At 65.7% G+C, this 56354-nt stretch carries 52 protein-coding genes and 2 pseudogenes (1 of these 54 running past the window's edge); 24 read left to right on the top strand and 30 right to left on the bottom strand.

Translation table 11 applies throughout. The features are described from left to right. Positions 1–222 carry the beginning of an FAD-dependent oxidoreductase gene (locus QZ609_RS01295; protein WP_295489967.1) on the bottom strand. It extends 894 nt beyond the left edge of the window, so the window shows 222 of its 1116 coding nt (coding positions 1–222); it begins with the start codon at positions 220–222; the stop codon falls past the left edge of the window. Continuing rightward, positions 216–986 (bottom strand): cupin domain-containing protein, encoded by a 771-nt coding sequence (locus QZ609_RS01290; RefSeq protein WP_295489965.1) that lies wholly within the window; start codon positions 984–986, stop codon positions 216–218. The genes QZ609_RS01295 and QZ609_RS01290 overlap by 7 nt, the downstream gene beginning before the upstream one ends. A gap of 143 nt (positions 987–1129) precedes the next feature. On the opposite strand from QZ609_RS01290, the gene gcvA reads away from it, so the two are divergent. From gcvA to QZ609_RS01270, 4 genes are all read left to right on the top strand, one after another. Next, positions 1130–2044: a transcriptional regulator GcvA gene (gcvA, locus tag QZ609_RS01285; RefSeq protein WP_295489963.1), complete on the top strand. Its 915-nt coding sequence runs from the start codon at positions 1130–1132 to the stop codon at positions 2042–2044. Between the two features lie 322 nt (positions 2045–2366). Continuing rightward, on the top strand, positions 2367–3173 hold the full coding sequence (locus QZ609_RS01280) for a hypothetical protein (RefSeq protein WP_295489961.1): 807 nt from the start codon (positions 2367–2369) through the stop codon (positions 3171–3173). Between the two features lie 311 nt (positions 3174–3484). Further along, the gene (locus QZ609_RS01275; protein WP_295489959.1) at positions 3485–5017 is read left to right on the top strand and encodes a trypsin-like peptidase domain-containing protein; all 1533 of its coding nucleotides are present in this window, start codon (positions 3485–3487) and stop codon (positions 5015–5017) included. Positions 5018–5211: 194 nt separating this feature from the next. After that, on the top strand, positions 5212–5658 hold the full coding sequence (locus QZ609_RS01270) for a hypothetical protein (protein WP_295489957.1): 447 nt from the start codon (positions 5212–5214) through the stop codon (positions 5656–5658). A 36-nt stretch (positions 5659–5694) separates the two neighbouring features. Here QZ609_RS01270 and QZ609_RS01265 read toward each other — a convergent pair whose 3' ends face one another. Continuing rightward, on the bottom strand, positions 5695–6528 hold the full coding sequence (locus QZ609_RS01265; RefSeq protein ID WP_295489955.1) for an aldo/keto reductase: 834 nt from the start codon (positions 6526–6528) through the stop codon (positions 5695–5697). Positions 6529–6799: 271 nt separating this feature from the next. Between QZ609_RS01265 and QZ609_RS01260 the strand changes: the two genes are divergently transcribed. Next, entirely contained in the window at positions 6800–7378 is a 579-nt protein-coding gene (locus QZ609_RS01260; RefSeq protein ID WP_295489953.1) for an NnrU family protein, read from the top strand. Between the two features lie 5 nt (positions 7379–7383). Here the strand turns inward: QZ609_RS01260 and prpR are convergent, their stop codons facing one another. Then, positions 7384–9348 carry a propionate catabolism operon regulatory protein PrpR gene (gene prpR, locus QZ609_RS01255; RefSeq protein WP_295489951.1) on the bottom strand — a complete coding sequence of 655 codons (1965 nt, stop codon included), beginning with the start codon at positions 9346–9348 and terminating at the stop codon, positions 7384–7386. Positions 9349–9540: 192 nt separating this feature from the next. Here prpR and prpB point away from each other — a divergent pair, with 192 nt between their 5' ends. The 4 genes from prpB to prpF all read left to right on the top strand — a co-directional run bounded on the left by prpB (position 9541) and on the right by prpF (position 15710). Continuing rightward, positions 9541–10449 carry a methylisocitrate lyase gene (gene prpB, locus QZ609_RS01250; RefSeq protein ID WP_295489949.1) on the top strand — a complete coding sequence of 303 codons (909 nt, stop codon included), beginning with the start codon at positions 9541–9543 and terminating at the stop codon, positions 10447–10449. 34 nt (positions 10450–10483) lie between these two features. After that, positions 10484–11653 (top strand): 2-methylcitrate synthase, encoded by a 1170-nt coding sequence (gene prpC / locus QZ609_RS01245; RefSeq protein WP_295489947.1) that lies wholly within the window; start codon positions 10484–10486, stop codon positions 11651–11653. Positions 11654–11931: 278 nt separating this feature from the next. Continuing rightward, on the top strand, positions 11932–14529 hold the full coding sequence (gene acnD, locus QZ609_RS01240; protein WP_295489944.1) for a Fe/S-dependent 2-methylisocitrate dehydratase AcnD: 2598 nt from the start codon (positions 11932–11934) through the stop codon (positions 14527–14529). Then, the gene (prpF, locus tag QZ609_RS01235) at positions 14526–15710 is read left to right on the top strand and encodes a 2-methylaconitate cis-trans isomerase PrpF (protein ID WP_295489941.1); all 1185 of its coding nucleotides are present in this window, start codon (positions 14526–14528) and stop codon (positions 15708–15710) included. The genes acnD and prpF overlap by 4 nt, the downstream gene beginning before the upstream one ends. Before the next feature lie 51 nt (positions 15711–15761). On the opposite strand, the gene QZ609_RS01230 is transcribed toward prpF, so the two are convergent. From QZ609_RS01230 to QZ609_RS01205, 6 genes are all read right to left on the bottom strand, one after another. Then, positions 15762–16121: a hypothetical protein gene (locus QZ609_RS01230; RefSeq protein WP_295490014.1), complete on the bottom strand. Its 360-nt coding sequence runs from the start codon at positions 16119–16121 to the stop codon at positions 15762–15764. Positions 16122–16214: 93 nt separating this feature from the next. Then, entirely contained in the window at positions 16215–16997 is a 783-nt protein-coding gene (locus QZ609_RS01225) for a hypothetical protein (protein ID WP_295489938.1), read from the bottom strand. Positions 16998–17032: 35 nt separating this feature from the next. Then, entirely contained in the window at positions 17033–17374 is a 342-nt protein-coding gene (locus QZ609_RS01220; protein ID WP_295489937.1) for a PepSY domain-containing protein, read from the bottom strand. A 188-nt stretch (positions 17375–17562) separates the two neighbouring features. Further along, a complete protein-coding gene (locus tag QZ609_RS01215) occupies positions 17563–18885 on the bottom strand; it encodes a collagen-like triple helix repeat-containing protein (RefSeq protein ID WP_295489933.1) in 1323 nt (440 codons plus the stop codon). Positions 18886–19381: 496 nt separating this feature from the next. Next, on the bottom strand, positions 19382–19840 hold the full coding sequence (locus tag QZ609_RS01210; RefSeq protein ID WP_295489931.1) for a thioesterase family protein: 459 nt from the start codon (positions 19838–19840) through the stop codon (positions 19382–19384). An 81-nt stretch (positions 19841–19921) separates the two neighbouring features. Further along, complete coding sequence (locus QZ609_RS01205) at positions 19922–20233, bottom strand: antibiotic biosynthesis monooxygenase (protein WP_295489928.1); 312 nt, start codon at positions 20231–20233, stop codon at positions 19922–19924. Between the two features lie 109 nt (positions 20234–20342). On the opposite strand from QZ609_RS01205, the gene QZ609_RS01200 reads away from it, so the two are divergent. After that, a complete protein-coding gene (locus QZ609_RS01200) occupies positions 20343–21302 on the top strand; it encodes a helix-turn-helix domain-containing protein (protein ID WP_295489925.1) in 960 nt (319 codons plus the stop codon). Positions 21303–21315: 13 nt separating this feature from the next. On the opposite strand, the gene QZ609_RS01195 is transcribed toward QZ609_RS01200, so the two are convergent. The 8 genes from QZ609_RS01195 to QZ609_RS01160 all read right to left on the bottom strand — a co-directional run bounded on the left by QZ609_RS01195 (position 21316) and on the right by QZ609_RS01160 (position 30690). Further along, on the bottom strand, positions 21316–22017 hold the full coding sequence (locus QZ609_RS01195; protein ID WP_295489923.1) for a GNAT family N-acetyltransferase: 702 nt from the start codon (positions 22015–22017) through the stop codon (positions 21316–21318). Positions 22018–22051: 34 nt separating this feature from the next. Next, complete coding sequence (locus QZ609_RS01190) at positions 22052–23677, bottom strand: hypothetical protein (protein ID WP_295489920.1); 1626 nt, start codon at positions 23675–23677, stop codon at positions 22052–22054. Then, the gene (locus tag QZ609_RS01185) at positions 23674–24666 is read right to left on the bottom strand and encodes an AAA family ATPase (protein ID WP_295489917.1); all 993 of its coding nucleotides are present in this window, start codon (positions 24664–24666) and stop codon (positions 23674–23676) included. The genes QZ609_RS01190 and QZ609_RS01185 overlap by 4 nt, the downstream gene beginning before the upstream one ends. A 266-nt stretch (positions 24667–24932) precedes the next feature. Continuing rightward, entirely contained in the window at positions 24933–25661 is a 729-nt protein-coding gene (locus QZ609_RS01180) for a hypothetical protein (RefSeq protein WP_295489914.1), read from the bottom strand. Positions 25662–25884: 223 nt separating this feature from the next. Next, entirely contained in the window at positions 25885–27897 is a 2013-nt protein-coding gene (locus QZ609_RS01175; protein WP_295489912.1) for a DUF3488 and DUF4129 domain-containing transglutaminase family protein, read from the bottom strand. After that, positions 27894–28970: a DUF58 domain-containing protein gene (locus QZ609_RS01170; RefSeq protein WP_295489910.1), complete on the bottom strand. Its 1077-nt coding sequence runs from the start codon at positions 28968–28970 to the stop codon at positions 27894–27896. The genes QZ609_RS01175 and QZ609_RS01170 overlap by 4 nt, the downstream gene beginning before the upstream one ends. Before the next feature lie 7 nt (positions 28971–28977). Beyond that, positions 28978–29949, bottom strand: coding sequence for a MoxR family ATPase (locus QZ609_RS01165; RefSeq protein WP_295489907.1), 972 nt, complete (start codon positions 29947–29949; stop codon positions 28978–28980). A gap of 81 nt (positions 29950–30030) precedes the next feature. Next, positions 30031–30690: a TetR/AcrR family transcriptional regulator gene (locus QZ609_RS01160; protein WP_295489903.1), complete on the bottom strand. Its 660-nt coding sequence runs from the start codon at positions 30688–30690 to the stop codon at positions 30031–30033. A gap of 161 nt (positions 30691–30851) precedes the next feature. Here QZ609_RS01160 and QZ609_RS01155 point away from each other — a divergent pair, with 161 nt between their 5' ends. Next, positions 30852–32150: an MFS transporter gene (locus tag QZ609_RS01155; protein ID WP_295489900.1), complete on the top strand. Its 1299-nt coding sequence runs from the start codon at positions 30852–30854 to the stop codon at positions 32148–32150. 19 nt (positions 32151–32169) lie between these two features. Here QZ609_RS01155 and modA read toward each other — a convergent pair whose 3' ends face one another. The 6 genes from modA to QZ609_RS01125 form a co-directional block, all read right to left on the bottom strand. Continuing rightward, complete coding sequence (gene modA, locus QZ609_RS01150) at positions 32170–32943, bottom strand: molybdate ABC transporter substrate-binding protein (protein WP_295489898.1); 774 nt, start codon at positions 32941–32943, stop codon at positions 32170–32172. A gap of 87 nt (positions 32944–33030) precedes the next feature. Next, a complete protein-coding gene (locus QZ609_RS01145; protein WP_295489895.1) occupies positions 33031–33909 on the bottom strand; it encodes a LysR family transcriptional regulator in 879 nt (292 codons plus the stop codon). Positions 33910–33955: 46 nt separating this feature from the next. Next, positions 33956–35278 carry an MFS transporter gene (locus QZ609_RS01140; RefSeq protein WP_295489893.1) on the bottom strand — a complete coding sequence of 441 codons (1323 nt, stop codon included), beginning with the start codon at positions 35276–35278 and terminating at the stop codon, positions 33956–33958. Between the two features lie 23 nt (positions 35279–35301). Continuing rightward, positions 35302–35454, bottom strand: coding sequence for a hypothetical protein (locus QZ609_RS01135; protein WP_295489891.1), 153 nt, complete (start codon positions 35452–35454; stop codon positions 35302–35304). A gap of 269 nt (positions 35455–35723) precedes the next feature. Next, complete coding sequence (locus QZ609_RS01130; protein ID WP_295489888.1) at positions 35724–36158, bottom strand: VOC family protein; 435 nt, start codon at positions 36156–36158, stop codon at positions 35724–35726. Positions 36159–36397: 239 nt separating this feature from the next. Further along, on the bottom strand, positions 36398–37000 hold the full coding sequence (locus QZ609_RS01125) for a GNAT family N-acetyltransferase (RefSeq protein ID WP_295489886.1): 603 nt from the start codon (positions 36998–37000) through the stop codon (positions 36398–36400). Between the two features lie 128 nt (positions 37001–37128). On the opposite strand from QZ609_RS01125, the gene QZ609_RS01120 reads away from it, so the two are divergent. The 4 genes from QZ609_RS01120 to QZ609_RS01105 all read left to right on the top strand — a co-directional run bounded on the left by QZ609_RS01120 (position 37129) and on the right by QZ609_RS01105 (position 41557). Beyond that, a complete protein-coding gene (locus QZ609_RS01120; RefSeq protein WP_295489884.1) occupies positions 37129–37683 on the top strand; it encodes a helix-turn-helix domain-containing protein in 555 nt (184 codons plus the stop codon). Positions 37684–37847: 164 nt separating this feature from the next. Continuing rightward, the gene (locus tag QZ609_RS01115; RefSeq protein ID WP_295489882.1) at positions 37848–38684 is read left to right on the top strand and encodes a GntR family transcriptional regulator; all 837 of its coding nucleotides are present in this window, start codon (positions 37848–37850) and stop codon (positions 38682–38684) included. A gap of 135 nt (positions 38685–38819) precedes the next feature. After that, positions 38820–40037, top strand: coding sequence for an MFS transporter (locus tag QZ609_RS01110; RefSeq protein WP_295489879.1), 1218 nt, complete (start codon positions 38820–38822; stop codon positions 40035–40037). Positions 40038–40252: 215 nt separating this feature from the next. Continuing rightward, positions 40253–41557, top strand: a complete 1305-nt coding sequence (locus QZ609_RS01105) for an MFS family transporter (RefSeq protein WP_295489876.1) — start codon at positions 40253–40255, stop codon at positions 41555–41557. A 412-nt stretch (positions 41558–41969) separates the two neighbouring features. Here QZ609_RS01105 and QZ609_RS01100 read toward each other — a convergent pair whose 3' ends face one another. Beyond that, positions 41970–42098, bottom strand: a complete 129-nt coding sequence (locus QZ609_RS01100; RefSeq protein WP_295489874.1) for a hypothetical protein — start codon at positions 42096–42098, stop codon at positions 41970–41972. A gap of 13 nt (positions 42099–42111) precedes the next feature. Then, entirely contained in the window at positions 42112–43059 is a 948-nt protein-coding gene (locus QZ609_RS01095) for a LysR family transcriptional regulator (protein WP_295489872.1), read from the bottom strand. A gap of 148 nt (positions 43060–43207) precedes the next feature. Here QZ609_RS01095 and QZ609_RS01090 point away from each other — a divergent pair, with 148 nt between their 5' ends. From QZ609_RS01090 to QZ609_RS01050, 9 genes are all read left to right on the top strand, one after another. Further along, positions 43208–44179: an ABC transporter permease gene (locus QZ609_RS01090; RefSeq protein ID WP_295489870.1), complete on the top strand. Its 972-nt coding sequence runs from the start codon at positions 43208–43210 to the stop codon at positions 44177–44179. Between the two features lie 89 nt (positions 44180–44268). After that, positions 44269–45093, top strand: a complete 825-nt coding sequence (locus tag QZ609_RS01085) for an ABC transporter permease (protein ID WP_365900701.1) — start codon at positions 44269–44271, stop codon at positions 45091–45093. 8 nt (positions 45094–45101) lie between these two features. After that, positions 45102–46088 (top strand): ABC transporter ATP-binding protein, encoded by a 987-nt coding sequence (locus QZ609_RS01080; protein ID WP_295489866.1) that lies wholly within the window; start codon positions 45102–45104, stop codon positions 46086–46088. Beyond that, positions 46085–47113 (top strand): oligopeptide/dipeptide ABC transporter ATP-binding protein, encoded by a 1029-nt coding sequence (locus tag QZ609_RS01075; protein ID WP_295489864.1) that lies wholly within the window; start codon positions 46085–46087, stop codon positions 47111–47113. Before QZ609_RS01080 ends, QZ609_RS01075 begins: the two co-directional genes overlap by 4 nt. After that, positions 47110–48690 (top strand): ABC transporter substrate-binding protein, encoded by a 1581-nt coding sequence (locus QZ609_RS01070; protein ID WP_295489861.1) that lies wholly within the window; start codon positions 47110–47112, stop codon positions 48688–48690. Before QZ609_RS01075 ends, QZ609_RS01070 begins: the two co-directional genes overlap by 4 nt. A gap of 74 nt (positions 48691–48764) precedes the next feature. Then, a complete protein-coding gene (locus QZ609_RS01065) occupies positions 48765–50630 on the top strand; it encodes a CocE/NonD family hydrolase (RefSeq protein ID WP_365900679.1) in 1866 nt (621 codons plus the stop codon). A 148-nt stretch (positions 50631–50778) separates the two neighbouring features. Then, on the top strand, positions 50779–51990 hold the full coding sequence (locus QZ609_RS01060; protein WP_295489855.1) for a porin: 1212 nt from the start codon (positions 50779–50781) through the stop codon (positions 51988–51990). 158 nt (positions 51991–52148) lie between these two features. Further along, positions 52149–53696 carry a methyl-accepting chemotaxis protein gene (locus tag QZ609_RS01055; RefSeq protein WP_295489851.1) on the top strand — a complete coding sequence of 516 codons (1548 nt, stop codon included), beginning with the start codon at positions 52149–52151 and terminating at the stop codon, positions 53694–53696. A gap of 306 nt (positions 53697–54002) precedes the next feature. Further along, positions 54003–54452, top strand: coding sequence for a GNAT family N-acetyltransferase (locus tag QZ609_RS01050; RefSeq protein ID WP_295489848.1), 450 nt, complete (start codon positions 54003–54005; stop codon positions 54450–54452). Positions 54453–54459: 7 nt separating this feature from the next. On the opposite strand, the pseudogene QZ609_RS01045 reads toward QZ609_RS01050, so the two are convergent. The 4 genes and pseudogenes from QZ609_RS01045 to QZ609_RS01030 form a co-directional block, all read right to left on the bottom strand. Next, positions 54460–54660, bottom strand: a pseudogene (locus tag QZ609_RS01045) (transposase); the annotation flags it as partial. 534 nt (positions 54661–55194) lie between these two features. Further along, positions 55195–55587 carry a RidA family protein gene (locus QZ609_RS01040; RefSeq protein WP_295489846.1) on the bottom strand — a complete coding sequence of 131 codons (393 nt, stop codon included), beginning with the start codon at positions 55585–55587 and terminating at the stop codon, positions 55195–55197. Between the two features lie 13 nt (positions 55588–55600). Beyond that, complete coding sequence (locus QZ609_RS01035; RefSeq protein ID WP_295489843.1) at positions 55601–56017, bottom strand: thioesterase family protein; 417 nt, start codon at positions 56015–56017, stop codon at positions 55601–55603. Beyond that, a pseudogene (locus QZ609_RS01030) lies at positions 56014–56354 on the bottom strand (2-aminobenzoate-CoA ligase); the annotation flags it as partial. The gene QZ609_RS01035 and the pseudogene QZ609_RS01030, both read right to left, overlap by 4 nt.

Here is a 56354-nt window from a genome sequence, read left to right as displayed (position 1 = left end):
GATCAGCGCTGCCAGGTCCGGGTTCATTGCCGGCCAGAACCAGGTTGCGCCAAGGTCGTAACGCTCGGTTGCTGAGTCCTCCGGCACAGACAGGATCCGACCGCCAAACGTATTGCGTGCCTCCAGCAGGATGTAGTCCTTGATGCCGCGCTGCTCAAGCAGCGTGGCCGCGTACAGACCACTGAGCCCACCGCCGATGATCGCAATGCGCCTGGTCAACATGCGGCGGCCTCGTTCAGAGGAGCGCCCGCGAGATGGCCCGACTTGAGATACACCGTTGCCCCAGCGCTACCCGAAACCAAGGCTGGGCATTCGCCAGGCGGCAGTCGTAGCCAGGTGCCGCGCGCATATTGCTGGGCGCCTTCGTACAGGGTGCCGTCGAGCACCAACAGCTCCACGCCGCCAACGGGGTTGTCGAGAAGTTGCATGCGCGCTGCCACGCGTTCAATGGACACATGCTCGGCGTGATCCGCGAAGAGCGGGCAGGTCTCGCGTCCGCCCTGAACGACCCAGCACGATGGGTCGCGGGTATCGATGCGCACAGCGTCTGGCCCACCGCCATACATCTGCCAGAGCTTGACGAACAGAAGCGTGCCCTCGTCGCTGGACGGCTGGTGGGACGAGCCGGGCGGGTTACGCAGATACCAGCCAGCCGGGTAGTGGTGCGTACCTTCGGTGAACGTGCCAGCGAGGACGAGTATTTCCTCGCCTCCCGGATGATGGTGACGCGGGAAGTGCGAAGCCGGGGCGTACCGCACGATGCTGGTGGCGTGGCCCTGTTCTTTGCCGACTCGGTCGAGCATCACGCGGTCCACGCCATGCTGAGGTGACGCGACCCAGTGGTACTCGCCTGGCGTGACCACCACGCGCTGAGAGAAATCGTGGTTGACGAGCCCGATGGCAGTGGCTGGTCGCCCGATGTCGCCGGCGCAGTGGCGAACCTTGGCGCCGGTAACGATGGCAGCTTTGGAAGAAGAACTATTCATGGATGCTCCTGAAGGGCCGATTCACGAGGCGCAGAACTGGAGCGCTTCGCGTCCAAGCCCCTGTTTTGCACCATTGTTCGACTGATCCGGTGCCGTCGCAAATCAGATATTCTGCTTGGTATCGAAAGAAAATATTTCTCGCTATGAAGCTGCCGATTTACCTGAATGCGTTGCGTGCATTTGAGGCAAGCGCCCGGCATCAGAGTTTTTCCGCCGCGGCGGCAGAGCTCAACGTCACCCCCGCCGCGGTCGGCCAACTGGTACGCAGCCTGGAGGCGTCGCTCGGCACGCCGCTGTTTCATCGGAGCAGCGGCGGGCGAGCGCGGCTCGTCGCCACTGAGGCTGCGGAGCGCGCGCTGCCGGACATACGCGCGGGGTTCGATCGATTGAGCCTCGGCCTGGAGCGGCTCAAGGAGGCATCGGCAAGCGGCGTACTCACGGTGACGGTCAGCCCTGCTTTTGCGGCCAAGTGGCTGTTGCCGCGTATCGATCGGTTCCAGGCGGCGTGGCCTGACACGGACGTACGGCTCGACACCAATCTCAAGCCGGTCGACTTCATCGCCCAAGGGGTCGACATTGGTGTGCGTTATGGCGCGGGAAATTGGCCAGGCTTGGCGACAGAAAAACTCATGGGCGAAGAGATCTACCCGGTCTGCTCCCCAGGCCTACTGCGCCAGAAGCGGCGGCTGCGCACCCCGGCGGATCTCGCCAAGGAAACGCTGATCCACGACCTGTCGGTAGACAGCCACGCGGGCTTCGCTTCGTGGGATGCATGGCTGCAGAAGGCGGGGGTGACGACGGTCACAACCAAACGCGGCATGCGGATCAACAACTCCGCGGCGGTACTGCAAGCGGCCATCGATGGCCACGGCGTGGCCTTGGCGCGCAGTGTCATGGCCCGCGATGATCTGGCGGCAGGGCGACTCGTCCGGCTTTTTCCGGAGGTCGAATTCACGTCCGCACTTGCCTACTACGTGGTGTATCGAACGGAATGTGCCAGCCTGCCCAGGCTGGCGGCTTTCCGCGACTGGCTGGTCAGCGAAGCGATGGCAGGATGACCAAGCGGAGCAGCGGATCCCGAAACGGCTCCGGTAGATCGCCATAGACGTTGGAGGCATAACAGACGACGGCGCCGTGGGGGGCCAGACCCGGGCGGCGCGCACTGACCGCCGGCCAGCCCGCGGTCAGTCGCCGCCGCCACCTCGTCGTACTTATCCCCCCGCCGCACATCGCGTCCCGGCCGCCCTCACGCAATGAGACAGGCGCCTCGCCGGTCCGCGTGGTCGCTCAAGTTTGTGCATCTGCAACGCAACCCCTTGACCCTGAAGTCACTATAGGGTCGAACCTTGCGCCTCGATACGCTGTTGACGGGGAGCCGCGGTGCGGACGAAGAAAAAATACGAACAGATTCACCGGATCGGGCGCGCAATCGTTGCTGTCCTGTCGATCGGTTATGCCAGTGCGAGTCTGGCCCTGCCTGATGAACTCCAGGTCCAAATGGATGACATCAACGAGCCGGGGCAAGTGGGCATCGATCTGTCTGCCGGCTACGCCATGGGCAACCCGAAGACCGCCACCGACGAGGACCGGCGCCCCACCGCGCATCTCTTGCAGGCGAGCCCGCAACTGTCATACGGGCTCACCAAAACGATGCAGTTGGGGGCCCAGTTGTTTTACGCGCGGGATTCCAGCGGCCAAAGCAAGATTGACGGCGCACGCCTCGAGTGGCTGTACTTGCCGATCCGCCCTGCGGAGGAAGGCGGCGAAGGCCTGTTTGCGGGGACGCTCATCGAAGCGGGGCACCTGCCGAAACGTCTGTCCGAAAATCGACTCGATGCTGAGCTTCGGTTGATTGCGGGTTATCGCTGGGGCAAATGGACGGTCGCAGCCAATCCTGAGATCGGCCGGAAGCTCGCGGGCGACGGATCAGGCGTGCCAGACCTGTCGGCCAGGATGAAGCTGGCCTATCAGGCGACGCCGACCTATGCCGTGGGTGCGGAGTACTACGGCGACTTCGGCAACATGCACGCCGTTGGGCCGCTGAGCCACCGGAGCCAACAACTGTTTGGCGTCATCGACGCGAAACACGGGGGGTGCAACTTCAGCATCGGCATCGGCCGAGGCCTCACCTCGCGCTCGGAGCCATGGGTATTGAAAGCGGCCGTCGGGTTTTCGTTTGACGGCTGACCGCGTTACCAGCGGCACCGGTAAAAGGGTACCCGCCTCTGCCGGGGCTTGTGCGGCTTGGAGCGTCACCTCCGCCTGCGTGACGGTCAGCCGAGCCTCATCCGAATGTTGTGATGGATGCCGCCATCTGGCCTATGGAAATTGTTCCGTTGCGCTGACGCGGCGGTCTTCGTGGAGGGCGCCCCCCGCCCCCCTCCTCGCGCTTCACGCGCCGCCCGCGTGGGGGCCTAGAATAAATTCGAGCTAGCGTGAAGTGCTCGTGCCGGACGGTTGTCCGGCCAACGGCACGACGACGGTATTGGAGGTGCGCCATGCTCCGCCAGACCCGCAAGAACTTGAGCCGCGCCTGGCGCGAAGCTGTCGTGATCGCTTCCGTTCTCGGCGGCTGTCCGACCCAGCAGCCAACGGCGATCGCCGCGAGTGCAGCGAGTGCCGCACCAGCCGCCGCCAAAGCGGGTCGGGTTGCACCGGCCAGCACACCGGCCGCCGCGCCCGCCGTTTTGCCGCCCAGCGCTGCGGCGCCGCTCGACTTCCCGACCCTCGTGGAACGCTACGGGCCTGCCGTTGTGAATATCAGCGCGACAGTGGGCACGACAGCGCCGGAGCCGCAAGCGTCGGGGCCGGCGCCGGAAACCATTGATCCGGAGGATCTCCTCGTCCCGTTCTTCAAGCGCTCGGCGCCGCAATTCCAGGAGCCTCAGGGCAGCCTGCCGCGCGTGATCAAGGGTAGCGGCTCGGGCTTCATCGTCAGCGCGGATGGCCTGATCCTGACCAATGCGCATCTGGTGGACCGCGCCGAGGAAGTCTCCGTCAAGCTGACGGACCGGCGCGAGTTCAAGGCAAGGGTGCTGGCCGTCGACGCGCAAAGCGACGTCGCCGTGATCCGGATCGACGCAAAGGCGCTGCCGACCGTGAAACTTGGCGACTCGTCACGCGTGCGCGTGGGCGAGCCCGTGTTGACGATCGGCTCGCCCCACGGCTTCGAGAACACCGTCACCGCCGGCATTGTGAGCGCCGCCCCGCGTGCGCAGCCGGAGGGCACCAGTGTTGCGTTCATCCAGACGGATGTCGCCGCCAATCCTGACAATTCCGGCGGCCCGCTGTTCAACCGCGCCGGCGAGGTGATCGGCATCAATGTGCAGATCTATGGGCAGACCGAGCGGTACCAGAGCCTGACCTTTGCCATCCCGATCAACGCGGCGACCAAGGTCGAGGCGGTGTTGCTGGCCCAGGACAAGGCGTCTCGGGGCAGCCTTGGCGCAAGCGTGCAAGACGTCGATCCGGGCCTGGCCCGCGCCTTTGGCCTGCCCCGGGCGGCGGGCGCGCTGGTCAATCTGGTCGAGCCCGGCACGCCGGCCGCCGCCAGCGGCCTCAAGCCAGGCGACGTCATCACCCAGATTGGCGACAAGGCAATTGGACACGCCGCAGAACTGATCGAGCATGTTGCCAGCCTCCCCCCAGGGGCCAAGGCCACGCTCACGCTGGTTCGCAATCGCAAGCTGATGACGGTCTCGGTGACGGTGGCGGCCGCCACGCCCGAGGCGAAAACCGGCACGCGGCAAGACGAGGGCAGCCCGGCCAGTCGCCTCGGCTTGGCCGTGCGCCCGCTCAATGACGCCGAGCGGCTCGCCAGCGGGCTGGCAGACGGTCTGATGGTGGAGGGCGTCTATGGGCCCGCGACCAGTTCCGGCATCCAACCCGGCGATGTCATCCTGTCGCTCAATGGCACGCCGGTCACTTCACAGGAGCAACTGGGCACGCTGGCCGCAAAGGCCGGGAAGCAAGTCGCGTTGCTGATCCTGCATGACAACAACCGCGTCTTTGTTTCGGTTGAGCTCAGGTGAATGCGTGCCGGCCAGCCAAGGCCGGTGAGCGCAAGGCAGTGGAAGCGTCCCGGCGCATGGGCGCGCAAAATTGCACGGGCGCTGCGTACAAGCCCGCGACCGGCATACGAAGTCGTTTCCAATTGTTACTGGTGTGAGGCATGGTCGACTCTGCCGGGAGAAAAAGGCGGAGGTCTGCAGTAGAGTCTCTTGCCATGAAAAGAGCCCTCTACGCTTCGCCCCTCGTCCTGCTGGCCTTGCTTGGCGCGTGCGGTTCGCCCGCGCCCTCGCAGCAGCAGTCTGCTGATTCGTCCAGCGTGGCCAACACAGCCAGCACGACCGGCACGGCCAGCGCCGACGCTGGCTGGATGGCGCTGCGCGCCAAATACATGGACTGCGTGCAGCGTCATGCCGACGACGGCGTGCCCGGCAACGCGCAGAGCAAGGCGGTGGCGTCGTCGGCGCTGGATGCCTGCAAGGGCGAACTGCAAGTCATGCACGATGCCTTCCGCGACTATCTCAATGCGCAGATGGTGTCGTCGCACGGCAAGTCGGGCGCGCGCCAGGCGGCTGACCGCGTCACCACCGACACGCGCGAAAAGGCGCGCGCCTACCTGGTGCGCTATGTGGACTACGAGCGCTACCAGGCCAAGTCGCACTAAGCGCGACACGCACCAGCACTGCCACGTCTCTGTGGCTTAGAGCACTTCCAGCGACCGCGGGCCGGACGGCGGCGGGAAGATGCGGTCCAACGCGGCCAGTTGCTCAGGTGTCAGGCTGTGCGCCAGCGCGCCGAAGTTCTCGCGCAACCGGTCGCGATGGCTGGTCTTGGGAATGGCGATGATGTCGTCGCGCGCCAGCAACCACGCCAGCGCCACCTGCGCGGGCGTCATACCGCTCTCCTGGGCAAAACGCACCAGCTTCGGATGCCGGGTCAGCCGCGCCTGTTCAATGGGCGAGTACGCCATCACCGGCACGCGGCGCTCACGCAGCCAGGGCAGCAGGTCCCACTCAATGCCGCGCCGGCCGAGGTTGTACAGCAGCTGGTTGACCGCGACCTGATCGCCACCGGGCGCACCCCAGAGTTCTTCCATATCGGACAGGTCGAGATTGCTCACGCCGTAGTGGCGGATCTTGCCTGCGCGCTGCAGGGCTTGCAGGCCCTGTAGGGTCTCTTCCAGCGGGATGCTGCCGCGCCAGTGCAGCAGGTACAGATCGATGCGGTCGGTGCCGAGCCGCTGCAGGCTACGCTCGCACGCGGCAGCAATGCCGCGCCGGCTGGCATTGTGCGGATAGACCTTGCTGACGAGAAACACCTCGTCGCGCCGCCCGGCCATAGCCTCGCCGACGAGCGTTTCGGACAGGCCCTCGCCGTACATCTCTGCCGTGTCGATCAGGCGCAGGCCGAGATCGAGCCCCAGGCGCAGCGTGGCGATTTCCTCGGCGCGGGCGGCGCGGTGCTCGCCCATATTCCACGTTCCCATGCCGAGCGCAGGCACGCGTTCGCCATCGGGCAAGGTGACATGTTTCATGTGTGTGTTCTGGTTGGCGCAGGCGGGTGGCTCAAGGCACCGTTGCGGGTCTCGCAGCCCCCACTCACCCTAGGTAACAACACGTGAATCTACAAGACGCCGTGCGCGTCGGTAAGGGCAGATCCGTCCGGTCAGAACATACGCCGCGCATACCGTGCGGCCCGAACCCGGATCACGCGGGGTTGCCCGTGCGGGCGCCGATATTGGCAACAGCCGACGTCATGCGAGACAATCGCCGCCATCGCCCGACATCTGTCACGAGGAGCCCGCCATGTCTGTCCTGATATTGGGGTTGTTGATCTTCCTGGGTGTGCATTCGATCCGGATCTTTGCAGACGACTGGCGCACCGCACGGATCGCACAGATGGGCGAGAAGGGCTGGAAGGGCGCGTATTCCGTCGCGTCCATCATCGGGCTGGCGTTGGTGATCTGGGGATACGGCATGGCGCGGCACGCGCCGGTCGTGCTGTGGTTGCCGCCGGCATGGGCGCCGCATCTCGCGGGCCTGCTCACACTGGTGGCATTCATCCTGTTTCCGGCCGCGTACGTGCCGGGCACCCACTTCAAGGCGTGGCTCAAGCATCCGCAAGCGCTCAGTGTGGTGCTGTGGGCCTTGGCGCATCTGCTGGCCAACGGCGCGCTGCACGCGGTCGTGCTGTTCGGCGCCTTCCTCGTCTGGGCGCTCCTGACTTACGCGGCTGCGCGACGGCGGGATCGTGTTGCAGGCACGGTCTATCCCGATGGGGCGTTCTCACGTGATGTGATTGCCGTCGTGGTTGGCGCGGTCGCCTGGGTTGCGTTCGCGTTTTATCTGCATGGGTGGTGGATTGGGGTGAGGCCGTTGGGGTGAGGCGATTACCGCTCACTCAACCGCCGCCACAACGTCGTCTTGCTGATCCCCAACGCAGCGCACACCGCGTCCCGATCGCCATCATGCGCCGCCAGCGCGGCGCGAATTTCATCGGCTTCCACACCCCGGCTACGCTCGCGCAACGTCAGCGCGGCCGTCTTGCCCCGCCCTCGCACCTCGAACACCTCCGGCGCAATCACGCGCAGCACGTCATGCGTGATGGCTCCTTCGTCCGCGTCATCCGCGTCCGCCAGCTCCACCGCAATCCGCTCGATCACGCTCTGCAGCTCGCGCACGTTGCCGGGCCAGGTGTAGCGCCGCAGCGGGTCGGCAATGCCGGCCAGCACGCGCGCGGCCACCTCAGTGTTGGGGATGCGCAGCAACAGGCGCGGCTCGCGGCGAGCGGCCTGCACCAAGAGCTCGGCAGCCACGGGCATCACGTCGTCCGGCCGCTCGCGCAGCGGGGGCAGCGCGATGCTGAGGATGTTGAGGCGGTAGTACAGGTCGGCCCGGAAGGCACCGGCTTCCACCGCATCGGTCAACGCGCGGTGCGTGGCCGCCACCACGCGGATGTCCACGCGCGTGGGCTCGGTGGAGCCCAACCGCACCACCTCGCGCTCCTGCAGCACGCGCAGCAGGCGGCTTTGCAGTGGCTGCGGCATCTCGCCAATCTCATCCAGGAACAGCGTGCCCCGGTGCGCGGCTTCGATCAGCCCGGCCTTGCCGCCCTTGCGTGCACCAGTGAAGGCACCTTCTTCGTAGCCGAACAGCTCGCTCTCCAGCAGCGCTTCGGGAAACGCACCGCAGTTGATGGCGACAAACGGAAAGTCGCGCCGCGCGCTCAGTTGATGCATGCCCTGCGCGACCATCTCCTTGCCGGTGCCGGATTCGCCCAGCACCAGCACGGTGGCATCCGACTTGGCATAGCGTCGCACCAGCGTGCGCACGCGCTCAATGGGCGGGGACTCGCCCACCAGATCATCGAGCCGGTAGCGCGCGCTGAACTGCTGCGGGCGCTGGCGTGAGCGCAGCGTGCGGTCCAGCCGCTCCACCGCGCGGGATTCCTGGAAGGTGAAGACGGTGCCTTCGGCCGCATCGCCGCCCGTGCTGGCCAAGGGGCCGCGGTGGATGACGTAGTTCACGCCGCGCACGGTGCCAAGCGTGTCGCCGTCGGCATCGGGCAGCAGGCCCATCAGGTTGGGCGCGATGTCGAGCAGCGGCCGGCCGGCGGCCGCCTTGGCGTCGATGCCGAGCGCAGTGGCCAGGCGCTCGTTGATGGCCTCGACGCGGCCTTGTGCATCCAGCGCGACCACGCCGTCGCGCAGGTGCTGCAGCAGGTTGTCCAGGCGCTGGCGGCGTAGTGCCTCGCGGCGAGTGGCTTGCACCACTTCCAGCGCGGTGTCGAAGGCGGCGCGCACGGAGTCGCGTGAGTACAGGAACACCGCGTTCATGCCGGCCTGCGCGGCCAGGTCCGTCACCAGGCCGGGGCCCACCACGGCGCCCACCCCCCGGTCGCGCAGGTCGAGCACGCAGCTCTCGGCATCCTGGCGCGATGCGTAGGAGGCGAACACCACGTCCATGCCGTACGCGGCGACGAAGCGGCGCACCTCGTCGGGCGTATCGCCGTGGGTGACGAGCGCCACCGATTGCTCCACGCCCGATGCCGTGCGCCGCGCACGGGCCAGCGCGTGCATCACGTCAAAGCCGGTCGGGTTGATGACGACCACGGGCAGCGACAGGCGCGGCTTCAGGTACGCGCCGTTGGAGCCGCCCGCGACCACCACGTCGGGGCGCTCGGGGCCGGCGGTGTCGATCTCGCGCACGATGTCTTCAAAGCCGAGCGTGATGACGCGCAGCTCGGCGCGGTCGTTGTACTCAGCGGCAAGGTCGAGGAACAGGTCGCTCAGGCGGCTGATGCCGCAGGCCCAGACGCGCGGGCGCTGGGCGAGGTCGGGGGTGGCGGTGTTCATGGGGAGGCTCACTGCGGGTACGGCGGTACAGTCATTATGCGCGCAGCGTTTCCCGTTTGAAATTGGAAATTTCATTTCTGAAATTCCATGTGCAGCACGGGCGACCCGGGCTCATTACGAATCAAGGACTTAGCAAGCTTTCCCGGGCTGGCCTGCTTCCTGCAATAAGGGTTCCGATTTCCTGGAGACCCCATGAGCACAACCCAACGTCATCCCACCAGCGCCGGCGCCAAGTTCCGCCAGGCGGTGGCCGAGTCCCAACCGCTGCAGGTGGTGGGCGCCATCACCGCCTACGCCGCCAAGATGGCCGAGCAGACCGGCTTCAAGGCCGTCTACCTGTCGGGCGGCGGCGTGGCCGCCAACTCGCTGGGCATTCCGGACCTGGGCATCAGCACCATGGAAGACGTGCTGATCGACGCACGCCGCATCACCGATGCCGTGCAGATTCCGCTGATGGTCGACATCGACACCGGCTGGGGCGGCGCCTTCAACATCGCGCGCACGGTGCGCTCGTTCATCAAGGCGGGCGTGGCGGCGGTGCATATGGAGGACCAGGTCGGCCAGAAGCGCTGCGGCCATCGCCCCGGCAAGGAAGTCGTGCCCATCGATGAGATGGTCGACCGCGTGAAGGCCGCCGTGGACGCCCGCACCGATGACGACTTCGTCATCATGGCCCGCACCGATGCCGCCGCGTCGGAAGGCATCGACGCCGCCATCGAGCGCGCGGTGGCCTATGTGGAAGCGGGCGCGGACATGATCTTCCCCGAAGCCATGAAGACGCTGGACGACTACCGCCGCTTCAAGGCCGCCGTGAAGGTGCCCATCCTCGCCAACCTGACCGAGTTCGGCAGCACGCCGCTGTTCACCACCGACGAGCTGCGCAGCGCCAACGTGGACATCGCGCTGTACTGCTGTGGCGCGTATCGTGCGATGAACGCGGCCGCGCTCAACTTCTACCAGACGGTGCTGCGCGACGGCACGCAGAAGGCAGCCGTGGAAACCATGCAGACCCGCGCGGACCTGTACCAATATCTCGGCTACCACGCGTACGAAGACAAGCTGGACGCGCTCTTCGCCACGCAGCATGCGGTGCAGAAATAACCCCCGTTAGATCAAGATCATCAGGAGACCCCACATGAGCGAAGCAGACAACAGCACCCCGAACGCCGGTGCCTTCAAGCCGAAGAAGTCCGTGGCCCTGTCGGGCGTGACGGCGGGCAACACCGCGCTGTGTACGGTCGGCCGCACCGGCAACGACCTGCACTACCGCGGCTACGACATCCTCGACCTGGCCGCCGCCTGCGAGTTTGAAGAAGTGGCCCACCTGCTGGTGCACGGCAAGCTGCCGAACAAGGCCGAACTGGCTGCGTACAAGGCCAAGCTGAAGGCGCTGCGCGGCCTGCCCGCCAACGTGAAGGCCGCACTGGAGTGGGTGCCGGCTTCCGCCCACCCGATGGACGTGATGCGCACCGGCGTGTCGGTGCTCGGCACCGTGCTGCCGGAGAAGGACGACCACAACGTACCCGGCGCGCGCGACATCGCCGACCGCCTGATGGCTTCGCTCGGCTCGATGCTGCTGTACTGGTACCACTACAGCCACAACGGCAAGCGCATCGAGGTGGAGACCGATGACGACTCCATCGGCGGCCACTTCCTGCACCTGCTGCACGGCGTGGAGCCGTCCAAGTCGTGGGTCGACGCGATGCACGTGTCGCTCAACCTGTATGCGGAGCACGAGTTCAACGCCTCCACCTTCACCGGCCGCGTGATTGCCGGCACGGGCTCGGACATCTACTCGGCCATCACCGGCGCCATCGGCGCGCTGCGCGGCCCGAAGCACGGCGGCGCCAATGAAGTCGCGTTCGAGATCCAGAAGCGCTACGACACGCCGGACGAGGCCGAGGCCGACATCCGCCGCCGCGTCGAAGCCAAGGAAGTCGTGATCGGCTTCGGCCACCCGGTCTACACGGTCTCGGACCCGCGCAACAAGGTCATCAAGGAAGTGGCGAAGAAGCTGTCGAAGGAAGCGTCCAACACCAAGATGTTCGACATTGCCGAGCGCCTGGAAACCGTCATGTGGGACATCAAGAAGATGTTCCCGAACCTGGACTGGTTCAGCGCCGTGTCGTACCACATGATGGGCGTGCCCACCGCCATGTTCACGCCGCTGTTCGTGATCGCGCGCACGTCCGGCTGGGCCGCGCACATCATCGAGCAACGCATCGACAACAAGATCATCCGCCCGAGCGCCAACTACACCGGCCCGGAAGACCTGAAGTTCGTGCCGCTCGCCAAGCGCCCGTAAAGAAAAAAGGAACGTCAACCCAAACCCAAAGACGGTTTGGCCGTTGACGTTCCTGCCCTTGATGGCGCCTTGAATTTTTGTGAGCGGGCGGAAAAAAGACGGGGAACTGTCTGAGCGAAGCGAGTTTTCCCCGTCTCCGCCCGGTTACAAAAATTCAAGGAGGCGCTTTTGCAACCTCGCGCCATCTCGGGCGCGCCTTTCTTTGCTTACTTTCTTTGGCAAGACAAAGAAAGTGAGTCAGCCCCGGCAGGGGATGAAACAAGGGATGTACCGACACCATGAACACCACCCATCGCAAGCCCCTCCCCGGCACATCGCTGGACTACTTCGACGCCCGCGAAGCCGTAGAAGCCATCGCACAAGGCACCTACGACAAACTCCCCTACACCTCCCGCGTACTGGCCGAGAACCTGGTACGCCGCTGCGACCCCGCCACCCTCACCGCTTCGCTCAAGCAACTGATCGAACGCAAGCGCGAGCTGGACTTCCCGTGGTTTCCGGCACGTGTGGTCTGCCACGACATCCTGGGCCAGACCGCGCTGGTCGACCTCGCCGGCCTGCGCGACGCGATTGCCGACCAGGGCGGCGACCCAGCCAAGGTCAACCCGGTGGTGCCGGTGCAATTGATCGTCGACCACTCACTGGCGGTGGAATGCGGCGGCTTCGACCCCAATGCCTTCGCCAAGAACCGCGCCATTGAAGACCGCCGCAACGAAGACCGCTTCCACTTCATCGACTGGACCAAGCTCGCGTTCAAGAACGTCGACGTGATCCCGGCAGGCAACGGCATCATGCACCAGATCAACCTGGAGAAGATGTCGCCGGTGATTCAGGCGCACGACGGCGTGGCGTATCCCGACACCTGCGTCGGCACCGACAGCCACACGCCACACGTCGATGCGCTGGGCGTGATCGCCATCGGCGTGGGCGGGCTGGAGGCGGAGAACGTGATGCTCGGCCGCGCATCGTGGATGCGCCTGCCGGACATCGTGGGCGTGGAGCTGACGGGCCAGCGCCAGCCCGGCATCACCGCCACCGACATCGTGCTGGCGCTGACCGAATTCCTGCGCAAACAGAAGGTGGTGGGCGCATACCTGGAGTTCTATGGCGAGGGCGCCGCGCGCCTGACACTGGGCGATCGCGCCACCATCTCCAACATGGCGCCCGAGTACGGTGCGACGGCTGCCATGTTCTCGATCGACAACCAGACGCTCGACTACCTGCGCCTGACCGGCCGCGGCGACGAGCAGGTCGAGCTGGTCGAGACGTATGCCAAGGCCGCAGGCCTTTGGTCCGACACACTCAAGCATGCGGAATACGAACGCGTGCTGCGCTTCGACCTGTCGAGCGTGGTCCGCAACATGGCCGGCCCGTCCAACCCGCACGCACGCGTGGCAACGGCGGACCTCGCCGCCAAGGGCATCGCCGGCCAATGGGAAGAGACGCCGGGCCAGATGCCGGACGGCGCCGTCGTCATCGCCGCCATCACGAGCTGCACCAACACCAGCAACCCGCGCAACGTGATCGCCGCCGCGCTGCTGGCACGCAATGCCAACCGCCTCGGCTTGGTTCGCAAGCCGTGGGTGAAGAGCTCGCTCGCTCCGGGCTCCAAGGCCGTCGAACTGTATCTGGAAGAGGCTGGGCTGAAGGCCGAGCTGGAGACCCTCGGTTTCGGCATCGTCGCGTTTGCCTGCACCACCTGCAACGGCATGAGCGGCGCGCTGGACCCGAAGATCCAGCAGGAGATCATCGACCGCGATCTGTACGCCACCGCCGTGCTGTCGGGCAACCGCAACTTCGATGGCCGCATCCACCCGTATGCCAAGCAGGCCTTCCTCGCCTCGCCGCCGCTGGTGGTGGCCTATGCGATTGCCGGTACGGTGCGCTTCGACATCGAGCGCGACAGCTTCGGCACGGACGCCAACGGCAAGCCCATCACGCTGAAGGACCTGTGGCCGAGCGATGACGAGATCGACGCCATCGTGCGCGCCTCGGTCAAGCCGGAGCAGTTCCGCAAGGTGTACATCCCGATGTTCGACCAGCGCAGCGAATCGTCTGCCAGCGTGAGCCCCCTGTACGACTGGCGTGCGCAGAGCACCTACATCCGCCGCCCGCCGTACTGGGAAGGCGCGCTGGCGGGTGAACGCACGCTCCAGGGTCTGCGCCCGCTGGCTGTGCTGGGTGACAACATCACGACCGACCACCTCTCGCCATCCAACGCCATCCTGGCCAGCAGCGCCGCCGGCGAATACCTCGCCAAGATGGGCTTGCCGGAAGAGGACTTCAACTCGTACGCCACGCACCGCGGCGACCACCTGACCGCGCAGCGCGCGACGTTTGCCAACCCGACGCTCATCAACGAGATGGCCGTGGTGGATGGCGCGGTGAAGAAGGGTTCGCTGGCGCGCATCGAGCCCGAGGGCCGCGTCACGCGCATGTGGGAAGCGATCGAGACCTACATGGAACGCAAGCAACCGCTAATCGTCGTTGCCGGCGCCGATTACGGCCAGGGCAGCTCGCGCGACTGGGCCGCCAAGGGCGTGCGCCTGGCCGGCGTGGAAGCCATCGTGGCCGAAGGCTTCGAGCGCATCCACCGCACCAACCTGATCGGCATGGGCGTGCTGCCGCTGGAGTTCAAGCCGGGCACTACGCGCCTGACGCTGGGCATCGACGGCACCGAAACCTATGACGTGATCGGCGCGCGCAAGCCGCGCGCGGACCTGACGCTGGTGATCCATCGCAAGAACGGCGAGCGTGTAGAAGTGCCGGTCACGTGCCGCCTGGACAGCGACGAGGAAGTGTCGATCTACGAAGCGGGCGGCGTGCTGCAGCGCTTTGCGCAGGACTTCCTGGAATCGAATAAGGAGGCCGCATGACGCATCCGGCGCAGATCAAGATCCCCGCCACCTACATTCGTGGCGGCACCAGCAAGGGCGTGTTCTTCCGCCTGCAGGACCTGCCGGCCGCCGCGCAGCAGCCCGGCGCTGCACGCGACGCACTGCTCATGCGCGTGATCGGCAGCCCCGACCCGTATGGCAAGCAGATCGACGGCATGGGGGGCGCCACGTCCAGCACCAGTAAGACTGTCATCCTCGCCAAGAGCACGCGGCCGGACCATGACGTCGACTACCTGTTCGGCCAGGTCTCGATCGACAAGCCGTTTGTGGACTGGTCGGGCAACTGCGGCAACCTCTCTGCCGCCGTGGGCCCGTTCGCCATCAGCAACGGCTTGGTCGATGCGAGCCGTGTGCCGCACGACGGCGTGGCCATCGTGCGCATCTGGCAGGCCAACATCGGCAAGACCATCGTCGCTCACGTGCCCATCAGCAACGGCGCGGTGCAGGAGACGGGCGACTTCGAGCTGGACGGCGTAACCTTCCCGGCTGCCGAAGTACAGCTCGAATTCCTCGACCCGGCTGCGGATGAAGACGGTGACGGCGGCGGCGCGATGTTCCCCACCGGCAACCTCGTCGACGACCTGGAGGTGCCCGGCGTGGGCACGCTCAAGGCGACGATGATCAACGCGGGCATCCCGACCATCTTCGTGAACGCCGAGGCGATCGGCTACACCGGCACCGAGCTGCAGGACGCGATCAACAGCGACGTGAAGGCGCTGGCGATGTTCGAGACCATCCGCGCGCACGGCGCGGTGCGCATGGGCCTCATCAAGAACCTCGACGAGGCGGCCACGCGGCAGCACACGCCCAAGGTGGCGTTTGTGGCGCAGCCTAAGGACTACGTTTCGTCGAGCGGCAAGAAAGTTGGCGCGGGCGATGTGGACCTGCTCGTGCGCGCCATGTCGATGGGCAAGCTGCACCACGCGATGATGGGCACGGCTGCGGTGGCGATCGGCACGGCAGCGGCCATTCCAGGCACGCTGGTCAACCTCGCGGCCGGTGGTGGCGAGCGCAACGCGGTGCGCTTCGGCCACCCGTCCGGCACGCTGCGCGTGGGCGCCGAGGCCAAGCAGGTGGACGGTGAGTGGACCGTCACCAAGGCCATCATGAGCCGCAGCGCGCGCGTGCTGATGGAGGGCTGGGTGCGCGTACCGGGCTGACGGGGCTGACCGGGCGCGTAGCCCCATCAGCCCGCCACGTCAGGCGAGCGCTCAGCGCTTGCCGCTGACCTGGTCCATGGTCTGGATCAGGTCGGCCAGCGTCTGCTTGCAGGTGGCAGCGTCGGGCTTGCCGGCGCGCAAGGCTTCCAGCGCGCGGTCGATGGCCTTGTCGACACGATGCCAGTCCGATGCGGCGCGCGGCTTGAGACCGGCCTCCGCGCTGTCCCACGAGACTTCCAGATCCTTGATGCGGGTCTTGGCGCCGGCCAGGTCGCCCTTGTCGACGATGGTCGCCGTGTCGACGGCGATGGCGCGGAACGCACCCAAGTCGCCCAGCGCGGACGGCGTGGCCGCATGGGCCGTCTCGATGGGGCTAAGGTTGAGCGCCGAGACATGGCCGGCGGCCGCCATGAACAGGACGAGCCCTGCGGCTGCGAGCGACGGGGTGAGCTTGTTGAACTTCATGACATCTCCTTTGGGTGATGGGAAGCGAAGGCTTCGGGATTAAGCGGCCGAGACGGCGGGAGCGGCACGGTCCGCGCTGCGCTGGGCGAATGCCACCAGCACGACGATGACCGCCAGGAAGACGACGCTGGTCAGCATGGCGCCGAGCCCAAGGCCGCCGTAGGTCTGCGACTGCGATAGGAAGTCACCCAGCGCGGCGCCCAGCGGGCGGGTGAGGATGTAGGCGATCCAGAACGCGAACACCTTGTTCGCGCCCAGCCAGTACGCCAGCGCTGCCAGCGCGATGAGTGCTCCGAACACGACGATGCCGAGTTGGAACCCCAGGCCAAGCGCCTCTGTGGCGAGGTCGCCAGCGGCGGTGCCCAATGCAAACGTGCACAGGATGGCCGCCCAGTAGAACAGCTCGCGCCGGCGGGTATCGATCGCCTGGATGGAAAGCGTCCGCTCGATCCGATACCAGACCGCGAACACCGCAATCAGCAGCACGCTGAAGACGGTCGTACTCACGTAGAGGCTCACACCCAGGCGGTCGGTCAGCATGTCGGTGATCTGCGTGCCCACCACGCTCACGAGCACGACTGTCAGCCAGTAGAGCCACGGCACATAGCGCCGCGCCCGCACCTGAGCTGCAAGCGCGATCGCCAACAACGTCGCCATCGCTCCGCCGGTGATGGCCGTGCCCAGGCCGACGTTGACGGCAAGAAAGTCCGCGCCGGTCTCGCCCACCGTGGTCGACAGGATCTTGATGATCCAGAACCCCAGGGCAACCTGCGGCACCTTGTTGAGCAAGCCGGGCAGCTCGCGTGTCGGTCGTGCATCCATATGGCTCTCCAAAAGAAAATTTCAGGCAGCGGCGGTCAATAGCGCTCGCGTACGTTGTCGTGGTCCAGTTTGTCGATGGCGGCAGACAGCACCCGCCCGCTGTTGGCGTCGACCCTAACGTCGAAGGCGCGGCCGCCCTTGGCGACCTCGACGTCGTAGACCCAGCCGGCACTTGCGCGCTCCAGCCGTGCGCGCAGCGCGCGACCCTGCAGGTGCTGCTCCGCGATGGTGACCGCCTGCGCGAGGGACGTCCCGGTCGGTTCCGCCGACAGCGCATCCGCCTCCAGGCCCAGGCCTCGTGCGCCAAAGGCGGCGGTGCAGACTGCCGTGACCGTCAGGGCAAGCAGCGCGAGCGTGAATTTGAAGTGGCGGAGCATCGTGTCGTCCAACGGCAGAAGTGCTGACCGACACAGACTAGGCAGGCAGACTTAGATGCCCCTGAGGGGCGCAGGCAAGCGCCGCAGAAGTGGTATCTGCGTTGCCGAAAAAAGAAAAAGCCGTTCAGCGCGAAGCATGAACGGCCGGATGGCGAGCCGGCGTGGCCGGCCCGTTCTCGTTTGCAGGCTCAGTGATGCACCGCGCCGCCCAGCGCGCCACCCACGGTGGTCAACGCGCCGCCGACTGCGCCCGTCACCGGTGCCAGCGGGGTGGCCCCACCCGTGGAGGTCAGCGTCGAACCCACGCTGGTGAGCAGCGAACCGACCGGTGCCGTCACGCTGGCGACCGGGTTGGCGCCAGCGCCACCGGTTGCGCCACTCAGTGCGCTGGTCACCGGCGCCAGCGGGCTGCCGCCAGTGGTGCCGCCGAGCGCGCCCGTCACACTACCCAGCGGATTGCTGCCGCCTGTTGCGCCACCCAGCAGACCAGTGATCGGTGCCAGCGGGCTGCCCGACGTGCCGCCGGCCGGCGTGGACAGCGCACCGCCCAGTGCCGCCACCGTATTGCCCGTGGCAGTCACCACATTGCCGAGGCCCGACACGACCGGCGTGTTGGTGCTGCTGAGCGACGTACCGGCATTCGCCACGCCACCGCCCACGGTCTGCAGCAGGTTGGTCGCGGGTGCGCCAATGCCGGTGGCGTTGCCCAGCGTTTGCGTGGCGCTCGTGACCTGCGAGGTCAGCGGCACCACCGCCGTGCTGAGTTGCTGCGTGAGCTGCTCCACCGGGCCGGTCGACAGCGCATTGCCCAGCGTACCGCCCGCGTTGGCCACCGCCTGCCCCACCTGCGAGACCGCCCCGCCCACCGGCGTGGTGACCGGCGACAGCGGCTGCAGCGGGCCGGTGCCCAGGCTGTTCACCAGGCCGCCCGTGGCGGTGACGGTGTTACCGACGTCCGTGACGATATTGCCGGTGCTCGACACCGTGGTGCCGACCGGGTTGGGGGTCGCGCCCATGCTGCCCAGGCCCGATTGCACACCGGTGCCGGCGGCCGAGACGGTGGCGCCCAGGTTGTCCACCACGTTGCCCAGCGCGGACTGCGTGCCGCTCGGCGCACCCGGCACGTTGGCGCTGGAGATGGCCGCGCCCAGACCGCTGACCGTACCGCCCGCCGCGTCGATCACGCCGCCGCTCTTGTTCAGGACCGTGCCGGTGGGCGTCGTGGATGCCGTTGAGGCGGTCCCGCCCGAACCAGCACCGCTGCCGCTACCACTGCCGGAACCTGAACCACCCGAGCCGGAACTGCCGCCATTGCTGGCCGACGATCCACTGCCGCCAGAACCGTTGCTGCCGGACCCGCTGCCGCCGGAGCTGCTGTTGCTGGCTGTCGAACCGGAGCCGCCGCCGGTGGTGCCGCTGGCATCACCCGAGCCGGTGCTGGCGCAGCCGCCCAAAATCAACAGGCCGGCAAGCGTGGCCGAAATCAGTGTGGCGCGATGGATGGTTTTCATGTTTAGGCTCCCGTTCTGAGGAAAGTGCCTGATGGGACCTCGCCCGGCTTTCCCTCAATCGATTTTCGAATGCGCTGCCGATTTCTTTTGTGATCGGCATTGGGCGCAGTCTATTTAGCGGTTGCCGTTTAATTGCAAACCTTTACAAACGCCGGGAGTCCTTATTTGGCGCCAGCTTGTCGCCGCGAAAATGGAAACATCCTGGCGCCGTCGCCACGCAAACGTTGGCAGATACGGGAAATCGACAAATGGCACCGAGACCGCCCTCAAATGCCGGCGCAAAATTAACCAATATGCGTTAGTTGCGTGCGATGAAATGCCACCGATGGTTTACCCATATGCGGGGTTTCCCCGGTCTCATTCAGAAGAAAACCTCTATTTATTCTGGCGAATATTCAGCGCATTCGCGGTCGATAAAACACCGCCATAAAGCTCAGATTGGCCATGGCATTACGTTCCGCATTGCGTTTCAAACATATTCGGGCGCGCGCTCTGCTCACTGGCCGGCGCTTGCCTGGCTCACGCTGCTCGGCAGGGCCGCAAAATCCTCGCTCCGGCTGATGCCCTGCAGCGCCTGCAGCAGCGGCTCGGGCGGGCAGGTCAGCTTGCGCCGGCTCAGGTCGAGCCAGCCCGCGGTGGACGTGACGCGCGCCACCAGCCTGCCGTCGCGCAGGAAGTCGTTGCGCAGCACCATGCGGCTGCCGTCGTCCGACAGCCCGGCCAGCGTCAGGCGCACGATCATGCGATCCAGCAGGTGCAGCTCGCGGAAGTATTCAATCTCATCCTTCATCACCACCGGGCCGATCCGCAGCCGCATGAACTCGGCCATTGGAAAGCCCTGCGACGCGAAGTACAGCATCCGCACATCGGCCGACTTGTCGAGGTACGCCGTGTTCTTCATGTGCGAGTTGAAGTCCATGTCGCCCCAACCGGCGAACAGTTCCTGCTCAAACATCGTGCGGCTCCTGTGTTGTGGAATCCCGCACCGGGTCCGCTGCCAGACGGCTGCGGAGCGGGGGGTGAAGTCACGTCGCGGTCAGACAGTGGCCAGCGTGTTCTTCAGGCCCAGCACCTCGATCGGCGCGATCTCGGGTGCCTTGGCCAGCAGCTCAGGCGCGTTGGCCATCAGCGCCTGGGCGATGGGGCCGTTCAGGTGGGCCTGGCGGTCGGCCTCGGTGGCAAAGGCATCGAAGATGCCGAAGGTGGTGGGCGACAGCCGCAGGGCAAACCAGATGGGCGTGGTGACTTCCTGGTTGGCCATCTCCAGCCCGGCAGCGAGAAAGTCTGCCAAGGCCTGCTCCTTGCCCGGCTTGGCTTCCAGCTTGGCGAACAGTGCGTGTTTGATCATGTCGGTTCTCCTGGTGCCGTGCGGGAAGTCCGCGCGGTTGGTGACACTTTACAAACCGGCCGCCCAGAGAAATACTGTCCCGATTGACAACTTTGATACCGATCCTGCCATGCAGATCGCCGTGCTCGCCCTGGAGGGCGTATTCGATACCGGCTTGGCCACGGTGCTCGATGCCTTCGCGACCGCCAACGAGCTGGCGCGGGTGGCGGGCATCGACATCCCGCCCTTTGATGTGCGCCTGGCGGGTGTGCGGCCGCAGGTGCGCAGCGGCCTGGGGCTGCAGGTGCCGGTGTGCGAGGTGGCGCAGGTTCCCGCCCCCGCGTGGGTGATCGTGCCGGCCATCAGCACCAAGATGCCCGAGGTGCTGGTGCCGGCGCTGGCGCGCGACGACGTGGCGGACGCGCTGCCGGTGCTGCGCGCGTGGGCAGACGGCGGCGCGCGCATGGGCGCGGCCTGCATCGGCACCTTCGTGCTGGCGGAAACCGGCCTGCTGGACGGCCACGAGGCCACCACCACGTGGTGGCTGACGCCGCTGTTCCGCCAGCGCTATCCGGCGGTCAAGCTCGATGCGCACCGCATCGTTGTGCCCAGCGGCAGCGTACTGACGGCGGGCGCCGCGCTCAGCCACATCGACCTGGCCCTGTGGCTGATCCGGCAGAGCAGCCCGGAGTTGTCGGCGCTGGTGGCGCGCTACCTGATCTTCGACACGCGGCCGTCGCAATCGGCCTACGTGATTGCCGACCACCTCACGCACGCCGACCCGCTGGTGGAGCGCTTCGACCGCTGGGTGCGTGAGCGCCTGGACACGGCCATCACACTGGATGCCGCCGCCGAGGCGCTGGCCACCAGCAAGCGCACGCTGTCACGCCGTCTGAACGACGTGCTGGGCAAGACGCCCATCGCCTACATCCAGGACCTGCGCATCGAGCGCGCGGTGCACCTGCTCAAAACCAGCAAGCACAGCGTCGACCGCATCGCCGAGCAGGTCGGCTATGCCGACGGCGTGACGCTGCGCGCGCTGCTGCGCAAGCGGCTGGGCAAGGGTGTGCGCGAACTGCGCGCGGGGTGAGGCAAGCAGGCGCCTAGGCCGGCTCTTGCCGCTGCAGGCGCGTCAGGTGAAACGACTGCCGCCGCTCGAACCCCATCCGCTCATACAAGCCGAACGCCCCGCTGTTGTGGTCGAGCACGTGCAGGAATGGCGTCTGCCCGCGCTGCCCGATCTCGTTCTGCAGGATGCGGATGAGCCGGTTGGCGATGCCACGGCCACGGTACGCATCGTCGACGCAGACCGTGCTGATCTCGACATAGCCGCCTATGCGCAAGCGCTCGCCGGCCATGGCGATCAGCTTGCCGCCATCACGCAGGCCGATGTAGTTGCCCATCGTGTGCGTGCGGACCTTGAACGGGCCGGGCTCGGTCCGCCGCGTGAGGTCGAGCATGTCGGCCGCGTCGGCATCGCCCAGGCGCACGATGTCTGCCGACTCGACCGGCCAGTGCGCGCCATGGGGGGCCATCAATTGATGCAGGACGCCAGGCCGCGCAACGTGCAGCCCCGGCAGCTCCCCGACGGGCGCCAAGGTCCAGACGGTGACTTGGCCGCCCGGTTCGATCAGCCGCTGCAGTTCCTGCCAGGCGGCTGGGCTGTCTTCGGCCACTGCAGCGAACTGGGCGACGTCCGGCCGGTAGCGGCAGGCAAGCGCGCCGCCTTGGCGCAGATGCTGGTGTTCAGTGGCCAGAGCGGACCAGATAGGGGTGTCGAGGGGGTGTTGGGCGGAGGAAGACATGGTCTATCGGCTTGGCAGCGGATGCATTGGATGATCAGCCCATGATGAAGATGGTGCGGATGCGAGCGCCTAGTACGTCAAACCGCACATACCTGGTTTCATCGAGCACGTAGCGATGGGACTGGAAACCGGGGGGTGCGACCGGGCCCATGCTGGGCAACGGCTCACCCAGACGGGCACGCAGCGTGCCCGCGTCGTCACCAACGCGGATGCCCTTGATCTCGCCAGCATAGGGCGCATCAACGCGCACGGTATACACCCGGCCGTTCTGATCGAAGAATACCCAGATGCCTTTGTCCACCAGGTGCAGCGAGGTCTTGCCGGCGTTCATGTCGGGCACGTTTGCAGGCAAGGTCGACGGGCGCGACACCGGCATCGGATCGACGCCGGTTTTCAGGACAGACTTGACGGTGTTAACGCTGTCGCCCATATGGATATCCAAAGCAGACACGCTGCCACCGGCGTAGACCGGCGCTGGCGCTGGCATTGTCACGGGCGCTGGTGTCGCGCCCGGCGACTGGCTAGCGCCCGCCGGCGGAACCCGGGCAATACCGGCGTCAGAAGCCGGAGCGGTGTCCGCAAACGCGGTCTTGATCAGCGGCCAATACACCTCACCCCAATTCCGCAGCTTTTCAATGTAGGCCGCCTTCTCCGGGAAGCGCTTGACGTTCGAGCTGTGCCAATCCGAATCTCGGAACGACACTGCCGTACCCGTGGCAATGCCCTCGGCTTCCGGACTGAACAGATAGGACACCTCAAGAAACCCCCACTTTTCAGCCCGGCCAAACTGAACGCCCACCAGATCCTGCGGATATGAGACCCCCTTGGCGGCCATGTCACCCGCGGCAGCGCGGTCGATCACATTCATCTGGATGCCGCGATCCGCCCACTGCTGCCAGGGCGGCGTGTAGTAGTTGAAGACAAACCAACAGGCCTCATGGTCCTGCGGGACAATCGCCTCGACATACGTGTAGCTATTGTTCGGCTCGCCCACTTTGCAGCGCTTGAGCTCGGGAAATCCTGCACCGGGATTGGCCTTGCTACGCAGGGCGGTCACCCGGATCGCTCCGGTCAGGTGCTTGTGCTCGACACGACCAAAGAAATAGGCCATACCGGTCGCGGTCGGGATGGTGATGCTGGTATTCGACAGCATGGCCCAGTTGCCCGCAGGCAGCGGCAATTTGTATCCATTCACGACTACCGAACCGCTGTAGGTCCGACCGAGCAGGGCATTGTCGATGCCGGTGCCATTCCCGGCAGCATTCGCACCACCCGCATTGGCCAGCGAGATATCGGCGTTGCGGGGCGCCGGGTCAGCCAACCTAGCCGCCTTTTGCGTGAGGGGTGGCGCAACAGTGGCCACAGCTTGAGCCGGCACGCGTTGCCGCGCGACAGTGGGGCCGCCAGCCGGCTGCTGTACCGCAGCCGCAGCCGGCAGCGGCGCCACATTGGCGGTCGCCATCGTTGATGTTGATTGCGGCACATACGTTGCCGCCTGCGATGGAAGCTGGCCGACACTCGGCGCATCTTCCTTGCGCTGCGCCAGGAAAAGTCCGGAAAGCAACGTCAGCAGCAATGCCGACAGCAGGCAGAATCGCCAAAGCCCGGCCCGTGCCCACAGCGTGCGAAAAGCCCCCGGCGGCTGAACGCTTTGCATCATGCGGCAGACCGCAACGGCTTCGCGACGACGACTCCATCGTGCATCATCAGCATCACCCGGTTGTGCCCTTGCTGCTTGGCGTCGATCAGGGTATCGGCGATGCCCTCCTCAACGGCGCGCACCAGATCGCGCGACGAGCTGCCGGTTCCGAGGCGCTTCTGCCGACGCATGATGTCGAGCAGGATCTCCGGGTCAATGCCGTTCTGCGAGATCTCCAGCCCGTATCCACGGATCATGGCTTCGATCTCCAGCGCGGTCACCCGTGCGATGTCCAGCCCCGACAGCGGCTTGAAGACAAAGATGCGGTCGATGCGGTTGAGCACTTCCGGTGCAAACCCGGCCTCGCGCAACGCAAGGCTGGAGGCACGGCGCAATTCGTCCGGCTGGTTGGCCAGCGACTGGCTCAGCCCTTGCAACACGTCCGTGGCCGCGTTGGTGGTCAGGACAAAGATTGCGCCAGTGGTGGACACCTGCTGGCCATCGGAGGCCTCGGTAATGAAACCGTCGTTCCACGCGGTCAGGAAATTCTTGTGGACTTCCGGGTGGGCCTTCTCGATTTCATCAAGCAACACCACGGCGTCTGGCGTGTCGCGCAGTGCGCCGGTCAACTTGCCATAGGTGTCCGAACCAACATAGCCCTTGGACGAGCCGAACAGCTGTGTCGCGCCGTGGCTGCCGCTGGCGAACTGTGTCATGTCGAAATGCAGCAGCTTGCGCTGCAGCTCGGCGGCCAGGCACTTCGCCAGGTATGTCTTGCCGGTGCCGGGCGGGCCCGCCAGCAGGAACACGCCCACCGGCTTGCCACGCAGCTTGAGCGCGAGCCGCCGCCGGATCTGCGCAGCCATGTCATCGCACACCGCGTCCTGGCCCACGACCTTGCCCTTGAGCGCGCGGGCCAACTCCTCCGCATCGATGAAGACCGCTTCCGGCTCCTGGGCCAGCTTGTCTTCCAGCGCCTGTCGGTTGGTCAGGCGATCGAGAATATCCATGAAAAAGCCCCCTCTGCCCGTATCGGTCTGTTGATTGCGCTGTCGTTCGTGAAAGAGGCCCGCCAGGGTCAGGAACCAGAAGCACGCCGCGCCTCCTGCAATCCACCACGCGTGGGCCCCTAGGAAATCGCCCAACTCATGCAGCGAGCGTCCAAGCGCGCTGCCCGACGGGCCATGCTGTGACCAGAACTGGGCCACCGCAACGATGGCGACCACAAGAAATGTTACCGGCATCAAGCGAGAGGCCGTTGCAACCAGCCAGCGCATCAGTTCACCCTGACGTTGAGGCTAAGCACCTGGCCGACACTCATGATCGGCAGAATCGCCTGAGTCGCGCCCGAGGCCAGCCCTACCGTCACGCCACCGCCCTCGCCGTCGCGCACACCGGTAATGCGGACATGCCCGTCGGCAGGCACCGGAATTGCAAAGGTCATGGGCTGCTTCTTGAGCACCACGGTACGGGAATAGCCTTGGCTGTCGATGCGGACGACGTCGCCGTCTTCGGCATCGGTATCCCACAATGTCACCCATGCAAGCCGCCGCGAAGACGGATGCGCCGGCAGCGCGTCCGGCACAGGCTGCTGCACCGGACGCGGGGCAGCCTGCGCTTGGACTGGAGCGGCCTGGGCCGAAGCGGCGTTGGCATTGGCACTTGCGTTGAGGTCGGCTTGCAGGGCCACCTGTGCCGCAGGAGGCAATGCCATCGACTCGACAGCCTTGGGCTCGTCGGATAGTGGAACAACGGCCAAATCGACCGTGCCAAGCGTGGCAAAACTCGCTGCGCGCGCTTGCTGCTGGGCATTGCTCAGATGATCGCCGGAGGCGTGGATACCCAATAAGCCACCGCCGGAATAAATCGATGCTGCGCCACCGACGCCGCCAACGATCAAAATGGCAGCCAATAATGATTGGGCCAAAATGGAGAGCGAGGAATGGCTCTTGCGTTGAGCCTTCGGCTCTGGCTTTGGCTGGGCCAACCTGGGCGCATGGTTCATTGTGAGACGGACCAGCCCGCCGAGGCTGGGCCGATGCTTTCTTTCATTTCCCTGAATGTGCAGGCATCTTAACGTAAAAATTGGTGATATCGACCGATCACAACAGAGGGTTGTTTTACACAAACACTTCGGTCAGAAGCGTTGAAAACCAACTTGGCGGATGCCGATCAATCCTCGGCACCCGTCGAGCTAACGGTACAGACGCACGCGATAAACCGTACGCTCAACGCCCCACACGCAGAGCGGCCACCTCCGCCCGCCACTGCACAAACCGCTGCGCACGTGCGACCGCATCACCGTCGTCGCGCCCGTAGCGCAGCGCGACATAGCCGGCGGCCACGCGGCGCAAGGCCTCGGCCGCCTGCGGAAACTGCGCGGCCGCGCGCTCGGCATAGGCCACCGGCCCTTCCGCTGCGCCGCGCGCACAACCGTGCCGCGCCAGCCGGTCGCATACGCGCTGCCATTGCGCCTGCACCGGGTCCGGCTTGGCCGGCCGCTGCTGCCACAGCAGCGGCAGCGCGGCCAGCAGGAACAGGCCCGACACGGCCCACAACACCGCGCGTGGGTCAGCGGCATCCAGCCCCAGCCAGGCGAACAGTTCAGCCTGGCGGTTGCGGTCATAGCCGAGCACCCAGCGGTTCCAGCCGCTGATCAGGCCATCGAGCCCCCAGCGCACACTGCGCAGCCAGGTGGGCTCCTCCACGCGGCGCGAGTGGAATTCGCTGGCGGGCACGGCGGCCGCCAGGCCGCGTTCGACGCGCTGCGGCGCGACGGCGGCGGTCGGGTCCACGCGCACCCAGCCGCGCCCCTGCAGCCAGACCTCGGCCCAGGCGTGCGCGTCGGACTGGCGCACGATCACATCGCCGCTCACGGCATTGACCTCGCCGCCCTGATAGCCGACCACCACGCGCGCCGGCACGCCTGCGGCGCGCATCAGGAAAACGAAGCTGCCCGCGTAGTGCTCGCAAAAGCCGCGATGCGTGCGGAACAGGAAATCGTCGATCTGCGCGCCCTGCAGCGGCTCGGGTTCGAGCGTGTAGGCAAAGGGCGCGCTGCCGAACAGCTTGAGGGCCGCGGTTACACGATCCACGGGCGGCAGGTCCGCCCACTTGGCCGCCAGCGCGCGCGTCTGCGGGTTGCCCGGCGGCAGCACCAGCGCGGTCTGCTGCGTCTGGGGGTCGAGCGCTTGCGCATCGTCGGTCGCCGCCCTGTTCGGCAGGCGTGAACGCGCGTGATAGCGGATGCGCTGCTCGACCGGCTGCGCACCCAGGAACTCCGCGTCGACACTGCGCCCGATGCCGTCGTGCGCATCAATCGACACGCCGCGATCGAGCGCGAACAGCCAGCGCTGGTGCGTCGCCTCGAGCGTGACGTGGTAGTCGACCATGCCCGCTGCGCCGCCGGCCGCGCTCGCAGAATCGGGTACGCCCCCCGGCGCGGGGCGTTGCCGCGTCGACCACGGTGACCAGGTCTTCCCATCGAAGCGGCCCAGCACGATGCCGCGCCAGTACAGTTGGCCGAGCGGCGGCGTGGGGCCGGCGAAGTCGGCGCGGAAGGCGAGATCGTCCGACAGGATCAACTGGCCGATCGAGCCCGGCGCCATGGTGTCGGACAGGCCGCTGGTGGCCGTGTCGGCGCTTTGCGGCAAGCGCCACAGCGGATGGTCCAGGCGAGGAAACAGCAGGAACAGCACGGCCGCAAACGGCAGGCCCATCGTCGCCAGCCGCGCCAGCATCCGCGCGGGCGAGAGCCGCGTGCGCGCCTGCGGGTGCAGCAGCAGCATCCAGTTGTAAAGCAGCAGCGCGAGGGAGGCCAGCAGCGTCGCCGCCAGCCACGGCGGCTGGTCGAACAGCGTCTGCGACAGCAGCAGGAAGCAGCACAGCTGCGTCACCAGCACACCGTTGCGCACCGTGTGCGATTCCATCAGCTTGAGCACGAGAAACGCGCCCAGCAGCGCCACCGACAGGTCGCGGCCGAGATTGCCGCCGGTGCGCAACGCCAACGCCACCGTCGCGGCCAGCACGGCGATGCCCACGGCGCCCAGCAGCCACTTGCCCGGCAGCGGCGCGCGCCGCACCCACAGCAGCAGGCGCCACAGCAGCAGCACGCCGAACACGCCGCACGTCACCAGCGGCAGGCTGCGCAGCAGCGGTGCCAGCACCAGCGCGAGCTGGGCGATCAGCCAGCCGTGCTCGCGGTGGGTGAGCGCGCGGGTGGAACCGAAGGCCGCACTCATACCTCGTTCTCCGGCATGGGCGCCCTGCCCCACAGCGCCAGCGCCTGCAGGCAGGCATCGCGGTGCGCCGGGCCGCGTGCGGGGCCGATGGAGAGGCCGGGCAGCGTCAGCGTGTATTCGAGTTCGTCGCCAGCGGGGCTGGTGTGCTCGGCGGCCAGCACCCAGGCGCACAGGCGCGACAGGCGTGCCTCGGGGTCCAGCGATGGCGGCATCGCGTCCCACGCCAGCACGCACTGTGCATAGTGGACCTGCTGGCCGCTGCGGCTCATCCACGTGTCGAGCCGCGCGCTGTGCTTCCAGGCGATGCTGCGCAGCGGGTCGCCGGGGCGGTAGGGGCGCAGTTGGTCGGCGGCTTCTTCGACATGGGTGCGGGCGGCGCGCTGGGCGTCTTCCTCGCCGGGGTCGGGCGCGAAGGCAGCGGGCAGCGGCGGCGCGGTGGCTTCGGGCGCGGGATAGACCAGCAGCGTGAGTGGCGCATCGGCATAGCTCCATGCGCGAAACAGGCCAAGCGGAAAGCGCGTCGACACCGTCAGGCGCGGCAGCCGGAACCAGCCGCGCGGCTGCGCGCCGAACGACAGCGCCGCCACCGTGCCGTCCTGCGCGTCGAGCGAAGACTCGGTGGGTGCGGCCTCACGCGCGGTGGTCTCCACACCCACGCGGGCCCAGGCGGTGGCGTTGCCCAGCGCCACGTTCACGTTGACGGCGTGGCCGGCAAACACCGCCTCGCCCGTCGCGCCACGCACCTCCAGGTCGACCAGGTTGCGATGGGTCTGCCACATGGCGGACGCGCCCACGCCGGCCAGCACAAAAGTCAGCAGAAAGCCGAGGCTGACGTTGTAGTTGAGCGAGGTCACCAGCATCACCATCAGCAGCAGCGCAAAGCCGAAGCCGGTGGCGGTGGGGAGGATGTAGACGTGGTTGCGGTCGATCCGGATCTTGCCGTCGCGCGGCGTGCGCGGGCGCGACAGGAAGCGCTGCACGCGGGCGCGTGCGAAGCGGACGCCGGGCAGCGCCGCCAGCACCGCGCCCAATGCGCGGAACGGCAGCGTCAGCAATGACGTGAAGCGCGCCATGGCGCGATCAGGGAATCGCGACGGTGTCCAACAGCCGCTGCGCCAGCACAGTGGCCGACAGCGAGCCACCCGTCGGCAGCAGCCGGTGCGCGGCCACGGCGTTGAACACCGCCTGCACGTCTTCGGGCAGCACGGCGTCGCGGCCGTCGATCAGGGCCCAGGCACGCGCGGCGGCCAGCAGCGCCAGCCCGGCTCGCGGCGACAGGCCCATCTGCACCTGCCGGTCGGTGCGCGTGGCGTTCACCAGCGCGAGCACGTAGTCGACCAGCGCGGGCGCGACGTGCACGGCATCGGCTGCCGTTTGCAGCGCCACCACCTGCGCGGCGGCCAACACCGGCGCGGCGTCTTGCGGTGCGCCGCCGCCCAGGTATAGCGCGCGCTCGGAGCTCTGGTCCGGATAGCCGAGTGAGAGCCGCATGGTGAAGCGGTCGAGCTGCGATTCCGGCAGCGGGTGCGTGCCGATCTGGTTGAGCGGGTTCTGCGTGGCGATGACGAAGAACGGCTCGGGCAGCGGATAGGTCGCGCCATCGTGCGTGACTTGCCCTTCGGCCATCGCTTCGAGCAACGCGCTCTGCGCCTTGGGCGTGGCGCGGTTGATCTCGTCGGCCAGCACCACCTGGGCGAACAGCGGGCCCGGGTGGAACTCGAACGCGCCCTTCTCTTTCAGGTAGATCGACACGCCGATCAGGTCGGCCGGCAGCAAGTCGCTGGTGAACTGCACGCGCTGGTACTGCAGCCCGAGCGTGCGGGCCAGCGCGTGTGCCAGCGTGGTCTTGCCGACGCCCGGCAGATCCTCAAGCAGCAAATGCCCGCGCGCGAGCAGGCAGGCCAGCGCCAGGCGGATCTGCAGCGGCTTGCCGAGCACGATGCGGTCGAGCGCGCGCTGCGCCTGCGACAGCGCAGCCGGCAGCAACAGCGGCTGCACCGGGGCGGCCGGCGTGGGGCGAATGGGAGACAGCGAGGGTTGGGAGGGCGTCATCGAGGCGCGAGCCGAGGCAGCAATGCCAGCGAGTGTAGCGGCATCGTGCGCGGCCGGATCACCCGTGACGCGGCTACAACATCAGCGCGCCTTGGATGCGGGAATGCCCGCCTCGATCAGCACGCGCGCGGTGCGCGGCAGGCTCTTGATCAGGCGCGGGGCGTCGGTGCCGAAGGTCTGGCTGGCGGTATAGGCGCCTTCGATCAGGAAGGCCAGGTCGTCGGCCAGCGCGGCGGGGCCGGTGGCGCCAGCGGCCTCGGCGCGCTCATGCAGGCGTTCGAGCAAGCGCGCCTTGTTGCGCTGGACGAACTGCCGTGCTGCGTGCGATGCGTCCGGAAACTCCGCCGCCACGTTCACGAACGGGCAGCCCCGGTAGCCCGGGCGCGAGGCGCGTTCGGACACGTCGATGAAAAACTGCAGCAGCTGTGCGCGCGCGTCGTCCGGGTGCTTGTCCATGCTGGCGTTGAAGTAGCCCCAGAAGCTCTCGTCGCTGCGCTCCAGGTAGGCGAGGACGAGGTCGTCCTTCGACTTGAACTGGCGGTACAGGCTCATCTTGTTGACGCCGGCGCGCTCGACCACCGCCTCCACGCCGACGGCGCGCACACCTTCGTAGTAGAACAGCTGGCGGGCCGCCTCCAGCAGGCTGGCATGCGCATCCTCGCCGCTGATGCGGCGCGGGGTGGCGCGTTGGGTGACCTGCTCGGCGGTGGAAGAAAGGGCGCGGGGGCCACGTGCTGCCATGTTCGTACTCCTGCAAACGCGGCGGGAAACAAACCCCTCGCCGCGTCGGTGATATTCCATGCTTGACATGTTACCGAGCGGTACCTACTATCGCAAGCACGTTGTTACCGACCAGTAACGAATAACGTATTGCCCCCACAACAAGAATCGGACGCCTGCTCATGCAACGACTCGCCCGTTTTGTCGCCCCACGTTTCCACTACGGCTGGATCGCCCTGGCCGTGGTGTTCCTGATCCTGCTGTGCGCGGCCGGCACGCGCGCCACGCCCAGCGTGATGATGCTGCCGCTCGAGCATGAGTTCGGCTGGAGCCGCAGCACGATCTCGCTGGCCATCTCCATCGGCATTGCGCTGTATGGGCTGACGGGGCCGTTCGCAGCAGCGTCGATGCAGTATTTCGGCATCCGCCCGACGGTGCTGGGCGCGCTGGCGGTGTTGATCGTCGGCACCGCGCTGTCGGCGATGATGCATGAGCCGTGGCAGATGGTGCTGCTGTGGGGCGTGATGGTGGGCGGCGGCACAGGTGTGGCGGCCATCACGCTGGGCGCGACGGTGGTCAACCGCTGGTTCACCTCGCATCGCGGCTTGGCGATGGGCATCCTTACCGCCAGCTCCGCCACCGGCCAGCTCGTCTTCCTGCCGATGATGGCCGCAGTGGTCGAGCACTACGGCTGGCGCCCGGTGGTGCTGATCGTGGCCGGCGCGCTCACGCTGCTGCTGCCGATCGTCGCGCTGCTGCTGCCGGAATCGCCCAAGAGCGTGGGCCTGCGCACCTATGGCGAACCCGCCGATGCGCCGGAAGCCGCCCAAGGCCCGCGCGCCAACCCGATCACCCTGGCCATGAACACGCTGGTGCAAGCGGCGCGCAAGCGTGACTTCTGGTTGCTCTTCTTCAGCTTCTTCATCTGCGGCGCCAGCACCAACGGTTACATCGGCACGCACTTCATTGCCATGTGCGCAGACCACGGCCTGACCGAGGTCAAGGGCGCGAGCCTGCTGGCCGCGATGGGGATCTGTGACCTGGTGGGCACCACGCTGTCGGGCTGGCTGTCCGACCGCTACAACAGCCGCGTGCTGCTGTTCTGGTACTACGGCCTGCGCGGGCTGTCGCTGATCTACCTGCCGTATGCGTTCGGCTTCGAGTTCTTCGGCCTGCCGGTGTTCGCGCTCTTCTACGGGCTGGACTGGATCGCCACCGTGCCGCCCACTGTGCGCCTGACCAACGACGTGTTCGGCAAGGCGGCGGCGCCCATCGTGTTCGGCTGGATCGTCGCCGGGCACCAGCTGGGCGCGGCATTCGCCACGCTGGGTGCGGGCATGATGCGATCGACGCTGGGCAACTACACGCTGTCGTCGATGATCTCGGGCGGGCTGTGCGTGGCGGGGGCCTTCCTGGTGCTGCGCATCCACCGCACGCCGAAGCGCGACGTGGAGAGTGCGGGCCAGCCCGCCACGGCCTGATCGCTGCGCTACCGCCCGATCAGGGCTTCAGGAAGCCGTACTTGGCCAGGATCGCCTGGCCCGCCGGCGACAGCACGAACGTCACGAAGTCGGCCGCTTGCTGCGGCTGCTTCGTGCCGGCGGTGATGGCAATCGGATAGGTGAGCGGCACGTTCAGCGGCACCGGCTGCGCCACCTTCACCTTGTCGGCGGCGATGGCCGCGTCGGTGGCAAACACCAAACCAGCCTCGACCTCGCCGCGCGCCACGTAGTCCAGCGCTTGGCGCACGTTCTGCGCCAGCACCGCCTTGGCCGACACCGGCTCCCACAGCTTGGCCGCCTCCAGCGCGTGCTTGGCATAGCGGCCCACCGGCACCGAGGCCGGGTTGCCGATCGCCACGCGCTTCACCTCGGGCTTGGTCAGGTCCGCCAGCGCATGCACCGGCACCGTGCCGGTGGTGGGCACGATCAGCACGAGCTGGTTGGCGACGAAATCCCGCCGCGATTCGGCCTTGATGACCTTCTCGGCCACGGCCTTGTCCATCGCTTCCTGATCGGCGGAGGCGAACACATCGGCCGGCGCGCCCTTCACGATCTGCTGCATCAGCACGTCGGACGCGCCGAAGTTGAGCACGACCCTCGTCTCCGGATGCTGCGTCTCATACTGCTGCGCAAGCGTCTTGAAGGCATTGGTCAGGCTGGAGGCGGCCGACACCACCAGATCGGCGGCCTGCGCCTGCGCAGACAGCCCCAGCGACAGCACGGCCGCCAGGCCGATGACACGCACGCGGCACGGAAGCGAAAAACGTTGCATGGCAGATTCCAAGGTGAACAAGGACGGACCGTAATATACGAGCCGATATAACGACCGGTCAACGCAGTGCCGTCAAATGTCGGGCATTCAGGTTGTGCAATACCGCGCCGCCTCGTCGATGCACTCGGCCAGCCGTCCGGCAATCGGCTGCCGGCTATGGCGAGGGCGCTCCACCAGACCGATCTCGCGGAAGAAGGTGTCGTCACCCAGGCCGATCGCGCGCACCCCGGCGGGCCATGGGCCTTGCCCGAACGTCTGCGGCGCGAGTGCGATGCCCTGCCCGCGCGCCACCAACTGCGCCATGCCCTGCAACTCATCCAGCTCGATCGCCTCGTGCACGCTGATGTGCTGGTCGCGCAGGAACTGATCAACGCGGCGGCCGCCGAACGAGCGGCGGTCGTAGCGGATGAAGGGCACGGTCGCGAGCAGTGCGCGCCAGTCGTCGCCGGGCAGGCTGGCGGGGGCCAGCAGCACGAAGGGCTCGGCCACCAGCGTGCGCCATTCCAGATCGGCCGGCACGGCAAACGGCGGGCGGATCAGCACGGCGACGTCGATCTCGCCCGCGTCCACCAAGCCGAGCAGGTCCAGCGACACGCCGGGCAGGATGCGCGCGCGGCAATGCGGGAATTCGGCGCGGAAGCGCACCAGCGCATCAGCCAGGAAGGTCGACTGCACCGAGGCGATCGCGCCCACGCGCACCATGCCGCGCTGCTCGCTGCTGCCGCCCTGCTCGCCCAGCTTGTCGTAGAGCGCGACGATGTGCTCGGCCAGCGCCAGGGCATCGTGCCCGGCGGCATTGAGTGTGGCCGAGCGGCCCGTGCGGTCGAACAGCTGGAAGCCGAGCGACTCTTCCAGCCGTTGGATCTGCGCGCTCACCGCCGATTGCGTGAGCCCGATGCGCTCGCCCGCGCCGGCAAAGGTGCCGTGGCGGGCGACGGCGATGAAGGTCTTCAGCTCGCGAAGCATGGGGTCGTGTGGGGGTGGTGCAAGACCCCAAGCATACGCGTAGCGGTTACTTGAGCGCGTCGTGCGCGGTCTCGCGAACGCCCCACAGCGCCAGCAGCGCCACCGCCGCGCCGCCCATCAGCAGGAAGCCGGGCATCAACAGGTTGCCGGTCTGGCCGATCAGCGCGGTGGCCACATACGGCGTGATGCCACCGCCCACGATGGCGCCGATATTGAAGCTGAACGCCATGCCGGTGTACCGCACGCGGGTCGGGAACTGCTCCGCATAGGTCGGGTAGCCGACCGACTGCACCACCGGCAGCGGCAGCGCCACCACCAGCATGGCGAGGAAGGCCAGGCCGATGTTGTGGCGGTCCATCAGCAGCATCATCGGCAGCACCAGCACCATGTAACCGAGGAACCCGGCCGCCAGTACCTTGCGCCGGCCGATACGGTCCGACAGCGCGCCGCACACCGGCATCAGGAACGCCATGCTGATGCTGACGAAGGCCAGGATCCAGTACACCGTAGTCTTGTCGTACTTCAGGTGCGTGCTCAGGTAGAGGTTCATGAACACCAGCCCGACCCAGTAGCCGACGTTCTGGCCGAAGGCGAGCAGCGTCACGCGCAGCACGCTGCGGCCGTGCTCGCGCAGCACCTCGCGCAGGGGTGTCTTGGGCGGCTCGTGGTGCGCCTGGAACTGCTGGAACGACACCGATTCCTCCACGCGCCGCCGCACCATCGATGACACGATCACCATCGGGATCGCCATCAGGAACGGCACGCGCCAGCCCCACGCTTGCATCTGCTCCGCGCCGAGCACAACACTGGAGACGCCGCACACCGTGGCCGCCAGGGCGCCGCCCACGGCCACGCCCACGGGCGTAAAAGCGCCGTAGAACCCGCGCTGGCCGCGCGGCGCGGATTCGGCCACGTAGGCCGCCGCGCCCGTCACCTCGCCGCCGGCAAAGAAGCCTTGCGCCAGGCGGATCAACAGCAGCAGCACCGGTGCCGCCAACCCGCCGCTTGCGGCCGTGGGCAGCAGGCCGACCAGCCCGGTCGCCACGCCCATGCCAATCACTGTCACGAGCAGGATCGCGCGCCGGCCCAGCCGGTCGCCCAGGCGCCCGAGCACGATGCCGCCCACCGGTCGCATCAGGAAGGCGCTGCCGAATACGGCCAGGATGGCCAGCAGCGACGCGGTGGCGTTGTCGCTGGGGAAAAACAGCGGGCCGATGGTGCCGGCCAGGTAGCCGTACACGCCGAACTCGTAATACTCGATGGCCGTGCCGGCCGCGGCGGCGAGCGCGGCCTTGCGCGCGGTGGTCTTGGCGTCGGACACCGGTGGCGCGTCGGCCAACGGCAGGGTGGATGCGGGGGCGCTGGACATGGTGTGGCTCTTCCTTTGGTTGGTCAGAACGACATTCCGGCTTCGCGCTCTATAGGCATTGAATCAGCGGCGCGAATGCCTTGGAATCCGGTAATGGCAAGAGCTATGCCAGCGCAATATCCATTGTTTTTATCGTTCGATGCGCGACCGCTCTCCTGGGCGATGACCATGCCCATTTTTCAATCCTGCTTGGTGAATATCGATTCGTTTCCGGTGCAGCGTGTGCACCAACCTTGTTTTGCCGCGGCAGCAAGCCGTTTGGCGCGGCATCCAGGTTTTTACGAAAACGAAGAACGAACGCTCCCACGGGCTTTCATCGAAAAGCCCGAATGCAATGGACGACTTGAGAAATTGAAATTGCGACCCGTAAAGAAAAATCGCCGCGTTCGCGATCTTTCTTTACGGGCCGGCGACTTGAGAAAATGCCGGCCCGATAGAGTTGGATTTACTTGGCAAACAGCGACGCCATATTGGCAAACGCCTTGATCTCCATGGCGTTGCCCGACGGGTCGAGGAAGAACATCGTGGCCTGCTCGCCCACCTCGCCCTTGAAGCGGATGTGCGGCTCGATGATGAAGTCGATGCCGGCGGCGCGCAGCTTGTCGGCGGCGGCTTCCCACTCGGGCATGGAGAGCACCACGCCAAAGTGGCGTACCGGCACGGCGTCGCCATCCACAGCGCTGGTCTTGCGGTGGCCGACCTCCTCCGGCGCCAGGTGGGCGACGATCTGATGGCCGTAGAAGTTGAAGTCCACCCAGTCCGGCGCGCTACGGCCTTCCGGGCACCCGAGCACGTCGCCATAGAAGGCGCGCGCGGCGGCAATGTCGTGCACGGGGAAAGCCAGGTGGAAGGGGGCAAGCACAGGCGTGACTTCGCTCATGGTGTGGGGTGTGGAAGAGGGTTCAACGGAATTGGGCAGCACCGGCACGGGATGGGGGGCACCCTCGCGCCGGGCCACGAGAGGCAGTCTATGCAAGTCGTCTGATTTAGGAAAACGATGTTTTTTTGCTCTGAGCATCACCATTTTCGATGAATGGAGCAAAAAAGAAGCCGCACAGCGGCGGCGAAAGAGACACACGGTAGGCACGCATCCGCGTGGATGCGCACGAAGACAGGCCGTCAGACGGCAGCGGCAAGTGGAAACGGGAGCGAGGCACGCGGCGCCGGAACCGGCGACGTCTCGAGCGGCAGACGCACGGTGCAAACGGTGGCGTCGCCCGGCACGCTGGCGACGTGGAAGCCGGCATCGCGCGCCAAGGCGATCATGCGGCGGTTCATCGACAGCACCTCGCCGAAGATCTCGCGGGCGCCGACGGCCCGTGCAGCACGCACCAGCGTGGCGAACAGGCGCCGGCCGACGCCCTTGCCCTGCCACGCATCGGCCACCAGCATGGCAAATTCGGCCACCCCGTCTTCCTGGATGACGAAGCGGCCGTCGGCGATCAGGCGCTCACCGCCGCCATCGGCGTCCGCCACGCTCACGACCAGCGCCAGGTGGCTCACATAGTCGATCTGCGTATAGGCGGCGAGCATCTCGTCGGACAACCGCCCGCCGCCCACCAGAAAGCGTGAATAACGCGACTCGGACGACAGCCCCTCGACCAGCGCGGCCTCCAGCGGGGCGTCCTGCGGCAGGATCGGTCGCACGGTGGCGACGGAGCCGTCATGCATGGTCCAGCGATCGATCCATTGGGCGGGATAGCGGTGAATGGTGTACAGCATGTGGGGTCTCCTCACGCGGTGGATCGTTCACAGCCGCCGGGATCGCCGGCTAGCTTTTGGAATTGAACCCAGCTTAGCAGAAACCCTGACTTTTGCAAGTAAAGTTAGCTTCGACTATGCTGTTGCGTATGAAGACGCTCGAATCCCTCCCTGTTCCGCCTGCTTCCGAGATCGTGTCGTCGATGGATGAGCCGTGCTCCATCGAGGCCGCCGTGTCGATCGTGGGTGAAAAGTGGACGCTGCTGGTGCTGCGCGAGGCGTTTTCCGGGGTGACGCGCTTCGATGAGTTCCTGCGCAGGATCGGCTGCTCGTCGGCCATCTTGTCGTCGCGGCTGAAGGCGCTGGTGGCCTACGGCATCCTGCGTCGCGTGCCCTACCAGGAACCCGGCGACCGCGTGCGCGATGCGTATCGGCTGACGCGCGCCGGCGTCGACCTGCTGCCCGCCATCGTGGCGCTGATGCAGTGGGGCGACCGCTACCTCACCCCCGACGGCCAAGGCCCGGTGTTGCTGCGCGACCGCCAGAGCGGCACGCTGATCCACGCGGCGCTGGTCAACGAAGCGGGCCAGGCGGTGGCGCCCAAGGATTCGATGCGGGAGCCGAATCCGCACTATGGCCTCACGGTCGAAGTGGTGACAGACCCTACGGCCCAACCTGCAGCAAGGCAGGCCACCGGCACATAACACACAACTTTACACGGTAGGCAAAACCCCCTATCGTCGCGGATGTACGGGCCAACGCGCCGCGTTCGGCCGTCCTATTCGCGCTCCCTTTTCCGCGCGCGCCGGCCGTCCTCCGCTTCGGCCTGCCCCAACACCTCGCCGCAATCATCCGGACCGCGACTGCCATGCCCGATGCCGTGGTACCGCTTTACCACCAGATCTACGTCGTCCTGCGCCAGCAGATTCTCGAAGGCAAATTCGGGGATGGGCCGATGCCGGGCGAGATCGAGCTTGCGCGGCAGTTTGGCGCGTCGCGCGTCACCATGCGGCGCGTGTTCGATTACCTCGTCAAGGAAGGGCTGGTGCGCCGGCACCGCGGCATGGGCACGTTCGTGGTGCGTCCCGACGATCCGTTGGCGATGAGCAGTGGGCAGACGCTGCTGCAGAACATCATCGACGTGGGCGAGCGCACCTCGGCCGTGGTGGTCGAATTTGAAGACGTGCTGGCGCCGCCCGACGAGGCCAAGTGCCTGGAGGTCGCCCCCGGCACGCAGATCAAGAAGCTGGTGCGCGTGCGCCATCTGGAAGACGCGCCGATGGCGCTCATCACCACCTGGCTGCCGCTGGACGTGACCAGCAAGCTGACGCTGGAGCGGCTGGCGAACCAGTCGCTGTTGCGGCTGATCGAGGCCTCGGGCGTGCGCATCGACCGGGCGTCGCAGGTGGTGTCGGCGCGGCTGGCGGACGTGGCGACGGCGCAGTACCTGGACGTGGCCGTGGGTGCGCCGCTGCTGTCGGTGCAGCGCATCGTGCGCGAGATGAGCGGGCGCCCGGTGCAGCTGCTGCAGGGCCTGTACCGGCCCGACCGCTACGAATACCGCATGGAGCTGTCGCGCGTGGGCGAGGACCGCGCCCGCCTGTGGATCGACAACGCCGGCCACGACACGCGCGGCGGCCACAGCGAAGACGTGGAAGAAGACGAGCCGCCGCTGCAGAACGGTACCAACGGCGGGCACGCCTGAGCACCCGTCCACGCTCCGGCGCCCACCCCATCAGCATCACTTCCAACAGGGCTATTGGCCGCCAGCAGGCCGCGCGGAAAGTTGCTAGGATCGCCGCTTCGTTGCGATGCAGCAACCTTCCTCCGCGAGGTTTTCATGCCGGCATCCCCTGCTTCCCCCACGTCTGCGCCTGCCGCGCAGACCACCGCCGCCGCTGAACCCCAAGGACTGATCCGCCTGCTGACGGCCGGTGCCGGCATCAGCGTGGCGTGCATCTACCTGAACCATCCGTTGCTGGGCCTGATCAGCCGCGACCTGTCCATCGCGCCGCACGCGCTGGGCGTGCTGCCCACGCTCACGGCGGCCGGCTATGCCAGCGGCATCTTCTTCTTCGGCCCGCTGGGCGACCGCTACGACCGCCGCCTGGTGATCCTGTGGAAGGCGGTGCTGCTCACGCTCGCGCTGATCGGCAGCTGCCTCGCGCCCAGCCTGCCGCTGCTGGCGGCGTGCGGCTTTGCGATCGGCCTGTCGGCCACCATCGCGCAGGATTTCGTGCCCAGCGCCGCCGCCATCAGCACCGACGCCAACCGCAATCGCAACATCGGCACGGTGATGACGGGCCTGTTGATCGGCATCGTCAGCTCGCGCGTGTTCAGCGGCATCGTGGCGGACCACTTCGGCTGGCGCGCGGCGTTTGGCGTGTCGGCGGTGGCGATCGTCGGGCTGGCGGTGGCCGTGCGCGCGGCGCATTTTGGCGTGGCGCCGGCCACGCGGCAGCCGTACTTCACGCTGCTGCGCTCGCTGGGGACACTGTTTGCGCAGCACCCGCAACTGCGGGCGTCGGCCGTGACGCAGGCCTTTATCGGCATCGCGTTTTCCGGGTTCTGGTCGACCGTGGCGCTGCACCTGACCAGCACGCTCGGGCTGTCGACGGGGCAGGCTGGCCTGCTGGGGCTGGCCGGTGCGGCGGGCGCGCTGGGCGCAAGCATCGCCGGGCGGCTGTCCGGGCGCGTGGCGCCGGGCAACATCGTGGTGGGCGGCGCGCTGGTGATGGCGGTCACGTTTGCCGCGATGGGACTGTTCCCGCAGTCGCTGGTGGCCATCATCATCGGCACACTGGTGTTCGACGTGGGCGTACAGGCGGCGCTGGTGTCGCACCAGACCATCATCTACGCGCTGGCACCGGAAGCGCGCAGCCGCATCAACGCGGTGTTCATGACCTCGCTGTTCATCGGCATGTCGGTGGGCGCGTATGGCGCGAGCCTGGCGTGGAACGCCGCCCGCTGGAGCGGGCTGATGACGTTCTGCGCGGTGGCCTCGGCGGTGGCGCTGGGGCTGCGCCTGGTGTTCAACGCGCGGCTGGGCACGCGCTGAGGCGTCGTCAGAACACACGGATCACCCGCGGGTGGTCTCGCAGAATTGGGTACGCCCACCCCGCGAACAAGGAAAACGCCAGCACCCTGCCTGGCGTTTTTTACGCGCCAGTCCGGCATCGGGACAACCCCGGGCGCAGCCTGCCTTCGCATGTCGCTACAATCCGGAACACCAGGCGACGCCTCACAAGAACATCTCAAGTAGGAGACCCACCCATGGACCTCGCAGCAGACCAGCACGTAGTCGACCCGCATGACACCCGCCGGCGCATCTTCGCCATCGTCGGGGCCTCGTCGGGCAACCTCGTCGAGTGGTTCGATTTCTATATCTATGCGTTCTGCTCGCTGTACTTCGCGCCGGCGTTCTTCCCCAGCGGCAACACCACCACGCAGTTGCTGAACACAGCGGGAGTGTTTGCGGCGGGCTTCCTGATGCGACCGATCGGCGGCTGGCTGTTCGGCCGCATTGCCGACCGGCGCGGCCGCCGCAGCGCGATGATGATCTCGGTGCTGATGATGTGCGGCGGCTCGCTGGTGATTGCCGTGGTGCCCACCTATGCGCAGATCGGCGCGCTGGCACCGTTGCTGCTGCTGTTGGCGCGCTTGTTCCAGGGCCTGTCGGTGGGCGGGGAGTACGGCACCAGCGCCACCTACATGAGCGAGGTCGCGCTCAAGGGCCGGCGCGGCTTCTTCGCCTCGTTCCAGTATGTGACGCTGATCGGCGGCCAGCTGTGCGCCCTGCTGGTGCTGGTGATCCTGCAGCAGCTGCTGACCACCGCCGAGCTCAAGGCGTGGGGCTGGCGCATCCCGTTCGTGATCGGTGCGCTCACCGCAGTGGTGTCGCTCTACCTGCGCCGGTCGCTCGACGAAACCTCGACCGCCGCCTCGCGCAAGGCCGAGCACGCCGGCACCATCCGCGGCGTGTGGCAGCACAAGGGCGCGTTCCTGCGCGTGGTCGGCTTTACCGCCGGCGGCTCGCTGATCTTCTACACCTTCACCACCTACATGCAGAAGTACCTCGTCAACACGGCGGGGATGAACGCGAAGACGGCGTCCAGCGTGATGACGGGGGCGCTGTTCGTCTACATGGTGCTGCAGCCGGTGTTTGGCGCACTGTCCGACCGCATCGGCCGGCGCATGTCGATGCTGCTGTTCGGCGTGCTGTCGGTACTGGGCACGGTGCCGCTGATGCACGCGCTGGCCACCGTGTCGAGCCCGTACGCCGCGTTCGGCCTGGTGACCGTGGCGCTGGCCATCATCAGCTTCTATACGTCGATCAGCGGGCTGATCAAGGCCGAGATGTTCCCGCCGGAAGTGCGTGCGATGGGCGTGGGCCTGTCGTATGCCGTCGCCAATGCGGTGTTTGGCGGCTCGGCCGAGTACGTTGCGCTGTGGTTCAAGCAGGCCGGCAGCGAATCGACTTTCTACTGGTATGTGACCGCGCTGTGTGCCGTGTCGCTCATCGTGTCGTACTTCATGCCCGATCCGAGCAAGGAAGGCTACCTGCGTCACGAGCCATGAACATGGCCTGATCTGCAGCGCAGGAAAAGCAACGGCGCTCCGCTTGACGGCGGAGCGCCGTTTTTCGTGCACGGTTCGCTTAGCGGCAGAAAAAAAGTTCGTACCAGAATCACCTTTAAGTCGTTGATCTAGCTGAGGCGTCCCAAAACCGACAAGACGAAAAGTTTGTACCGAACTGACTTCTCAACAAACAAGCAACGCACACAAAGTCTGGCCAACCGCATGGCGCTTAGCTGGCCAGCTTTTTTCATCACTTGCCGACGCCGGTAGAGCACCGCGTGAGAATGGGAGAGCTATAGACGGGGAGCGACCTTCCCCACCGAATTGCGTGCCAGTTGGCCAGTTGCCCACGCTTGTTGTCAATTCGATTTGCACACGCGGCCAGGGCCGTTGCTATGTGCAGACGCCATGATCAGGGTTGCAGCAATCGCGGGCCGGTCGGCAGGTTGGCCGGATCATCGGCACCCAGTTCGTCGGCACGCAGACGAAATTCGTCCATGGGTTTTTCGATAGCCTCCTGAACTGAGATGGCGATATCCACGTTCCCGCTCGATCTATCGAGAAGCGGGCACAGTTTCCCCGTCGGCAGATGTGCCGCTCACTCGCAGTGAAAACGGATGTTGCAATGCTTCTGCCAGTTCTTCTGCCAAGGCAACGCAAGTCGGACTAAGCGGTTCAGCATCCAAAGAAGCAATACCGGAACTGAAGCGAATGACCGGATGGAAAGGCCGCATCGTGAACGACTCTGTATCGCAGCAATTGGCAAGCAGCCGGTTGACGATGGTCACGCCAATCCCGCGCGAGGCCATCGAGCATGCCACGCCGATCGAATGCACCTCGGCCACAATCTGCGGCGTGATATGGGCGCGCCGGAACACCATATCGACTTCATGACGGAGCTGGCTTCGCCCCCACAACAACACCAGTGGCACGTCGTCGAGATCGCGCGTGCTGACCGACTCCAATGCGGCCAACGGATGACCCTTCGCCATCACGCACACCGACTCACCCTCGAATTCGTGGCGGACCCTGAATCCAGGCAACCCCATCGGCAAGCGTACTAAGGCCAGGTCGACCTCGCGGCTCAGCAGTGCGCGTTCAGACTGATCGTACGTGCCGGAGAACACCTCCAGCACCGCATCATCGTGCCTGGCATAGAACCGCTCGATCACGGTCGGCAACAGATGCTGCGCGATCGTATTCGGAACCATGATGCGCACCAGCTTGCGCCGCATGCCCCCAAGCTGCAGTTGCCGCGCATGCCGTTCCAGGCATTTGGCGGCCTGGACGATCGTCTCCGCCTCCTGCACCAGTGCAGTGCCCTCACGCGTTGGCGTCAGACGCCCCTGCTCACGCACGAAGAGATTCAGCCCCAGGTGAGCTTCCAGCTGGGCAAGCAGACGGCTGACTGCCGGCTGAGACACACCTAAGCGCTGCGCCGCCGCGGTGGTTGTACTCAGTGTGGCAATGGCGACAAAAGCTTCCAGTTGCTTCAGGTTCACGGCGCTCCTCGCATAACGCTATATCAGATCTGCATAAGGTTGCAGGTTGCTTTTATCGGCCCAATGATTACGCACGTCCGGCAGTCCGGGCATCAGGGGCACCCGTCGGTGCGGACCGACATTCTCATCAGTTGAGGTCAGAGAGGCAATGATCGCTTTCATCATACGGCGGCTCGTGCAGAGCATTGGCGTGCTGCTGTTCACATCGATATTGGTGTTCTGTGGGGTGTTTGCGATCGGGGATCCGATTCAGATCCTCGTACCGGCAGACGCCAGCCCCGCCGAAATTGCCCAGGCAACCCACTCGCTTGGGCTCGACCAGCCGATGTGGCACCAATACCTCCACTTCATCAACCTCGCGCTGCATGGCGATCTTGGGCGATCGTTCGTATTCAATCAGCCGTCGATCCAGTTGATTCTCGAACGGCTCCCCGCCACGCTGGAACTGGCAGTCATCGCCCTCGTGCTGTCGCTGCTGGTCGGCGTGCCACTCGGCCTGCTGGCCGGGCTCAAAGCAAACTCAGCGCTGGACCGCACCGTGATGACCGGATCCATCCTCGGCTTCAGCCTGCCGAATTTCTGGCAAGGCACGATGCTGGTGCTGATCTTCTCCGTCACGCTCGGCTGGCTGCCCTCGGCTGGCCGCGGCGAACTCGGCACGGTGCTGGGTATCCACACCAGCCTGGCGACATGGGACGGCGTCACCCACCTGCTTCTGCCTGCGCTCAATCTCTCGCTTTTCAAGATGTCGCTCGTGACGCGGCTCACCCGCGCCGGTGTTCGTGAAACGCTGCCGCTCGACTACGTGAAGTTCGCCCGCGCCAAGGGGCTGCGAGAGCGCCGTGTGATCTTCGTGCATGTGCTCAAGAACATCATGATCCCGATCGTGACCGTGGTCGGCATGGAGTTCGGCTCGTTGATCGCCTTCGCAACAGTGACCGAGTCGATCTTTGCCTGGCCAGGCGTCGGCAAGCTGATCATCGACAGCATCATGAAGCTCGACCGGCCGGTCGTGGTCGCCTACCTGCTGATCGTCGTCACGATGTTTACCATGCTCAACCTCGTGGTCGACATCATCTATTCGGTGCTGGATCCGCGCGTTCGCCTGGAGGCTGCATGAAAACCACCTTCCAGTTCGCCGCGCCATCCTGGTGGCCCGAGGGCAACAGCACGTCGGGCATCGTGCTGCGCAGCATTTTCGGGCGGCCGATGGTCGCCGTGGCGACACTCATCTGCCTCGCGCTCGTTGCCGTCGCGGTCTTCGCCCCCTGGCTTGCGCAGCAGAATCCCTACGATCTGGCGGCACTGAACATTGTCGACGGCCGGCTCGCCCCCGGCATGCGCGGCGCCACCGGCCATCTGTACCTGCTCGGCAGCGACGCCCTGGGGCGCGACATGCTCGCCGCCATGATGTACGGCCTGCGCACGAGCCTCGGTGTTGGCCTGACGAGCGGGCTGTTCGCGATGGCGCTGGGCACGACGCTTGGGCTGGTCGCGGCGTACTTCGGCGGCCACATCGACACGCTCATCATGCGCGCCGTCGACGTCATGCTGGGCTTCCCCACCATTCTCGTTGCGCTGATGATGCTCGCCATTCTCGGGCAGGGCGTCGACAAGGTCGTCCTGGCGCTCGTGGTCGTGCAATGGGCCTACTTCGCGCGGACGGTGCGTGCCGTCGCCAGCGTCGAACGCCGCAAGGAATACATGGAGGCTGCGCTGTGTCTGGGCTTCAGCCATCGGCGCGCGCTCTTCAGCCAACTGCTGCCGAACTGCCTGCCGCCGGTCATCGTCATCGGGCTGGTGCAGGTCGCGGCTGCCATCTCCGCCGAAGCGACGCTCAGCTTCCTTGGCATCGGTTTGCCGGCCACACAACCATCGTTGGGGCTGCTGATCGCAAACGGCTATCAGCAGCTCATCGCGGGTTTCTACTGGATCAGCGTCTTTCCAGGGCTTCTGCTGCTGTCGCTTGTGTTCAGCATGAACATCGTCGGCGACAGCGTGCGCGAAGCGCTCAACCCCCGTCTGCAGAAGTAGGACACGACATGCTTACGCCCACCCTGTCCGTGCAGCATCTGCGCACGCACTTCTTTACCGATGCCGGTGTCGCAAAAGCGGTCGACGACGTCAGCTTCGACATCCGTCCCGGCGAGATCGTCGGTCTGGTCGGCGAATCCGGTTCCGGAAAATCGATCACCGGGTTCTCGATCCTGGGACTGATCGACGCGCCGGGCCGCATCGTCGGCGGCCGTGTGCTGTTCAAGGGCATCGACCTGACCCAGCTCACCCCCGAGGCGTTGCGTCAACTGCGCGGCAACCGGATCGCGATGATCTTTCAGGATCCGATGATGACCCTGAATCCGGTGTTGCGTATCGACACCCAGATGATCGAAGCCGTGCGCGCACACGCCAAGGTGTCACACGAAGCAGCGCGCGAACGCGCCCGCCATGCGCTCGCGGCGGTCGGCATCCCCTCGCCCGATGAGCGGCTGTCGGTCTACCCGCACCAGTTGTCGGGCGGCATGCGACAGCGCGTGGCCATTGCCATCGCCATGCTGCATGAGCCGGAACTGATCATCGCTGACGAGCCGACCACGGCGCTCGACGTGACGATCCAGGCGCAGATCCTGGCTGAAATGCAGAAACTCTGCGCCCGCTCCAATACCGCGATGGTGTGGGTGAGCCACGATCTCGCCGTCGTGGCAGGACTGGCCGACCGCATCTGCGTGATGTACGCAGGCCGCGTGGTTGAGACGGGCGACATCGACACGATCCTGACGCACGCACGCCATCCCTACACGATCGGGCTGCTCGGTTCGGTGCCGGAAAACGTGCGGCGTGGCGAGCCGTTACATCAGATTCCCGGCATCGCACCGTCCGCCCTGAAACTGCCGGCGGGCTGCGCCTTCGCGCCCCGGTGCCGCCATGCCACCGACATCTGCCTGACCCAGGAACCCACTGTGCAAGGCAGCGAGACCCATTCGTTCCGCTGCTTCCATCCGCGCGACATGCGCGCAGGAGCCCAAGCATGAACGCGCCCCGCATGGACGCCCCTCAATTGACCGCGCCGCTGATCACCGCCGAACAAGCCTCACGCCGATTCGTCCGGCGCCTCAATTACGCCGAGAAGATTGCAGGGTGGCTCGGCGCGAATGTCTCAGACCAAACCGTGCATGCCGTGGATCAGGTGAGCCTGACCATCCACCGTGGCGAAGTCGTCGGTCTGGTGGGCGAGTCCGGCTGCGGAAAATCGACGCTCGGCCGCATGTTGGCCGGCATCGTGCCGCCGACGGAAGGACGGATTCAGACCTATGAAGCGCATCCGACGTCGGCGGGGCACCAGCGCATGCGCCACCGGCTCGCGACACAGATGGTGTTCCAGGACCCGTTGTCGTCGTTGAACCCGCGCAAGCGCGTGCGCGACATCATTGGTGAAGCGCCGCTTGTGCACGGCATCGTCGAACGTCGGCATCTCGACGACTATGTCGTGGAAGTGATGCAACGCGTGGGCCTCAACCCGGATTTTCGCCAACGCTTTCCACACCAGTTTTCCGGTGGCCAGCGGCAGCGCATCGGCATTGGCCGGGCGCTCGCGGTCAAGCCTGATTTCCTGATCTGCGACGAGTCGATCGCCGCCCTCGATGTTTCGATTCAGGCGCAGATCATCAATCTGTTCATGCAACTGCGGAGGGACTTGGGGCTGACCTATCTGTTCATCAGCCACGATCTTGGTGTCGTTGAACACATCAGCGATCGCGTCGCCGTCATGTATCTCGGCCGCATCGTGGAGACGGCACCGACGGAAACGCTGTTTGCGAGCCCGCAGCATCCATACACCATCTCGCTGCTGGAGCAGGTGCCACGCCTATCGAACCGCAAGCGGCGCTTTGAATCGATCAAGGGCGAGATCCCTTCGCCGCTCTCGCCGCCGGAAGGCTGTCACTTCCATCCGCGTTGTCCGCATGCCATGCCGCGCTGCCGTGTCGAACGTCCAGTGCTGCGTGCCACAGGCGCCGACCATCAGACGGCGTGCCACTTGATGCCGGAGGCGCAATGAAGCGAATCGCTTTCCTGCTGTGCGCATGGGCGTGTCTGTATGCGCTCGGCGGCAGTGCAGCCCAGGCCCGCACGCTCACGATGGCGGTCACGTCCGAGCCGTCGTCGATGGACCCGCTGTTCTCGCGCACGGCCAACAACATCCAGTCGGCAGAGAACATCTTCGAACGACTGGTTTCGCAGGACGGCAACCTGCAGATTCACCCAGGCCTGGCGGTGTCGTGGCGTGCGCTCGACCCCACGACGTGGGAATTCGCACTGCGCCCGGGCGTCCGGTTCCAGGACGGTTCTCCGTTCACATCGGCAGACGTCGCCTTCTCGCTGCAGCGTGCCCGCAATGTGCCGAACAGCCCCGCGCCGTTCAGCGGCGCCGTGGCCAACATCGCGCGCATCGAGACACCGACACCGCTCACCGTGCGCGTCCACACGATCACGCCGTCGCCGGCACTCGTCGAGCAGGTCGGCATGGTCTACATCGTTTCGCAACGTGCGGCAACCGGGCATTCGAGCAGCGACTACGGCTCGCCGGCCGTCGCGGTCGGCACGGGCCCATACCGGTTGAAGCGCTGGATTCCCGGCGATCGCGTAGAACTGATCCGCAACGACTTCTACTGGGGTACACGACCGCAGTTCGACACGTGCACGATCCGCTATGTCTCGAACGATGCATCGCGGCTATCGCTGCTGCTCTCAGGCGCGGTGGACCTGATCGACAACGTGCCGCCCGTCACGCTGGACCGGCTGCGCCGCGCGCCTGGCGTCACGCTCGTATCGTCGGCATCGGCACGCCTCATCTATCTCGCGCTCGACTCGTCACGAGAGGTCTCGCCCTTCGTCACCGACACACATGGCGACCCGATCGCATCGAACCCGTTGCGCGACAGGCGCGTGCGACTGGCCATATCGATGATGATTAATCGCGCGGCCATCACGCAGCATCTGCTGCCCGGGGCCGGCGTGCCCGCCGGTCAGATCGTGCCAGAAGGCCTCGGCGGTTACGACCCGCGTCTGCAGCCGCAACCCTTCGATCCGGCGGGTGCACGCAAGCTGCTCGCTCAGGCAGGCTACCCGAGCGGCTTCGGGTTGACGTTGCATTCATCTAATGACCGCTTTGCTGGCGACAGCGATCTCGGGCAGGCCCTCGGTTCGATGCTGGCGCGTGGCGGCATCACGATCAAGAACGTCGTGACGCAACCCTACAACGTCTATGCGGGCGCCGCGGCAAAGCGCGGCTACAGCGCATTCGTCTTCAGCTTCGGCAACAGCACGAGCGACTCGGCGAACGGTCTGACCAACGTGATTGCGAGCTACGACCGGGACTTGGGTACCGGCGCGTTCAATCGCACGCGCTACTCGAACCCGGTGGTGGACAAACTGCTTGCACAGGCCGCGCAGAGCTTCGACTCGCAACAGCGCGACCGGCTGCTGCAGGAGGCCGCCTATGCGGGCTTCCAGGATGTCGCCATCGTGCCGCTCTACTTCCCTGTCAATTACTGGGCCACCCGAAACGGCGTGGTGTTTCGGCCGAACAAGGCGGAACGCACCTCCCTGCTCTTCACCGACATCCAACGACCATGAAAGAACCCTCCATTTCCGGCGTGTGCACAGCAGCGCCGGAGGCTACGCCGACACTGGGCAACGTGATGGTGGCAATGCGCGACGGCGTGCGCCTCGCGACCGACGTGTACCTGCCGGACGGCTACCGCATCGGCATCGATGCTCCGCTGCCGATCGTTCTCGAACGCACGCCCTACGGCAAACGGGAAGTCTCGCGCTCCGAGGTGCATCAAGGCTGCCCGCCCGCAAAACGGGCCGACATCGCCCGCTACTTCGCAGCGCGCGGCTACGCGGTCGTGATGCAAGACTGCCGGGGCCGCTATGACTCCGAAGGCGTCTTCACCAAGTACGTCTCCGAAGGGGAAGACGGCTTCGACGCGATGGTCTGGATGGCGCGGCAACCGTGGTCGAACGGCAAGATCGGCACCATGGGGCTCTCATATGCGGCACACACGCAGTTGGCGGCCGCCTGCCTGAATCCGCCGGGACTCGCGTGCATGGTGATGGATTCGGGCGGCTTCTCGAATGGCTACCACTGCGGCATCCGCCAGGGCGGCGCGTTCGAACTGAAGCAAGCCACGTGGGCGTTCAACCGCGCCCATACCAGCGGGCCCGCATTGCGCAGCCCCGTCGTGGCCGCCGCGCTCAATGCGCAGGACCTCCGCGAATGGTTTGGCCGCATGCCGTGGCGTCCGGGGCATTCGCCGCTCGCGGCCGTACCGGAATACGAAGCGTATTTGTTCGAGCAATGGACAAAGGACGCCTTTGACGATTACTGGAAACAGTCAGGCATCTACGCGCAAGGCTATTACGACACGATGACGCGCGTGCCAACCGTGATGATGTCGAGCTGGTACGACGCCTATGTCCGCAGCACGCTGGACAACTTCGCCGCGCTGTCTGACACGCCCGCGGCGCCAGCGTATCTGATCATGGGGCCGTGGCTGCATGGAGATCGCAACACGCCTTTCAGCGGCGACGTGGACTTTGGCCCGTCAGCGATGATCGAAGGACAGATCGACAGCGATTGGCTCGCATTCCGGGCGCGCTGGTTCGATCGGTGGCTGAAGCCGCAGTCGCCTGCCGCCACAGTGGACCTGGCGGACCCGGTGGCGCGCATCTTTCTCATGGGTGGAGGCGGCGGCAAGCGCAACGCCCAGGGCCGCATGCAACATGGCGGACGCTGGATCGAATCGCCGCAGTGGCCATTGCCGCAGACGCAGCCCACGCCGTACTACCTCCACGCCGACGGCACGCTGTCGACCGAGCAGCCGACTGAAATCGGCGCCGCCATTTCATACGCCTTCGACCCGTCGAACCCCGTGCCGACAATCGGCGGCGCCCTGACCTCCGGCGCGCCGGTATTCGAGGGTGGCGCGTTCGACCAACGTGAGACGGCGCGTTTTTTTGGCGCCGACGATACCGGCATGCCGCTGGCCGCTCGGCCCGACGTACTAGTGTTCCAGACCCCGGTCTTGGAAGAGGACGTTGCAGTCATCGGGCCGATCGAGGTGAAGCTCTGGGTCGACTCCGATGCACCGGACACCGACTTCACCGCCAAGTTGATCGACGTCTGCCCGCCCAACGACGACTACCCGCAGGGCTACGCGATGAACATCACCGACGGCATCTTCCGCTGCCGCTTCCACAAGTCCTGGTCCGAGCCGGAAGTGCTGGAACAGCGCCGCGTCTTCTTGATCACGATCGAGCCGTTTGCAACGGCCAATCTATTCAAACGGGGACACTGTATCCGGCTCGACATTTCGAGCAGCAACTTCCCGCATTTTGATGTCAACCCGAATAGCGGGGAACCGCCTGCGCTCGCACGCGCACCCCGCATCGCACTCAACACGGTGCATGTGGGGGCGGACTTTGCGTCCCACGTGGTGTTGCCGATCGTGCCAATCGCGTCGCTCGTCGGGTTGAGGCCACCACCCACAATGCTAGCCGCCACGCACTAGCGCGCCTTTCGCCTTTCCGTTTGCCGATTCATCGGGAGCTTCGCTTAGCGAAGCTCCCGGGGGGACACTTTGTCTTCACGCTGACAGGTCGCTTGCGATCGACAGGTTTTTCAATGGGATGTACGACACAAAAAGGGGAGCAATCACCATGCACTATCGAACCATTCGGACAGCACTTCTGGTAGCTGGCGGACTAGGCCTTTGCACCACCGGCGCTCGCGCACAGTCGAGCGTCACGCTCTATGGGTTGCTGGACAGCGGTGTGACCTATGCCAGCAAGGTCGTCGGCACGAACGGCACGGGCACCCGCTTCGGCCTGGACAGCGGCAACCTGCAGCAGTCCCGCTGGGGCATGCGCGGCACGGAAGACCTTGGCGGCGGCATGAAGGCCATGTTCATTCTGGAGGGCGGCATCACGCTGAACAATGGTGCGTCCACCCAGGGCGGACTGCCACTCGGGCGCACGTCGGTCGTCGGGCTCTCCGGCAACTTCGGCACGGTCCAGTTGGGCCGCCGCAAGGACTACATCGATGAAATCGCGACGTGGTATGCGAGCGTCTACAACTTCGGCACGTTCATCAATGGCGTGCATGACAACAACCTCGACCGCGTCGGCGGCAACCGCTCCAACAATTCGGTTCGCTACGACACTCCCAATTGGGGCGGATTCACGGCCAACGTGACCTACGCGTTCGGGGAGACCGCCGGATCGATGGCCGCCGGGCAGTCGTTCGGTTTTGGGGCGAACTACACCGCCGGCGGATTCGGCTTGGGTTTCGGCTACTGGCAATCGGGCCTGGGAACGGGCACGGCAGCAACGAACACATCGAGCGATGCAGGGGCCGCGTCGGCAGCCGGATGCAACCCGGCATTCGGCAACGCAGGCAACGTTTGTGTTCGCACGTGGATGGTCGGAACGAGCTATCGGTTCGACAAGACACGCGTGTACTTCTCGTGGTCTCGCACGCTGCAACCGCTGGCGCGCTTCGCCGGTACATCCGCGCCGTTTGCGACCACATTGACGAGCGCGGCCAGCTCCGGCGCATTCGCCGCTGCAGGTTCCAACAACAACGCCACCAACGTCTTCGATCTGGGTGTGAACTACTGGGTGCTACCGAATCTGGAATTGATTGGCGCGGTGCTGCAATCGCGGTACGCATTCGTGGGTGCAGGCGCACAGGGCAGGCTGACCCAGCTCAATGCCGGCGTTGACTACTTCCTGTCCAAGCGCACTGACCTGTACGCCTATGTCGCCAACCTGCGTGCGTCGAACATGTACAGCCCCGGCATCATTGGCGGCGCGCCGGGTCGCAATACGACGCAAACCGCAGCAACAGCGGGGATTCGCCACACGTTCTAAAACCCAAGCGGGCGGCCAAGCGATGCATTGCGCCGCCCTTCAGCACATCGGTCTGCAGCCCCACAGCGAGAAGCCGCTCCAAGAAGAAGCATTCCGATCAAGCTGCGCGCGGCCCCGCATCCGATGCTTGAAAACGCCTGCTAAGCGATTCCACGACCATGGCCTCTCGAAACATCCGCTCCAGAATCGTCATCGCACTTGGGTCCTGCGCAATCCTGATCGTGATTGTTGGCTTGATCGGAGCGCGAGGCATGTGGGTCCTGACCAGCGACATGCGCGACATGTACGTGGAAGACACGGTACCCATCGCCGATCTGGCCATTGTCGAAAGCTCCGCACTCCGTATTCGTCTTGGGCTCATGCGCATGCCAGGATTGCCGAATGCCGGGGAGAAGAAAGCAATGATTTCGCGGCTGGCCGAGACAGGCAAAGCACTGACGGCAGCATGGCGGCGCTACTTCCCCACACAGGCCGTATTGTCGGAGGAGCGCGACATCGCGCGACGCGTCGATGCTGCAATCACCGAGTTCATCCCCTTGTCCACACGTGCAAGCGAGGCGCTAGACAAGGGCGATGCTGAACACTCTCACCAACTGCTCGATGCGCTCGCTGGCGCGAGTCAGGTGATCTACTCAGGTGTGGATCGCATCGCGGCAATCAAGACCGAACACGTGCGGCAGACGGCGGAATCGGGAGCCGATGCCTCTCGAAGCATGATGTGGGTGTGCGCCGCCAGCGTCGCTCTTGCGCTTCTGGCCGCATTGCTGATCGGCATCTCTCTGGTTCGTGCGATTTCCCGGCCGCTCGATGCCTCCATTGCTGTGGCCCGCCGCATCGCCGACGGCTACCTCGAGAACGACGTCGTCGCCACCACAAACGACGAGTTTGGCGAGCTGCTGCAGGCACTCGCACAAATGGACGTCCAGCTCGCCAGCGTTGCACGCGGCATACATGCGTCGAGTGATTCGATCATTTCAGCTGCGGCGGAGATCGCCAAAGGCAATAGCGATCTTTCTGTGCGGACTGAGGAACAGGCCGCATCACTCGAAGAGACCGCCAGCACGATGGAAGAACTGGCCGCGCTAAACCGCCAAAACGCCAGCCACGCACAGGAAGCGGTAAAACTGGCCGGCAACGCGGCGAAAGCCGTCGCCGAGGGAGACACCGCCACAGCACAGATGCTCGTCACCATGCAAGAAATCATCGACAGCGCGGGAAGAATAATGGACATCACAACGTTCATCGAGGACATAGCATTCCAAACCAATATCCTCGCCTTGAACGCGGCGATCGAAGCTGCCAGGGCTGGCAGCGCCGGGCGCGGATTTGCTGTCGTCACCGGCGAAGTCCGCAGCCTCGCGCAACGCGCATCGGAGGCGGCCAAGGACATCCGAAAGTTGACCCACCATTCGTCTGCCACCGCTCAATTGGGTGCAAAGCACATGGATGTCGTCGGGCACGCCATGCAGGGCATTTCCGAAGCGATGACCCATGTCGCAAAGACAAATGCTGCGATGTCGACGGCATGGGCGGAGCAGACACGTGGCATTGAAGAGATCAATCGCGCGATCAGCCGGTTGGATGAAGTCACGCAACGCAATGCCGCGTTGGGAGAGGAAGCCGCAGCAGCAGCCGAGGCGTTGCATGAGCAGGCCGGGGTGCAGCATCAGTTGTTAGCCAAGCTGCGGCTGAGACAGGCGGCTTGACGCTCGCTGCCAAGTGCCCTATTTCCGTTGACGATGTGGTCGTTCCGCCCAGCGCTGGGCTCGCATCAAGTGTGGTGCGAGCACACAGAGCCGCTCGGCGTGAATCGAGAGCGGACCGGCGCATATGTTCCGCAACAACCCATGTTTGGTACGAACTTTTGTACGCCGTTAGACGTTTTTCTTCCTGGGGTCTGTTTACATTTCGTGGAAGGCTCCTTGCACACATCCTCTCCAGCGAATCGACCGAAATTGAGAGGGGCTGCTACGCTGGACAATTTCTACGGGCCCGACATAACCGGCTTTCAAATGAACCTGACTTTCTCTCCCACTACGCAATCCGACGCTGATCTGCTGGCGAGCATTCGCATCGCCGCGATGCGCGAGAGCTTGGAGCGCCTCGGACGCTTTAACCCACAGCGTGCGCGGGAACGTTTCCTGGCATCTTTTGACCCGGCGCTGTGCCGCTTCATCGAAGCCGATGGTGTTCGGGTAGGCTTTTTCTTGGTTCGCCCCCAACCAGACCACTGGCACCTGGGCCACTTGTACATCGTGCCTGAACATCAGGCACGGGGAATCGGAGCAACAGTGCTGCGACAGATCATTGCAGATGCCGATTCACAACGCATGCCGATCCGCCTAGGCGCATTACGTGGCAGCGAATCGAACCGTTTCTATCAACGACACGGCTTCGAGCAGACGGACGAAGCGGAGTGGGATATTTACTACCTGCGCCAACCAAGTGCTACAAAGGCATAGTTCCTACTCACATTCTTACGAGCGGGCCGAAGGCGCAGGCAAGCGACGCAAACACAAGATCACTATCGGCGAGCTTGTCATATCGAGTGGAGACACAGCGAAAATGTTTGATGCGATTGACGAAGCGCTCGACCAGGTTGCGAGTACGGTACAGCGCACGGTCGTAGCGGCGCTTGGTCTTGCGATTCGAACGTGGCGGGATGACAACCTTCCCGCGGGTGGCTAGACTTTTTTCAACGCTTAACGACCGGCCATCTCGACGCGGGCATTAGCCACGTCTGTAGTGCCAGTAGATGGACTTCCTCTGTGTCAGTTGCCCCGATTTTCTTGATGCCCCCGCAGTAACCGGGTAGGCAGCCGTGCGTGCAAAGCCCTTTACCTTGCCTGATCACGTCGGAAAATCACCCGATCTGGCACGCGCACAGGGCTTTGCTGACAAGTTCCTTCGGCAAGAACTCTTGTTTCAGGCGCCCCCTCTCCTGTGTCAGGAGATACGCAAAGAAGGCCCCCTCGTCCAGAGTGAACCCGTCGGGTAGGCGCCTCGCTATGTCGCTTGAGCACAATGCAGAGCACGCCTTCGCCGACCGCATCACGCCTTAGCCGCCGTTCTACAACAATAGCCGGAAGCGGACTGGTACCTACTGCCCAAAATCCGGCGCTTGGTACGGACTTTTTTGTATTGGTACAACCTTTTTTGTACGGGTACAGACTTTTTTGTACGCCGTTATCGCTTGCCGGAGGTTCAGTCCGGCACCACCGCCGTCACCTCGATCTCCACCTTGGCGCGGTCCTCCACCAGCGCCGACACCTCCACCGCCGTCATGGCGATGCTGAAGCTGCCGATCAGCTCGCGGAAGGCCTGGCCGATCTCGGGGTAGGCGGCCACGTAGGCCTTCTTGTCGGTCACGTACCAGGTCATGCGCACGATGTGTTCGGGCTTGGCGCCGCCTTCGGTCAGCACCTCGACGATGTTCTGCAGCGCCTGGCGCACCTGGCCGGCGAGGTCATCCGTATGGAACACGCCGTGCGCGTCCCAACCGATCATGCCGGCCACGAAGATCATGCGCCCGCGTGCGGACACACCGTTGGCATAGCCTTTCGGACGCGGCCAGCCGGGGGGAAGGAGTACTTGCATTGTTCGGTTCCTCTTATTGTTCAACGCTCGCGGCCAAGGCCTCCCGCACGTCGGGCGGCACGGCGATGGCGCGGTGCGTATTGAGATCGGTAAACACCAGCACCTGCTGCGAGCGCACGCGCTGCTCGTCGCCCGCCCAGCAATCGAGCGCCAGCGACAGGGATGCATTGCCCAGCCGCTCCAGTGTCAGCTTGAGCTGCACGTCATCGCCCATGCGGCTGATGGCGCTGAACTCGCAGTGCAGCTTGACGATCGGCAAGCCAATGCGGCGCGGGCCCAGCATGTTGGCATACGAGATGCCGAGGCCATCGGTAAACCAGTCCTCGACCAGGCCGTTGAACATCACCAGGTACTGCGGAAAGTACACGATGCCGGCCGGGTCGCAGTGGGCAAAGCGGATGCGCGTGGCGCGCTCGAAGTGGGTGGTCATGGCTTGTTGTTCTCACGCAGGCGGTAGCGCAGCAGCTTGCCGACCTCGCTGCGCGGCAGGGCCGTGCGGAACTCGATGGCGCGCGGATACTTGTACGGCGCCACGGTCTGCTTGACGAAGTCCTGCAGCGCCTTGACCATCTCGGGCCCCGGCTCATGGCCCGGGTGCAGCACCACGAAGGCCTTGACGATCTGCCCGCGCTCCTCGTCGGGCACGCCGATCACGCCGCATTCGGCCACGGCCGGGTGCTGCATCAGCGCATCCTCCACCTCCGGCGAGGCGATGTTGTAGCCCGACGAGATGATCATGTCGTCGGTGCGCGAGTGGTAGTGGAAGT

It is taken from the genome of uncultured Ralstonia sp. (genome assembly GCA_913056305.1).
Lineage (GTDB): Bacteria > Pseudomonadota > Gammaproteobacteria > Burkholderiales > Burkholderiaceae > Ralstonia.
The sequence above is the reverse complement of the archived record's forward strand: the minus strand, read 5'-3'. Positions and strand labels throughout refer to the sequence as shown.

What these genes read in the sequence shown, in the direction of transcription:
- QZ609_RS01110 (WP_295489879.1), top strand. Translation starts at nt 38,820, where the DNA reads ATGCCGGCATCCCCTGCTTCCCCCACGTCTGCGCCTGCCGCGCAGACC.
- QZ609_RS01220 (WP_295489937.1), bottom strand. Translation starts at nt 17,374, where the DNA reads ATGCTCCGCCACTTCAAATTCACGCTCGCGCTGCTTGCCCTGACGGTC.
- QZ609_RS01090 (WP_295489870.1), top strand. Translation starts at nt 43,208, where the DNA reads ATGATCGCTTTCATCATACGGCGGCTCGTGCAGAGCATTGGCGTGCTG.
- QZ609_RS01175 (WP_295489912.1), bottom strand. Translation starts at nt 27,897, where the DNA reads ATGAGTGCGGCCTTCGGTTCCACCCGCGCGCTCACCCACCGCGAGCAC.
- QZ609_RS01125 (WP_295489886.1), bottom strand. Translation starts at nt 37,000, where the DNA reads ATGCTGTACACCATTCACCGCTATCCCGCCCAATGGATCGATCGCTGG.
- QZ609_RS01135 (WP_295489891.1), bottom strand. Translation starts at nt 35,454, where the DNA reads ATGGGCATGGTCATCGCCCAGGAGAGCGGTCGCGCATCGAACGATAAA.
- QZ609_RS01115 (WP_295489882.1), top strand. Translation starts at nt 37,848, where the DNA reads ATGCCCGATGCCGTGGTACCGCTTTACCACCAGATCTACGTCGTCCTG.
- modA (WP_295489898.1), bottom strand. Translation starts at nt 32,943, where the DNA reads ATGCAACGTTTTTCGCTTCCGTGCCGCGTGCGTGTCATCGGCCTGGCG.
- QZ609_RS01165 (WP_295489907.1), bottom strand. Translation starts at nt 29,949, where the DNA reads ATGACGCCCTCCCAACCCTCGCTGTCTCCCATTCGCCCCACGCCGGCC.
- QZ609_RS01185 (WP_295489917.1), bottom strand. Translation starts at nt 24,666, where the DNA reads ATGGATATTCTCGATCGCCTGACCAACCGACAGGCGCTGGAAGACAAG.
- QZ609_RS01040 (WP_295489846.1), bottom strand. Translation starts at nt 55,587, where the DNA reads ATGCAAGTACTCCTTCCCCCCGGCTGGCCGCGTCCGAAAGGCTATGCC.
- QZ609_RS01225 (WP_295489938.1), bottom strand. Translation starts at nt 16,997, where the DNA reads ATGGATGCACGACCGACACGCGAGCTGCCCGGCTTGCTCAACAAGGTG.
- QZ609_RS01130 (WP_295489888.1), bottom strand. Translation starts at nt 36,158, where the DNA reads ATGAGCGAAGTCACGCCTGTGCTTGCCCCCTTCCACCTGGCTTTCCCC.
- QZ609_RS01080 (WP_295489866.1), top strand. Translation starts at nt 45,102, where the DNA reads ATGCTTACGCCCACCCTGTCCGTGCAGCATCTGCGCACGCACTTCTTT.
- QZ609_RS01155 (WP_295489900.1), top strand. Translation starts at nt 30,852, where the DNA reads ATGCAACGACTCGCCCGTTTTGTCGCCCCACGTTTCCACTACGGCTGG.
- QZ609_RS01035 (WP_295489843.1), bottom strand. Translation starts at nt 56,017, where the DNA reads ATGACCACCCACTTCGAGCGCGCCACGCGCATCCGCTTTGCCCACTGC.
- QZ609_RS01210 (WP_295489931.1), bottom strand. Translation starts at nt 19,840, where the DNA reads ATGTTTGAGCAGGAACTGTTCGCCGGTTGGGGCGACATGGACTTCAAC.
- QZ609_RS01075 (WP_295489864.1), top strand. Translation starts at nt 46,085, where the DNA reads ATGAACGCGCCCCGCATGGACGCCCCTCAATTGACCGCGCCGCTGATC.
- QZ609_RS01195 (WP_295489923.1), bottom strand. Translation starts at nt 22,017, where the DNA reads ATGTCTTCCTCCGCCCAACACCCCCTCGACACCCCTATCTGGTCCGCT.
- QZ609_RS01265 (WP_295489955.1), bottom strand. Translation starts at nt 6,528, where the DNA reads ATGAAACATGTCACCTTGCCCGATGGCGAACGCGTGCCTGCGCTCGGC.
- QZ609_RS01065 (WP_365900679.1), top strand. Translation starts at nt 48,765, where the DNA reads ATGCGCGACGGCGTGCGCCTCGCGACCGACGTGTACCTGCCGGACGGC.
- QZ609_RS01170 (WP_295489910.1), bottom strand. Translation starts at nt 28,970, where the DNA reads ATGGCGCGCTTCACGTCATTGCTGACGCTGCCGTTCCGCGCATTGGGC.
- QZ609_RS01180 (WP_295489914.1), bottom strand. Translation starts at nt 25,661, where the DNA reads ATGAACCATGCGCCCAGGTTGGCCCAGCCAAAGCCAGAGCCGAAGGCT.
- QZ609_RS01230 (WP_295490014.1), bottom strand. Translation starts at nt 16,121, where the DNA reads ATGGCGGCCGCCGGCCATGTCTCGGCGCTCAACCTTAGCCCCATCGAG.
- QZ609_RS01215 (WP_295489933.1), bottom strand. Translation starts at nt 18,885, where the DNA reads ATGAAAACCATCCATCGCGCCACACTGATTTCGGCCACGCTTGCCGGC.
- QZ609_RS01190 (WP_295489920.1), bottom strand. Translation starts at nt 23,677, where the DNA reads ATGATGCAAAGCGTTCAGCCGCCGGGGGCTTTTCGCACGCTGTGGGCA.
- prpB (WP_295489949.1), top strand. Translation starts at nt 9,541, where the DNA reads ATGAGCACAACCCAACGTCATCCCACCAGCGCCGGCGCCAAGTTCCGC.
- QZ609_RS01160 (WP_295489903.1), bottom strand. Translation starts at nt 30,690, where the DNA reads ATGGCAGCACGTGGCCCCCGCGCCCTTTCTTCCACCGCCGAGCAGGTC.
- QZ609_RS01055 (WP_295489851.1), top strand. Translation starts at nt 52,149, where the DNA reads ATGGCCTCTCGAAACATCCGCTCCAGAATCGTCATCGCACTTGGGTCC.
- QZ609_RS01290 (WP_295489965.1), bottom strand. Translation starts at nt 986, where the DNA reads ATGAATAGTTCTTCTTCCAAAGCTGCCATCGTTACCGGCGCCAAGGTT.
- QZ609_RS01060 (WP_295489855.1), top strand. Translation starts at nt 50,779, where the DNA reads ATGCACTATCGAACCATTCGGACAGCACTTCTGGTAGCTGGCGGACTA.
- QZ609_RS01085 (WP_365900701.1), top strand. Translation starts at nt 44,269, where the DNA reads ATGGTCGCCGTGGCGACACTCATCTGCCTCGCGCTCGTTGCCGTCGCG.
- QZ609_RS01050 (WP_295489848.1), top strand. Translation starts at nt 54,003, where the DNA reads ATGAACCTGACTTTCTCTCCCACTACGCAATCCGACGCTGATCTGCTG.
- QZ609_RS01205 (WP_295489928.1), bottom strand. Translation starts at nt 20,233, where the DNA reads ATGATCAAACACGCACTGTTCGCCAAGCTGGAAGCCAAGCCGGGCAAG.
- QZ609_RS01145 (WP_295489895.1), bottom strand. Translation starts at nt 33,909, where the DNA reads ATGCTTCGCGAGCTGAAGACCTTCATCGCCGTCGCCCGCCACGGCACC.
- QZ609_RS01260 (WP_295489953.1), top strand. Translation starts at nt 6,800, where the DNA reads ATGTCTGTCCTGATATTGGGGTTGTTGATCTTCCTGGGTGTGCATTCG.
- QZ609_RS01105 (WP_295489876.1), top strand. Translation starts at nt 40,253, where the DNA reads ATGGACCTCGCAGCAGACCAGCACGTAGTCGACCCGCATGACACCCGC.
- prpF (WP_295489941.1), top strand. Translation starts at nt 14,526, where the DNA reads ATGACGCATCCGGCGCAGATCAAGATCCCCGCCACCTACATTCGTGGC.
- QZ609_RS01120 (WP_295489884.1), top strand. Translation starts at nt 37,129, where the DNA reads ATGAAGACGCTCGAATCCCTCCCTGTTCCGCCTGCTTCCGAGATCGTG.
- QZ609_RS01140 (WP_295489893.1), bottom strand. Translation starts at nt 35,278, where the DNA reads ATGTCCAGCGCCCCCGCATCCACCCTGCCGTTGGCCGACGCGCCACCG.
- prpC (WP_295489947.1), top strand. Translation starts at nt 10,484, where the DNA reads ATGAGCGAAGCAGACAACAGCACCCCGAACGCCGGTGCCTTCAAGCCG.
- gcvA (WP_295489963.1), top strand. Translation starts at nt 1,130, where the DNA reads ATGAAGCTGCCGATTTACCTGAATGCGTTGCGTGCATTTGAGGCAAGC.
- prpR (WP_295489951.1), bottom strand. Translation starts at nt 9,348, where the DNA reads ATGAACACCGCCACCCCCGACCTCGCCCAGCGCCCGCGCGTCTGGGCC.
- acnD (WP_295489944.1), top strand. Translation starts at nt 11,932, where the DNA reads ATGAACACCACCCATCGCAAGCCCCTCCCCGGCACATCGCTGGACTAC.
- QZ609_RS01200 (WP_295489925.1), top strand. Translation starts at nt 20,343, where the DNA reads ATGCAGATCGCCGTGCTCGCCCTGGAGGGCGTATTCGATACCGGCTTG.
- QZ609_RS01275 (WP_295489959.1), top strand. Translation starts at nt 3,485, where the DNA reads ATGCTCCGCCAGACCCGCAAGAACTTGAGCCGCGCCTGGCGCGAAGCT.
- QZ609_RS01270 (WP_295489957.1), top strand. Translation starts at nt 5,212, where the DNA reads ATGAAAAGAGCCCTCTACGCTTCGCCCCTCGTCCTGCTGGCCTTGCTT.
- QZ609_RS01070 (WP_295489861.1), top strand. Translation starts at nt 47,110, where the DNA reads ATGAAGCGAATCGCTTTCCTGCTGTGCGCATGGGCGTGTCTGTATGCG.